Source organism: Skermania sp. ID1734, from assembly GCF_007489285.1.
Classification (GTDB): Bacteria; Actinomycetota; Actinomycetes; order Mycobacteriales; family Mycobacteriaceae; genus ID1734.
In genome coordinates this window covers 1-55579 of sequence record NZ_VLIY01000004.1, presented here as the reverse complement: position 1 = coordinate 55579, position 55579 = coordinate 1, and the positions used below count along the sequence as shown (strand labels likewise).

60 protein-coding genes, 2 tRNA genes and 1 pseudogene (1 of these 63 cut by a window edge) are annotated in these 55579 nt (G+C 65.2%); 42 read left to right on the top strand and 21 right to left on the bottom strand.

Annotated elements, in window-relative coordinates; all coding sequences use genetic code 11:
• A protein-coding gene (locus FOS14_RS06150) for a TetR/AcrR family transcriptional regulator (RefSeq protein WP_143769413.1) crosses the window boundary here: on the top strand, positions 1–296 show its 3' end. It extends 967 nt beyond the left edge of the window; only the last 296 of its 1263 coding nucleotides appear in the window; the start codon falls outside the window, past its left edge; the stop codon is at positions 294–296.
• On the opposite strand, the gene FOS14_RS06145 is transcribed toward FOS14_RS06150, so the two are convergent.
• Complete coding sequence (locus FOS14_RS06145) at positions 273–932, bottom strand: TetR/AcrR family transcriptional regulator (protein WP_143769412.1); 660 nt, start codon at positions 930–932, stop codon at positions 273–275. The two genes, FOS14_RS06150 and FOS14_RS06145, sit on opposite strands and share 24 nt — an antisense overlap.
• A gap of 75 nt (positions 933–1007) precedes the next feature.
• On the opposite strand from FOS14_RS06145, the gene FOS14_RS06140 reads away from it, so the two are divergent.
• A complete protein-coding gene (locus FOS14_RS06140; protein WP_143769411.1) occupies positions 1008–2264 on the top strand; it encodes an oxygenase MpaB family protein in 1257 nt (418 codons plus the stop codon).
• On the top strand, positions 2261–3328 hold the full coding sequence (locus FOS14_RS06135) for a lipocalin-like domain-containing protein (protein WP_143769410.1): 1068 nt from the start codon (positions 2261–2263) through the stop codon (positions 3326–3328). The genes FOS14_RS06140 and FOS14_RS06135 overlap by 4 nt, the downstream gene beginning before the upstream one ends.
• A gap of 132 nt (positions 3329–3460) precedes the next feature.
• Here the strand turns inward: FOS14_RS06135 and FOS14_RS06130 are convergent, their stop codons facing one another.
• Positions 3461–3985, bottom strand: coding sequence for a DUF2231 domain-containing protein (locus tag FOS14_RS06130; RefSeq protein ID WP_143769409.1), 525 nt, complete (start codon positions 3983–3985; stop codon positions 3461–3463).
• A gap of 164 nt (positions 3986–4149) precedes the next feature.
• Between FOS14_RS06130 and FOS14_RS06125 the strand changes: the two genes are divergently transcribed.
• The 6 genes and pseudogenes from FOS14_RS06125 to FOS14_RS06100 all read left to right on the top strand — a co-directional run bounded on the left by FOS14_RS06125 (position 4150) and on the right by FOS14_RS06100 (position 9994).
• A complete protein-coding gene (locus tag FOS14_RS06125) occupies positions 4150–5691 on the top strand; it encodes an NAD(P)/FAD-dependent oxidoreductase (RefSeq protein ID WP_143769408.1) in 1542 nt (513 codons plus the stop codon).
• A complete protein-coding gene (locus tag FOS14_RS06120; protein ID WP_143769407.1) occupies positions 5688–7010 on the top strand; it encodes an oxygenase MpaB family protein in 1323 nt (440 codons plus the stop codon). The genes FOS14_RS06125 and FOS14_RS06120 overlap by 4 nt, the downstream gene beginning before the upstream one ends.
• Before the next feature lie 367 nt (positions 7011–7377).
• Positions 7378–8325: pseudogene (locus tag FOS14_RS06115) on the top strand (sigma-70 family RNA polymerase sigma factor); the annotation flags it as partial.
• 54 nt (positions 8326–8379) lie between these two features.
• Positions 8380–8964, top strand: a complete 585-nt coding sequence (locus FOS14_RS06110) for a dihydrofolate reductase family protein (protein ID WP_143769405.1) — start codon at positions 8380–8382, stop codon at positions 8962–8964.
• Between the two features lie 14 nt (positions 8965–8978).
• Positions 8979–9713, top strand: coding sequence for a 2OG-Fe(II) oxygenase (locus FOS14_RS06105; RefSeq protein ID WP_143769404.1), 735 nt, complete (start codon positions 8979–8981; stop codon positions 9711–9713).
• On the top strand, positions 9710–9994 hold the full coding sequence (locus FOS14_RS06100) for an Ada metal-binding domain-containing protein (RefSeq protein WP_255450106.1): 285 nt from the start codon (positions 9710–9712) through the stop codon (positions 9992–9994). Before FOS14_RS06105 ends, FOS14_RS06100 begins: the two co-directional genes overlap by 4 nt.
• A 21-nt stretch (positions 9995–10015) precedes the next feature.
• On the opposite strand, the gene FOS14_RS06095 is transcribed toward FOS14_RS06100, so the two are convergent.
• The 6 genes from FOS14_RS06095 to FOS14_RS06070 form a co-directional block, all read right to left on the bottom strand.
• Positions 10016–10747, bottom strand: coding sequence for a dienelactone hydrolase family protein (locus tag FOS14_RS06095; protein ID WP_143769402.1), 732 nt, complete (start codon positions 10745–10747; stop codon positions 10016–10018).
• A gap of 185 nt (positions 10748–10932) precedes the next feature.
• Complete coding sequence (locus FOS14_RS06090; protein ID WP_143769401.1) at positions 10933–11271, bottom strand: DUF1801 domain-containing protein; 339 nt, start codon at positions 11269–11271, stop codon at positions 10933–10935.
• Between the two features lie 201 nt (positions 11272–11472).
• A complete protein-coding gene (locus FOS14_RS06085; protein ID WP_143769400.1) occupies positions 11473–11889 on the bottom strand; it encodes a type II toxin-antitoxin system VapC family toxin in 417 nt (138 codons plus the stop codon).
• The gene (locus FOS14_RS06080) at positions 11886–12134 is read right to left on the bottom strand and encodes a plasmid stabilization protein (RefSeq protein ID WP_221936665.1); all 249 of its coding nucleotides are present in this window, start codon (positions 12132–12134) and stop codon (positions 11886–11888) included. The genes FOS14_RS06085 and FOS14_RS06080 overlap by 4 nt, the downstream gene beginning before the upstream one ends.
• A 414-nt stretch (positions 12135–12548) precedes the next feature.
• Positions 12549–12622: transfer RNA gene (locus tag FOS14_RS06075), tRNA-Pro, on the bottom strand.
• A gap of 62 nt (positions 12623–12684) precedes the next feature.
• Positions 12685–13647: a metallophosphoesterase gene (locus FOS14_RS06070; protein ID WP_143769398.1), complete on the bottom strand. Its 963-nt coding sequence runs from the start codon at positions 13645–13647 to the stop codon at positions 12685–12687.
• A gap of 62 nt (positions 13648–13709) precedes the next feature.
• On the opposite strand from FOS14_RS06070, the gene FOS14_RS06065 reads away from it, so the two are divergent.
• The gene (locus FOS14_RS06065; RefSeq protein WP_143769397.1) at positions 13710–14174 is read left to right on the top strand and encodes a GatB/YqeY domain-containing protein; all 465 of its coding nucleotides are present in this window, start codon (positions 13710–13712) and stop codon (positions 14172–14174) included.
• 56 nt (positions 14175–14230) lie between these two features.
• On the opposite strand, the gene FOS14_RS06060 is transcribed toward FOS14_RS06065, so the two are convergent.
• Complete coding sequence (locus FOS14_RS06060) at positions 14231–16582, bottom strand: penicillin-binding protein (RefSeq protein ID WP_255450138.1); 2352 nt, start codon at positions 16580–16582, stop codon at positions 14231–14233.
• Between the two features lie 313 nt (positions 16583–16895).
• Here FOS14_RS06060 and FOS14_RS06055 point away from each other — a divergent pair, with 313 nt between their 5' ends.
• Positions 16896–17219 carry a WhiB family transcriptional regulator gene (locus FOS14_RS06055; protein ID WP_143769395.1) on the top strand — a complete coding sequence of 108 codons (324 nt, stop codon included), beginning with the start codon at positions 16896–16898 and terminating at the stop codon, positions 17217–17219.
• 90 nt (positions 17220–17309) lie between these two features.
• Here the strand turns inward: FOS14_RS06055 and FOS14_RS06050 are convergent, their stop codons facing one another.
• The 3 genes from FOS14_RS06050 to FOS14_RS06040 all read right to left on the bottom strand — a co-directional run bounded on the left by FOS14_RS06050 (position 17310) and on the right by FOS14_RS06040 (position 20394).
• Entirely contained in the window at positions 17310–18458 is a 1149-nt protein-coding gene (locus FOS14_RS06050; protein ID WP_143769394.1) for an ArsA family ATPase, read from the bottom strand.
• Complete coding sequence (locus FOS14_RS06045) at positions 18455–19471, bottom strand: ArsA-related P-loop ATPase (RefSeq protein WP_185981636.1); 1017 nt, start codon at positions 19469–19471, stop codon at positions 18455–18457. The genes FOS14_RS06050 and FOS14_RS06045 overlap by 4 nt, the downstream gene beginning before the upstream one ends.
• Positions 19472–19584: 113 nt before the next feature.
• The gene (locus tag FOS14_RS06040) at positions 19585–20394 is read right to left on the bottom strand and encodes an SDR family oxidoreductase (protein WP_143769393.1); all 810 of its coding nucleotides are present in this window, start codon (positions 20392–20394) and stop codon (positions 19585–19587) included.
• A 97-nt stretch (positions 20395–20491) separates the two neighbouring features.
• Between FOS14_RS06040 and FOS14_RS06035 the strand changes: the two genes are divergently transcribed.
• The 3 genes from FOS14_RS06035 to FOS14_RS06025 are packed head-to-tail and all read left to right on the top strand — an operon-like array spanning position 20492 to position 21930.
• Positions 20492–20656: a DUF4177 domain-containing protein gene (locus FOS14_RS06035; protein ID WP_143769392.1), complete on the top strand. Its 165-nt coding sequence runs from the start codon at positions 20492–20494 to the stop codon at positions 20654–20656.
• On the top strand, positions 20653–21141 hold the full coding sequence (locus FOS14_RS06030) for a RidA family protein (protein ID WP_143769391.1): 489 nt from the start codon (positions 20653–20655) through the stop codon (positions 21139–21141). The genes FOS14_RS06035 and FOS14_RS06030 overlap by 4 nt, the downstream gene beginning before the upstream one ends.
• Before the next feature lie 9 nt (positions 21142–21150).
• Positions 21151–21930: an MBL fold metallo-hydrolase gene (locus tag FOS14_RS06025; RefSeq protein ID WP_255450104.1), complete on the top strand. Its 780-nt coding sequence runs from the start codon at positions 21151–21153 to the stop codon at positions 21928–21930.
• Here FOS14_RS06025 and FOS14_RS06020 read toward each other — a convergent pair.
• Both FOS14_RS06020 and FOS14_RS06015 read right to left on the bottom strand, forming a co-directional pair.
• Entirely contained in the window at positions 21927–22601 is a 675-nt protein-coding gene (locus FOS14_RS06020) for a Crp/Fnr family transcriptional regulator (protein ID WP_143769390.1), read from the bottom strand. The genes FOS14_RS06025 and FOS14_RS06020 overlap by 4 nt on opposite strands.
• 155 nt (positions 22602–22756) lie before the next feature.
• Complete coding sequence (locus tag FOS14_RS06015) at positions 22757–22960, bottom strand: hypothetical protein (protein WP_143769389.1); 204 nt, start codon at positions 22958–22960, stop codon at positions 22757–22759.
• A 184-nt stretch (positions 22961–23144) separates the two neighbouring features.
• Between FOS14_RS06015 and nth the strand changes: the two genes are divergently transcribed.
• From nth to FOS14_RS05995, 4 genes are read left to right on the top strand one after another with little or no spacing between them, the layout of a single operon-like run.
• Positions 23145–23825: an endonuclease III gene (gene nth, locus FOS14_RS06010; RefSeq protein ID WP_370512186.1), complete on the top strand. Its 681-nt coding sequence runs from the start codon at positions 23145–23147 to the stop codon at positions 23823–23825.
• Positions 23826–23828: 3 nt separating this feature from the next.
• Positions 23829–24473: a TlpA disulfide reductase family protein gene (locus FOS14_RS06005; protein WP_143769388.1), complete on the top strand. Its 645-nt coding sequence runs from the start codon at positions 23829–23831 to the stop codon at positions 24471–24473.
• Entirely contained in the window at positions 24470–25243 is a 774-nt protein-coding gene (locus FOS14_RS06000) for a CoA pyrophosphatase (RefSeq protein WP_143769387.1), read from the top strand. The genes FOS14_RS06005 and FOS14_RS06000 overlap by 4 nt, the downstream gene beginning before the upstream one ends.
• The gene (locus FOS14_RS05995; protein ID WP_143769386.1) at positions 25240–26430 is read left to right on the top strand and encodes a MarP family serine protease; all 1191 of its coding nucleotides are present in this window, start codon (positions 25240–25242) and stop codon (positions 26428–26430) included. Before FOS14_RS06000 ends, FOS14_RS05995 begins: the two co-directional genes overlap by 4 nt.
• Here the strand turns inward: FOS14_RS05995 and FOS14_RS05990 are convergent.
• The 3 genes from FOS14_RS05990 to acs form a co-directional block, all read right to left on the bottom strand.
• On the bottom strand, positions 26427–27359 hold the full coding sequence (locus FOS14_RS05990; RefSeq protein ID WP_143769617.1) for an alpha/beta fold hydrolase: 933 nt from the start codon (positions 27357–27359) through the stop codon (positions 26427–26429). The genes FOS14_RS05995 and FOS14_RS05990 overlap by 4 nt on opposite strands.
• Positions 27360–27367: 8 nt before the next feature.
• Complete coding sequence (locus tag FOS14_RS05985; RefSeq protein WP_255450137.1) at positions 27368–27832, bottom strand: phage holin family protein; 465 nt, start codon at positions 27830–27832, stop codon at positions 27368–27370.
• A 242-nt stretch (positions 27833–28074) separates the two neighbouring features.
• Complete coding sequence (acs, locus tag FOS14_RS05980) at positions 28075–30045, bottom strand: acetate--CoA ligase (protein WP_143769385.1); 1971 nt, start codon at positions 30043–30045, stop codon at positions 28075–28077.
• A gap of 176 nt (positions 30046–30221) precedes the next feature.
• Between acs and FOS14_RS05975 the strand changes: the two genes are divergently transcribed.
• Complete coding sequence (locus FOS14_RS05975; RefSeq protein ID WP_143769384.1) at positions 30222–30971, top strand: oxidoreductase; 750 nt, start codon at positions 30222–30224, stop codon at positions 30969–30971.
• Between the two features lie 392 nt (positions 30972–31363).
• Here the strand turns inward: FOS14_RS05975 and FOS14_RS05970 are convergent, their stop codons facing one another.
• Positions 31364–32221, bottom strand: a complete 858-nt coding sequence (locus FOS14_RS05970; protein WP_143769383.1) for an HAD family phosphatase — start codon at positions 32219–32221, stop codon at positions 31364–31366.
• A 313-nt stretch (positions 32222–32534) separates the two neighbouring features.
• On the opposite strand from FOS14_RS05970, the gene ssd reads away from it, so the two are divergent.
• The 8 genes from ssd (at position 32535) to FOS14_RS05930 (ending at position 39272) form a co-directional block, all read left to right on the top strand.
• Positions 32535–33632, top strand: a complete 1098-nt coding sequence (gene ssd, locus FOS14_RS05965; protein ID WP_143769382.1) for a septum site-determining protein Ssd — start codon at positions 32535–32537, stop codon at positions 33630–33632.
• Positions 33620–34798 (top strand): TadA family conjugal transfer-associated ATPase, encoded by a 1179-nt coding sequence (locus FOS14_RS05960; protein WP_143769381.1) that lies wholly within the window; start codon positions 33620–33622, stop codon positions 34796–34798. The genes ssd and FOS14_RS05960 overlap by 13 nt, the downstream gene beginning before the upstream one ends.
• Before the next feature lie 240 nt (positions 34799–35038).
• Complete coding sequence (locus FOS14_RS05955; RefSeq protein ID WP_370512181.1) at positions 35039–35725, top strand: type II secretion system F family protein; 687 nt, start codon at positions 35039–35041, stop codon at positions 35723–35725.
• Positions 35722–36297, top strand: coding sequence for a type II secretion system F family protein (locus FOS14_RS05950; RefSeq protein ID WP_143769379.1), 576 nt, complete (start codon positions 35722–35724; stop codon positions 36295–36297). The genes FOS14_RS05955 and FOS14_RS05950 overlap by 4 nt, the downstream gene beginning before the upstream one ends.
• Positions 36298–36345: 48 nt before the next feature.
• Positions 36346–36546 carry a DUF4244 domain-containing protein gene (locus tag FOS14_RS05945; RefSeq protein WP_143769378.1) on the top strand — a complete coding sequence of 67 codons (201 nt, stop codon included), beginning with the start codon at positions 36346–36348 and terminating at the stop codon, positions 36544–36546.
• A gap of 29 nt (positions 36547–36575) precedes the next feature.
• Positions 36576–36893 (top strand): TadE family type IV pilus minor pilin, encoded by a 318-nt coding sequence (locus tag FOS14_RS05940; RefSeq protein WP_255450102.1) that lies wholly within the window; start codon positions 36576–36578, stop codon positions 36891–36893.
• Entirely contained in the window at positions 36890–37243 is a 354-nt protein-coding gene (locus FOS14_RS05935; protein ID WP_143769377.1) for an Rv3654c family TadE-like protein, read from the top strand. Before FOS14_RS05940 ends, FOS14_RS05935 begins: the two co-directional genes overlap by 4 nt.
• Positions 37244–37364: 121 nt before the next feature.
• Complete coding sequence (locus FOS14_RS05930) at positions 37365–39272, top strand: amino acid transporter (RefSeq protein WP_143769614.1); 1908 nt, start codon at positions 37365–37367, stop codon at positions 39270–39272.
• 47 nt (positions 39273–39319) lie between these two features.
• Here FOS14_RS05930 and FOS14_RS05925 read toward each other — a convergent pair whose 3' ends face one another.
• Positions 39320–41638 (bottom strand): DEAD/DEAH box helicase, encoded by a 2319-nt coding sequence (locus tag FOS14_RS05925; RefSeq protein ID WP_143769613.1) that lies wholly within the window; start codon positions 41636–41638, stop codon positions 39320–39322.
• A 112-nt stretch (positions 41639–41750) separates the two neighbouring features.
• Between FOS14_RS05925 and FOS14_RS05920 the strand changes: the two genes are divergently transcribed.
• The 9 genes from FOS14_RS05920 to FOS14_RS05880 all read left to right on the top strand — a co-directional run bounded on the left by FOS14_RS05920 (position 41751) and on the right by FOS14_RS05880 (position 49906).
• The gene (locus tag FOS14_RS05920; RefSeq protein ID WP_185981635.1) at positions 41751–42014 is read left to right on the top strand and encodes a type II toxin-antitoxin system VapB family antitoxin; all 264 of its coding nucleotides are present in this window, start codon (positions 41751–41753) and stop codon (positions 42012–42014) included.
• Positions 42011–42403: a type II toxin-antitoxin system VapC family toxin gene (locus FOS14_RS05915; protein WP_143769375.1), complete on the top strand. Its 393-nt coding sequence runs from the start codon at positions 42011–42013 to the stop codon at positions 42401–42403. The genes FOS14_RS05920 and FOS14_RS05915 overlap by 4 nt, the downstream gene beginning before the upstream one ends.
• A 234-nt stretch (positions 42404–42637) precedes the next feature.
• On the top strand, positions 42638–43732 hold the full coding sequence (locus FOS14_RS05910; protein ID WP_143769374.1) for a trans-acting enoyl reductase family protein: 1095 nt from the start codon (positions 42638–42640) through the stop codon (positions 43730–43732).
• A gap of 260 nt (positions 43733–43992) precedes the next feature.
• A complete protein-coding gene (locus tag FOS14_RS05905) occupies positions 43993–44196 on the top strand; it encodes a cold-shock protein (protein ID WP_003935252.1) in 204 nt (67 codons plus the stop codon).
• A gap of 145 nt (positions 44197–44341) precedes the next feature.
• Positions 44342–44941: a hypothetical protein gene (locus tag FOS14_RS05900; protein ID WP_143769373.1), complete on the top strand. Its 600-nt coding sequence runs from the start codon at positions 44342–44344 to the stop codon at positions 44939–44941.
• A 221-nt stretch (positions 44942–45162) separates the two neighbouring features.
• Positions 45163–47937 carry a type I DNA topoisomerase gene (gene topA, locus FOS14_RS05895; RefSeq protein ID WP_143769612.1) on the top strand — a complete coding sequence of 925 codons (2775 nt, stop codon included), beginning with the start codon at positions 45163–45165 and terminating at the stop codon, positions 47935–47937.
• Positions 47938–48004: 67 nt separating this feature from the next.
• On the top strand, positions 48005–48565 hold the full coding sequence (locus tag FOS14_RS05890) for a DinB family protein (RefSeq protein WP_143769372.1): 561 nt from the start codon (positions 48005–48007) through the stop codon (positions 48563–48565).
• Complete coding sequence (locus FOS14_RS05885; RefSeq protein WP_143769371.1) at positions 48562–49752, top strand: DNA polymerase III subunit delta'; 1191 nt, start codon at positions 48562–48564, stop codon at positions 49750–49752. The genes FOS14_RS05890 and FOS14_RS05885 overlap by 4 nt, the downstream gene beginning before the upstream one ends.
• 78 nt (positions 49753–49830) lie before the next feature.
• Positions 49831–49906: transfer RNA gene (locus FOS14_RS05880), tRNA-Thr, on the top strand.
• Between the two features lie 131 nt (positions 49907–50037).
• Here the strand turns inward: FOS14_RS05880 and FOS14_RS05875 are convergent.
• Positions 50038–51201, bottom strand: coding sequence for a site-specific integrase (locus tag FOS14_RS05875; protein WP_143769370.1), 1164 nt, complete (start codon positions 51199–51201; stop codon positions 50038–50040).
• Positions 51202–51483: 282 nt separating this feature from the next.
• On the opposite strand from FOS14_RS05875, the gene FOS14_RS05870 reads away from it, so the two are divergent.
• The 6 genes from FOS14_RS05870 to FOS14_RS05845 all read left to right on the top strand — a co-directional run bounded on the left by FOS14_RS05870 (position 51484) and on the right by FOS14_RS05845 (position 54944).
• A complete protein-coding gene (locus FOS14_RS05870; protein WP_221936664.1) occupies positions 51484–51738 on the top strand; it encodes an AlpA family transcriptional regulator in 255 nt (84 codons plus the stop codon).
• Positions 51735–52220, top strand: a complete 486-nt coding sequence (locus tag FOS14_RS05865) for a hypothetical protein (protein ID WP_143769369.1) — start codon at positions 51735–51737, stop codon at positions 52218–52220. Before FOS14_RS05870 ends, FOS14_RS05865 begins: the two co-directional genes overlap by 4 nt.
• Positions 52213–52440 (top strand): hypothetical protein, encoded by a 228-nt coding sequence (locus FOS14_RS05860; protein WP_143769368.1) that lies wholly within the window; start codon positions 52213–52215, stop codon positions 52438–52440. Before FOS14_RS05865 ends, FOS14_RS05860 begins: the two co-directional genes overlap by 8 nt.
• 63 nt (positions 52441–52503) lie before the next feature.
• A complete protein-coding gene (locus FOS14_RS05855) occupies positions 52504–53928 on the top strand; it encodes an AAA family ATPase (protein ID WP_143769367.1) in 1425 nt (474 codons plus the stop codon).
• On the top strand, positions 53925–54386 hold the full coding sequence (locus tag FOS14_RS05850) for a helix-turn-helix domain-containing protein (protein WP_143769366.1): 462 nt from the start codon (positions 53925–53927) through the stop codon (positions 54384–54386). The genes FOS14_RS05855 and FOS14_RS05850 overlap by 4 nt, the downstream gene beginning before the upstream one ends.
• 54 nt (positions 54387–54440) lie before the next feature.
• Entirely contained in the window at positions 54441–54944 is a 504-nt protein-coding gene (locus FOS14_RS05845) for a hypothetical protein (RefSeq protein WP_143769365.1), read from the top strand.
• 387 nt (positions 54945–55331) lie between these two features.
• On the opposite strand, the gene FOS14_RS05840 is transcribed toward FOS14_RS05845, so the two are convergent.
• On the bottom strand, positions 55332–55579 hold a 248-nt coding region (locus FOS14_RS05840), incomplete at its 5' end, for a transposase (RefSeq protein WP_185981611.1).

Sequence of the window (55579 nt, the reverse complement as noted above, 5' to 3'; positions counted from 1 at the left end):
CCGACGAAACGGCATTGATGGATGCGCTCATCCTTGCCGTCGCCCACGACACCTACAGCGAGCCCGACGGGATGCTCGCGATCAAGAAGGAAATCAATATTCCCGGGCTGATCGTGCCGGTTATCGAGGCGGGACAACGTAACCGGCTTTTCACGGCCAGCTATTCGGCTCAGGAGCTTGGCGCCATGCTGACGAATTCACTTTTGCTGCGCTGCTTTACGCGTCGCCATCTGAGCCCGGAAGAGAACGCGACGTTCGCCAGCGAGGTGCTGCTAGGTGGAATCCGGCTGGGGTGAGGTACTTGGTGCCTGGGTCTGCGTGAAGAGCGTGAACATCGCCCGCAACTCCGCCGCGGTGGGGGTGGGCAGGCTGTCGCGGCCGTGAACGAATCCGATGCCCGCGAAGGTGAGCGCACCGGCACGAATGCGCGCTTGCTGGGTGTCGAAACCGAGTTCACGCAACGCGTCGTAGATGATCTTGAAGATCCGCCGATCGAGCGCGCGCACCGACGCCGCGACCTTCTCGTTGGTGCGGGCCCATTCACGGACCGCCACCTCGACCACCCAGGTGCGTTCGACGAGGATCGACGCCATTCGTTCCAGTCGTTCGGCGACCGGCATAGAGTCGATCTTGTCCAGTCCGCGCACCACGTCGTTCTGCGCTGCGCACCAGCGCTCGGCGGTGGCCTCGATCAGTTGCGAGATGTCGGAGAAGTGCCAGTAGAAGCTGCCCTTCGTCACACCGAGCGTTTCGCATAACCGGGCACTGCGCACGGCGGCAACGCCCTCGCGGACTATCAGCTCGAACGCCGCATCGATCCAGTCGTCGACAGTCAGCCGAGTCGACGCGCGACCGCGCCCCCGGCCACCCGTTTCCGGCCGGGGGAGGGACGGCACGTTTTCGGCGTCCGTCTTGCTCGGAGAGTCGGCCATAAACACGACCATACCATTTTGTACGGAACACCGTATATATTGGTATGGAAATTTTCCCCGAGTGTGGAGGCCGCCATGAGTCTCGCTGTGACCGAACGACCATGCCCGACCGCGTTTCGTTACTGGGAGGCTCTGGAATCGCCGCGTGTTCGCCGCGCGCAGACAATGTTTCGGCGGTTGACCGGCCGAGAGTTGTTTCCGTCCGATGAGCAGGCCGCCGATTTCTGTCGAGACCTGTTCGAGGGCGACCCGGTGGCCGAACGGTTTGTCGCAGAGGTCCTCCACGGTGAGATCGGTGCCAAGCGCGGACGCAAGATGCTCGACGCGGCGCTGGCCGGCGGCATCGACTCGGTTCCCGATGCGCCGGAGTCGATGCGCGCGTTGTTCGCCGAATTCGAGTCGGTTCCCGACTGGGTGCAACCCGACCTCGTGGAACAGGGCGCGAAGATTTGGCGGCGCTGGGGCACAATGCTTTTCAGCTTCGCTGGCGCCGAAACCCTGGAGGTATACACGGAGGCGGCCGTTGCCACACCGCTCTCGCTCGCCGGCGGATATGCAGGCGACAACGCGCTGCGCCGCTTTCTGGAAACCTGTCGATTCTGGATCGACGTCTCCGAACCGGGTGCGCTACTTACGCCTGGCTCCACCGGGCGCGCAACGGCGCTGAAGGTGCGCGTCATGCACGTATCGGTCCGGTCGCGGGTGGCCGATCATCCCGAATGGGACACTCAGCGTTGGGGATTGCCGATCAGCCAGAGCTACATGCTGCTGACACTGTTGGGAGGCAGCGTGACTCCCGGGCTTGGGCTGTGGTCGCTCGGCTACCAGACCACTCCGTCGGAGATTCGGGCACTGCTGCACTTTCAGAAGTACATGGGCTACCTACTCGGCGTCCGGGTGCGGTGGTACCCCGAAACCATCGCCGACGGGCTTCGACTCCTCGCAATGACCGTTGCAGCAAGGTCTTTCGACGCCGGTGAGCACGGCGCGGAACTGATCGAGTCCTACCCCAAGGCGTTTGCCCCGCGCGACGCTCACCGCGGACTCACCAGGCTCCGCGAGGCCTACAACTACCGGATCAACTCCGTCTACTCGGCCATGTTCATGGCGCCGGGCACCCGGCGCAAGTACACGATGCCACCGGCGTTGCCCTGGCTTGCCATTCCGATCGCCCGGCTGCCGCTGATCACCCTCATGGAAATCGGCCGGCGCCTGCCGGTGCTCGGCGGACTGCACGAGGCGGTGATGGTGTGGCACCGCGAGAATTGGTACGAGGCGCAGATGCGCGGTCGCAAAGCAGCTTTCGACGCGAGCGGCGCACTGCGGAGATGATCGCACCCACTGGAATCATCGAAGCCTGGAACGGACCGGGCCGCCGCGACGGCTCACTCACCGAGGTGCGGCCGCAGGACAACGCGCTGCACCCGAACTCCAGCATGCTCGCCTTCGAGCACTGGTACTTCGACGCATATCTGGACAGCGGCCACACCGTCGTCGGCTTTCTCATCAAGCGTCGTCCGGAGGATCTACCTAACAGCAGGCCGTGGGTTGAGCTGATCGTCTACGCGCCCGACGGCACCCGCCGACAAGTCGCCCGCAAGTATTCACGCTCGGACGCAACATTTTCCAGCGACCGCTGCGACGTGCGCATCGGCCCGAACACCGCGCGGGTCGAGTTTCCAGCGGCGGGCTTCCCGATTCATCACCTGCACATCGAAGTCGACGACGTCGCCGCCACTTTACGTTTCGAGAACGAGACACCGAGTTGGATGCCCGGCCGCGGCGAGACCCGCTTCGGGCAGAAGGACTCCTTCGGCTGGGTTGTGGCCGCGCCGCGCGCCCGCGTGACCGGCTCGGTGCGCATCGGCGGTATGGAATTCGCAGCGAGCGGACGCGGGTACGCCGACCACAACTGGGGCGTCGGCGATATGAAGCGCGTCATCGACCGGTGGCACTGGGGCCGGCTGTACGTCGAGGACTACGCGCTGCTCTATGCCACGGTGCTGACGCAGGAGCGCTACGGCTCACATCAGATCAGCCCGCTCATGCTCGCCGTGAACGAGACCATTGTGCTGAGCACGGGTGAGGTGCAATTGACCGAGGGTCCAGCGGTTTTCGATGAGACCGCGAACCGGAGCTATCCGTCGTGGATCCGACTACAGGTACCCGACGCGGTCGATCTGCTGCTCACCGTGCGCGACGTGATACACGCCCACGACCTACTCGACGATGTGCCAGTCGTGCGTAGTCGCGTCGTGAAGCCGCTGGTGCGCCGAATCGTCGGTCACCCGGGGTACTTCCGCTTCGATTCGGACTTCGAGCTGACGGTTGTCCGGGACGGCGAAACTGTTCGACGAAGCGGGCGAACCTTGCACGAACTCGTCGCGCTGCGCTAGGTACAGCACTCGCTGTGACCACCGCGTCGACGTCGGTGTTTGTGGGCAGCCAACCTCGAGACCGAACGAATGGCTGAAAATCGTGCTGCTTGGGCAGCCATTCGTTCGTGTTCGTCCGACAGCCGGCGCGATTCAGCTGGCGCGACGGTGTGGCATCCGCATCCTGCAGGTGTGCATATGGACGATGTCTTCATCCCGCCGCTGTTCATCGGTGAGGCTGACACCGACGTGGAATGTCTGCACCAGAGTCCAGCCCAACGCCCCCGCTGCGATCGTCACGGCGACCCCGGCCGCAGTCAGCGCCAGTCCGAGCGTCGCGTCAGCGGATGGCCCGTTCCAGTTGCCGACATACAGCACCGCAGTGGCGATGAACAGGCCGAGCGCTGTCACGTTCAGCCCGCCATGGGTCAGCCCGAGGATCTTCGCTTGAGACTGCCTGGGTATGCCGAAGAGCCAGTCGATCATTCCCGGCAAGGCGGCGACAATCGCGCTGCCCGAACCCGCAATGGCGCCGGCGATGGCCAGATTCAACCAGAACTGATGACCATTGGCCGCGTAGACGGCGAACCCGGCCAGGCTAGCGGCGTAAAACGCCACGGGAAAAGCCACTAGCATCGGGTGAATCGGATGTCCCGCGACGGCGATCTTGCTGTACATGAGTCTCTCCTAGAACGAATGCACGTCTACCACAGTGATCCGTACCCGATTACCGAACGGGCATACGTGCCAACGTCGTCGGATTCGGCCGCCGGTCGCGTGCTTGGCGGCGGGCTAACAGATAGTCTCGACAACGGCTATCTCACTCAACGAGGAGTGTGCGTATGCGCGAGGCTGTCGTACCCGACCACGAGGTGGTCATCGTCGGCGCCGGGTTCTCCGGAATCGGGTTCGCCATCAAACTGTCGGAAGCGGGTTTCGCCGACTGGGTGATTCTGGACGATGCAAGCGGCCCCGGCGGAACCTGGCACTGGAACACCTACCCCGGCGTGGCGGTCGATATTCCGTCGTTCAGCTACCAGTTCTCCTTCGAGAAGCTGCCCGATTGGACCCGCACGTACGCGCCCGGCCGTGAATTGAAGGCCTACGCCGAGCGGTGCGTGGACAAGTACGGCCTGCGACGCAATATTCGGTTCAACACGCTCGTCGAGCGGGCCGACTGGGACGAGGCGGCGAATCTCTGGCGGCTCGGTATCGCCGACGGTACCGAGATCACTGCCCGGTACGTCGTGAACGCCTCCGGGGTGCTGACCAGGCCGAAGATGCCGGACATTCCCGGCGTCGACACATTCGGCGGCATCACCATGCACACCTCGCGCTGGGACCACAGCAAGAACGTGCGCGGCAAGCGCGTCGGGATCATCGGCACGGGCGCGTCCGCGGTGCAGGTGATCCCCGAGATTGCGCCGGACGTCGAGCATCTCACCGTTTTCCAGCGCACCCCGATCTGGTGCCTGCCCAAGCTCGACCTGCCGATGCCCGGGCCGGCGCAATGGCTGCTCGGGCATTTACCCGGCGGGCAGCAGGCCACCCGGTTGGTCAGTCAAGCGTTCGTCGAGTTGACGTTCCCGCTGGCAGCGCACTACCACGGCGTGCTGCCGGCCGCTTCGGGCCTGGAGAAGATGCTCCTGCGGTATCTGCGGTCGCAGGTCGACGATCCGGTGGTGCGGGAGAAGCTCACGCCGCGTTATGCATTGGGCTGCAAGCGGCCGAGCTTCCATAACACCTACCTGTCCACCTTCAACCGCGACAACGTGCACCTCGAAACCGAATCCATCACGCACGTCAGCGAATCCGCGGTCCACACCGCCGACGGCGCCGCGCACGAGATCGATGTGCTGATTCTCGCCACCGGGTTCAAGGTAATGGAATCGGGCAACATGCCCACCTACTCGCTGCGCGGAAAGGACGGTTTGCTGCTCGAGGAATGGTGGGACACCAACCGGCTACAGGCCTTTCACGGAATCAGCGTGCCCCAGTTCCCGAACCACTTCTCGATCATGGGACCGTATGCCTACAACGGCTCGTCGTATTTCGCGCTGATAGAATCCCAAACCGCGCACATCCTGCGGTGCCTGAAGCAGGCTCGCAAGCGCAAGGCCAACTACATCGAGGTCACCAGGTCGGCGCACGACGCGTTCTTTGCCGAAATGCTGTCCCGACGTGGCAATCAGGTTTTCTGGCAGGACAGTTGCGTCCTGGCCAACAGTTACTACTTCGACAAGCACGGCGACGTGCCGCTGCGACCATCGACCCCCGTCGAATCTGCGGTGCGCAGTAGGAGATTCAATCTAAATGCCTACCGATTCGAGGCCCGGGCGGCCACAGTCGGTGCGGTGAGCGGCTATTCGACCAGTGAACGATGACGACGTACTATCCTGAGCTCGCGGCGCGCGTCCACGCTCAGCGCGAGTTGTTGCCGAATCTGTACGGTGACATGGACTTCGACCAGCAGCCGTACCGCCTGACGACCGATCCGGATGTCGCCTCGTCGCTGCCCGCCTGGGTCGCGAACCGTCCGCGCCTGCTGCAAAATGAGCGTGTCGTCGAACTGATCAGCACGGCGACCATGCTCGGTGACGTCCCCGCCGATGCGTACGCGGCACTCACCGCCACGCACAGCGTCACTCACCTCATCGCGATGCTCCGGACTGCGTGCCGGGAGGGGATCGAGGCGGTGCCTGACGCCCCGCCGGAACTGGTGACGTTTGTCGCCGCCATGGAAGACACCCCGGATTGGATAGACCTCGATCTCGTCGCCGAAGGCGCACGGCAGGTGCGGATTCCGACGGCCTTGGTGGCGCCGTTCGTGACGCGCGGCGCGTTCATTGCGACGTTCACCAACTCCTATGCGGCACTGCCGATGGCGTTGACCGGGGCACTCAGTGGTCGGCGAGCTGCCCGGCGGGTGAACGAGACCGCCAACTTCTTTGCGGTGACAACGCTTCCCGGCGCGCTCGACCGGCACGGCCCGGGCTTCGAGGCGGCCGCGATGGTACGGCTGATGCATTCGATGGTCCGCTACAACGCGCTGAAGCGCTCCGGCAAATGGGACGTGTCGGTCTATGGAATGCCGATTCCCCAGGTCGACCAGATGCCTGCCGGCCTGATCGGCCAACTGCTGCTCGCCATGAAAGTGAAGCGAGAGGGGCGCTCGGATTTCAACGAAAGTGAGCGTGCTTCAGTCGAATTCGCTCGCTACCGCTGCTTCCTGCTGGGGCTGCTAAAAGAGCTCCTGCCAGCCGACTGCGACGGCATCATCGAGGTCATGAACACTCGTGCGGCGCTGCTGCGCGACGACTTCGACGATGCGACGTGCGGATCGCTGGTGCGGGCGACCATGGGCGCCTACCTCCGGCACGGCACCACCTGGTTCGATCGCGCCGCCGACGCCGTTGAACGTAGCTACAGCAAAGCCGCGTTCATTCGTGCGTTCTTCAACGGCGACCGAAAGGCGGCCGAGGCGATGAGTGTGACGCTCGACCCGGCCGACTATGTGCGGATCGCGATCACCGCGCCGTTCGTCATGGGACGGTTTCTCGCGGTCATGCAGGCCGCGCGCATCCGGCCGCTGCAACCGATCGTCGACCGCTACATCACCGGACTCGTGAAGAGGCGGCTCGCAACCTACGGAAATCCCGAATTTATCAGCGACGCGGCGGAATACGACCCGGTTAGTGCTTGACTACGGCGAGGTCGCCCGGTGCATCGCGTCGAGCAAAGTAGGGGAATTCTCCTCTAAATTTGGTGACGGCGCCAGGTGCCATATCGTTGGTCGTTTGGTGCCGACCCTCAGAACGTTTGGTGCCGATCCCAAAAGAGGATGAATCTCGGTGTGAATTTCACAGCGTTGTCCGATTTTTCTTCGAATGGCCCTAGGTGGTGATGCACGATGGGTCTGCGCCTCAGCCACCGAGGGTGGCGCAGGGGGTGATCCTCGGTGCGGGCGGTGAAGGGGCTGGTCATGGGCGACCGCAAACAGCTGCGGGAACTCTCGAGCGGCCCCGTCCGCTCGCACAGCGAGCTACGTTCAAGGTGTCGCCGTACGCCATGATGGGCCGGTGGACTTAGAGCCGTATCGCGGCGAGTTGGTGAGGTACTGCTACCGGATGCTGGGCTCTTTTCACGAGGCCGAGGATCTTGCGCAGGAGACGATGCTGCGCGCGTGGCAGGCTCGCGACCGGTACGACGAAAGCCGTGCATCGCAACGGACCTGGCTGTATCGGATCGCCACCAACGTCTGTTTGACCGCGTTGGCGGGACGTGCGCGGCGACCGTTGCCGTCGGGATTGGGCGCACCGAGCGAGGATCCTGGGGCGCCGCTTACGCCGGCGCTCGACATCGGTTGGCTGGAGCCGTTTCCCGACGCGCGATTCGACAACGGTGTGCAGGACGACATGCGACTTGCGCTGGTGGCGGCGATGCAACTCTTGCCGCCGCGGCAGCGGGCTGTGCTGCTATTGCGAGAGGTGTTGGAGTTCAGCGCGGCAGAGGTCGCCGAACAGTTGCAAACCACCGTCAGCGCTGTCAACAGCGCATTGCAGCGAGCCCGCGCAGCGCTGGCTGACGTCGGTGCGGCGGACGAAATCGCCGAACCGGACGACCCCGCGGTTCAAGCGGTGATCGACCGATATGTGCGCGCATTCGAAGCTGCCGACGTTCCCGCGCTCGTGCAGCTGCTCACCGGCGATGCCGTGCTGGAGATGCCGCCGGTGCCGTTGTGGTACCGGGGCAGCCGCGACTACGGCCTGTTCATGCGCCGAGTGTTCGACATGCGCGGAACTGGTTGGCGCGTAATAAAGTTGAGCGCCAACGGCCAACCGGCATTGGCTGCGTATGCGCCCGAGCCCGGCGGTGGGCACCGACTGCACACGTTGCAGGTGTTCACGGTTGTCGGTGGGCTGGTTGCACGCAACGTTGTGTTCGCCGATCCGAGGGTGTTCGAAGCGTTCGGGCTGCCGCCCCAAATTTCCGTAGACGAATTTCGCCAGCGGCGATGAGTTTCGGCGATGCCGCCGGTACGTACTGGTGAGCATCGACCGAAGGGAATCATCATGAGTGTCATCGTCATCGAATTCATCACCCTGGACGGAATGGTGTCGGACCCGGACGGATCTGCGGGGACGCCTAGCGGAGGGTGGGCGTTCCGGCACGGTCCGGCGACGGTCGCCGGCGACAAGTTCAGGCTCGGCAGTGTCCTGGACGACGGTGTCCTGTTGCTTGGGCGGACCACCTGGCAACTGTTCGCCCGACTGTGGCCGCAACGCGACGACCCGTTCGCCAGGCGGATGAACGCCGTGCCGAAGCTGGTCGCCTCGCGCACGCTGACAGACGTGTCTGCCTGGCAGAACTCGCGGATTATCGACGGTGACCTGGTCGACAGCGTCAAGCGCGAGCAGCGCGATGTCATCGTCACCGGCAGCCTCAGCGTCGTCCACGCGTTGATGGCTGCGGACCTGATCGACGAGTACCGACTTTTGACGTTCCCCACCGTGCTCGGCAGCGGCGAGCGACTCTTTCCCACTACCGGCACGCCCAGGTACCTCCAGCTTCTCGCGAGCGAGCAGGTGGGTGCGGCGGTGCTGTCGCGATTCGGCAGGGAAGGTGGCGAGCCCCAATCTCACGATTCTTTCTGCTGAGGCGTTTACGTTCCATGAGCCCTACCAACGCAACGCCGAACGACCGTTGGGCACGTCGTGTCGAGTCGGGCAACTGGCCAGCGATCACGGCCGAGGTCAACGAAGTCGGCGGCGCGCTGCTTCCGCAACTCCTGACTCCGGAGGAAACTGCAGAGTTGCGTGATCTCTATGAAGATGACAGGCAGTTCCGGGCCACCATCGACATGAGCCGATATCGCTTCGGAAAAGGTGAGTACCGGTACTTCGCCACGCCGTACCCGGAGCCGATCGAAGCGCTGAAGTACGCGCTGTACCCGCGACTGCTGCCCATCGCCCGCGACTGGTGGGCCAAGCTCGGTCGTCCGGCGCCGTGGCCGGACACGCTCGACGACTGGCTGCGCATGTGTCACGACGCCGGGCAGACCCGGTCCACCGCAATCTTGTTGCGCTATTCGGCCGGCGACTGGAACGCGCTGCACCGCGACCTGTACGGCGAACTGTTCTTTCCGCTCCAAGTCGTCATCAACCTCAACGAGCCGGGTGTCGACCACACCGGCGGAGAATTCCTGCTGGTCGAGCAACGGCCCCGGGCCCAGTCCCGCGGGACCGCTACGCTGCTCCCGCACGGTCACGGCTATGTGTTCACCACGAGGGATCGCCCGGTTGCCAGCACACGCGGATGGTCGGCCGCGCCCGTTCGCCACGGCGTCTCGGTGATCCGCTCCGGGCGGCGCCACACGCTCGGCCTGGTCTTTCACGACGCAACGTGACAGTTCCAGCCACGACGTACGCGCTTGTCGGCGCAGACGGTCGGTCGTATCGGTCCGTGGTCCCCGGAGCGTGGGGCGGTCACCGTCGTACCAGAATCTACGGACGCCTGGACTGTCCGGCCGCGCTAAGGGCTCTCGCGCGCGGCGGCTACCGGACGCATCGGGTGTTCTTCACCGACGAGACCGGTGCCGTCGCTGCCGGGTATCGCCCCTGCGCCGTCTGTTGTCCCGACCGCTACCGGGACTGGCGCGCTACCCAGAGGGCTTCACGCAGGTGCTGAAAGTCGTTGAGGGAAACGGCCTTACGTCAGGTGCCGAGTAAAGAACCGATTCGCCTCCTCGCCGGCGAATTGCGGGACGCCGGTGTGCCCGCCCATATTGGCGTGCAGCGTCTTTTGGCTGGAGCCGAAGGCGTCGAACAGATCGAGGGCCATCTGCCGGTCGTTTCCTTCGTCGTCCCACTGCAGCAGGACATGCAGCGGAATGGTGACCTGTCTGGCTTCGTCGAAAATGGTGCGGGGCACATAGCTTCCGGCGAACAGGACGGCGGCCGAAATGCGCGGTTCCACCGCTGCCAGCCGGGTGCCGATGGCGATCACTCCACCCGAATACCCGACCGGTCCACGGATCTCGGGCAGCGAAAGGAGGGCGTCCAGGGCGGACTGCCATTCCGGAACCGCCTTGTCGACCAGCGGGAGGATCAGCCGTTCGACGATCTCTTCGGCAACTGGTTCGCCAGCCTGTATCGCTCGGCGCAGGTCGGCGCGGGCCTGCTCGGCCACGGCGGACCGGGGTCGGTCGCCGCTGCCGGGGAGTTCGATTGTGGCCGTGGCGAAGCCCGCCGCTGCGGAGTGCCGCGCCCGAGCCAGCAGTCGGGGATACATCTTGCGCAGTCCGCCGGGGTGGCCGAGCAGGATCAGCGGGGCCGGTTCGGAGACAGTTGCGGGCGTCCACAGGATGCCGGGAATTTCGCCAAGGGTGAATTCGCGTTCGAGAGCGTCGTCATCGAGGCGCTGTTCAGAAATGAATTGCATGGTCGTGCCTTTCGGGAGTGCTGTGCAACGGCGCTCCCGGACGACCTATCGCCCGACCGTGACCCCAGGGGGGAGCACCCACGTCGATACTGCGTTCACGGGTACCACCTCCTTGTTCACTGACACGGCTCCCGAAAAGTAGCAGTGGTTGCTGGGGAGCCGCAACGAATTTTACGGGGCCCTCGTCAGGCCACCGCCTTCTCGACGAGTGCCCGAATCTTGGCTTCGGTAGCAGCATCTAGCGAGGTGAGCGTCCACGCGACCGGGTGCATGCGGGCACCTTCCTCACGCGCAGGGTTCACCACCTCGCCGAAGCCGAATGCGATGAAGTCCTTATCCGGTTTGATGTAGCAGATGTCCTTGCCGTCCTTCACATAGAAGGGCAGCCCCCAGCGCACGATCGGCTCCAACGACGGCGCGCTGTCTCGGATGATGTGATGCAGGCGTTCGCCAATCTCCCGGTATTGCGCGGGCGCCTCCCCGAGCTTGGCGAGAACGGCCGAATCGCCTTTCTTTGTGAACATGTCGTTCAGACCTCCTCTAGTCAATTTTCCCGAAGAGCAAAGTGCTTCATTGCTATTCGGTACCACGGGTGCCCGGTAGCGGGTCCCTTTCGACCTGCAGGACAGACGCTAGTTCGGTTCGGCGTCGGCGGCTTCTCGATTCCTGATCGGTTTGGTCGGTGGGCGTTCCTTGTGCGCGCCATGGAGCGCTTGATCGAGGCGTTACTGCCACGGATTGATGGTCGCCACACCGGCGGCCTCGAACGGCGACCGGTCGCGGATAGCGACGGTGAAGCCTGTTGCGGCCGCGCTGGCGGCGATCATGCCGTCGGCGGCCGCGATGGCCTGGCCTGCGGCGCGGGCGTGTGCCATGAGCCGGGCGTATTCGGCGGTGGCGGTGAGGTCGTAGGGCAGGATGCGTCCGGCGAACGCGGGCAGGGTGTGGTTCTCCAGCCACTCGGCAAACTCATCATGGCGTCGCCCGGCGGGCATGGCGGCGATGCCGTAGCGGAGTTCGCCGACGGTGACGGCGGTCAGGTACAGGGTCTCAATGACCTGGGCATCCAGCCATTGCAGGACACGCGCGTTGGGCCTCTTCGTGGCCGGCTCACTGATGACGTTGGTGTCCAGAATGATCACTGGCCGAACACCATCGGCTCGGCCAGGGTGGTGTCGCGACCGAAGTAGGTGTCGCGTTCGTCGTCGGTGAGCCGGTTCTCCTCGCTGATCACATTGGACAGCAGTGTTCCAAGCTTGACCCGCTGCGGCGGTTGGACCGCCTCGGTGAGGATGGCCCGCATCTCGGCCTCGATACTGCGCTCGTGGGCGGCCGCGCGCTGGCGGATGGCACGGTGGACCTCGTCGCTGAGATTGCGGATCGTCACGTTTTTCATCCGTTATCACCCGTTTCCGAAACGCTGATATCAATACAGTCCTGTTGTATTCAATGATGTCATACAGGCTTGCACGCTATCACTCGTGCTTGACAGCCTACGAGAATGGACAAACAACGGACCACCGGCTTGTCGACGGCGAGGTTCTTGTCACCTCGGATGCGATCACACGACGCCATCCGCAATCTACTTGGCTAGGTGCTGACCGCTAGCGCTGCCTTTTTGCTGCCTAATCATCTAGTAGGAACCTCGTGCGGCGTCCCAACGGAAACGGCTCCCGACCTATGTTCCAAGGTCAGGAGCCGTTTTCGTCGTCTCAACCACGAGTCGGGGTCTTGCCTTGCGGCTGCGACCCTCTCCTTGGCTTCGGCAGAACAAGCCAGCTTGCTCTGCTCTCAGCCTGCGTCGGGGTGGCGGGATTCGAACCCACGACCTCTTCGTCCCGAACGAAGCGCGCTACCAAGCTGCGCCACACCCCGCAATCGACCTGTCGTAGCTTACAACAACTGCTCGGCCGACCTAAATCGGCTGGTCAGACCCGCTACTGCGAAATCGATTCCGAATCGGCAACTCCCTGATCGGTGCCGGTGGCCGCTTTCTGCTGGGTCGTGGGAACGAGCGTGAGCAACGTTGCTTCCGGACGGCAGCAGAATCGTGCCGGAGCCCAAGGCGACGTGCCGACGCCCGCCGAGACGTGCAGTCGCGTGTGCGCGCCCCACTTGGACGGGCCCTTGACCCGTGAGCGATCGAGTTCGCAGTTTGTCACGAGGGCGCCGTAGAACGGCAAGCACAACTGGCCACCGTGTGTGTGGCCGGCAAGAACCAGGTCGTAACCGTCCTCGGCGAACCTGTCGAGCACCCGCGGCTCGGGGGAGTGGGTGAGTCCAAGTCGCAGGTCCGCCATAGGGTTTGGCGCTCCGGCGATGGTCTCGTACCGTTCCCGCTTCAGGTGGGGGTCATCGACTCCGGCGACGGCGATGCGAACCCCGGCAACCTCGAGTTCACGCCGAACGTGAGTCATGTCGAGCCAACCGCGCTCGGTGAAAGCCGCCCGCAGATCCCGCCACGGCAGCGGATCACCGTGGACCTTCTTGTGATCGGTCTTGAAGTACTTCAACGGGTTCTTGGGCACCGGCGCGAAGTAGTCGTTGCTGCCGAAGACGAAAAGGCCGGGACGCCCGAGCAACCCGTCGAGCGCCTGAATCACCGCGGGAACGGCGCGCGGGTGCGAGAGGTTGTCACCGGTGTTGACCACCAGATCCGGTTCCAGCGCGGCCAGTTCGCGGAGCCAGTGCTGTTTGAGCCGTTGCCCAGGAGTCATGTGCAAATCGCTGATGTGCAGCACGCGAAGCGACGATGAGCCCGGCTTCAAAACAGGCATTGTCGTTTCCCGCAACACAAAGGCGTTGCGTTCGATCAGTGAGGCGTATCCGACGCCTAATGCGGCCGCCCCGATGGCGCCTTGCAAGGCGCGAACGGCGGTGGGGCGAGTCAGTGCGGGCATCTACCCAGAGTAGGCGAAAACCGAGCGCACACGGCCCCCATCACCGCGTAGCGTTGGACACCATGGCGCAACTCAAGCAACGGCTCCGCGACGACCTGACCACCGCAATGAAAGACAAGGACACGTTGCGGACGGCGACACTGCGGATGCTGCTGGCCGAGGTACAAAAGGCAGAGGTTGCCGGTTCGTCGGCACGCGACCTCACCGACGAGGAAATCCTCAAGGTGTTGGCCAAGGAATCCAAGAAGCGTGGCGAGGCCGCGGAGGTCTACACGGAGAACGGCCGCGGTGAACTTGCGGCCAAGGAGCGGGCCGAGGCGCAGATCATCGACGACTACCTGCCTACGCCGCTCACCGACGCCGAACTCGCCGACGTTGCCGACACGGCCATTGCACAGGTTGCCGAAGCGCTCGGGGAGCGACCATCGATGCGCCAAATGGGACAGGTGATGAAGGCCGCCACTGCACTCGCCGCGGGCAAGGCCGATGGCTCCCGGATATCGGCGGCAGTCAAGGCTCGCCTCTAATCGCTTGTGCGTGTTTTTTCACCGCCCGCGGTGAAAAAACACGCACAGACACAGGCCTACCGGGGCAGCGGAATCGGTGGTAGATCGCCTGGCGCCTGGTCGGGCACTGACGGTGCGCCGTTCCCGGGCGGAGCGACCGGCGCAGGCAGCGAAACTGTCCGCTGAGTGCCGTCGCTGACATAGATGGTCACGGTCGACCCTGGGATCGCCGAACCAGCGGGCGAGGAACCGGTGACGGTGCCCTTGGTCTGCGACCCGGGCGTGGTCACCGCGTTGACCTTGAAACCGGCGCTGACCAGATCCGCAGTCGCCGTGCCCTGGCTCTTGCCATTGACATTCGGGACTTGCGCACTCTGCGATCCACGCACGTATTTCTGGTCCAGCGGCGGCAGTTGTGGCGGCGGAAAGTCCGGGACCACTTGTTTCATGGCGGTGTACCAGGTGCGCGCGGGTTCGTTACCGCCATAGAGGTTGCCGTCGCCGCAGTTGCGCAGCGGGAACGAGCAGATTTCGCCGGGCGTGGAGCTGTCGCCGTAGATGTATGCCGCGGCCGCGAGCGACGGCGTGAAACCGAGGAATGCGCTGGAGCGGTGGGTTTCCGTGGTCCCCGTCTTGGCCGACACCGGGTAGGTCCAACCGGCGGCCGCTGCAGATCCGGCGGAGGTGCCGCCGCCCTGGTCGTCCTTGCTCAATGCGTTGGCGAGCGTGTCGGCGAGCCCGGGATCGACCACTTGCTCGCACGCTTGCTGGGTCAGCGACACCGGCTTGCCGTTGCGGTCGACGATCGACTCGATCGGTGAGGGTGGGCACCACTTGCCGCTGGAGGCGAGCGTGGCGGCGACGTTGGACAGTTCCAGCGGGTTGATGGCAGTCGGCCCAAGCGTGAAGGAGCCCAGGTTTTGTGATTTGAACATGTCCGCCAGGCTCTGGTCGCCGTTGCCGGAGGTTCCGGGCGCGGCGTAGGAGCGCATGCCCAGCCGGATGGCCATATCGACGGTCGGGGTGACGCCGACGGCCTGGATGAGCTTGACGAACGCGGTGTTCGGGGAGGTGGCCAGCGCCTGGGTCACCGACATCTTGGAGGCGTAGTTACCGGCGTTCTTGACACAGTAGGTCGCTGGCGGGCATCCGGGCGCGCCGCCGTTACCCATGCCCTTGGCGGCATAGAAGGAGGGCACGTCGAGCGTCGCATTGATGCCCAGTCCCTTTTCCATGGCCGCCGCCGTGGTGAAGATCTTGAAGATGGAACCGGCGCCGTCGCCGACCATGGAAAACGGCTGCGGCTGCACTGTCTCGTGGTTGTCGCCGTTGAGGCCGTATGTTCGGCTACTGACCATCGCGAGCACGTGGTGCGCGTCCTGCCCCGGCGCGATGACGTTCATGACCTCCGCGATGTTCTTCAGATCAGGGCTGGCGAAGCGATCGGCCGCATCCTTGGCCGCGGCCTGCACCCGTGGATCGAGCGTGGTCTTGATGTAGTAACCGCCGCGGTCGACCTGTTCGCGGCTGATGCCCGCGTTCGCCAAGTACTGCAGCGCATAGTCACAGAAGAATCCGCGATCATCCGCCGCGATGCAGCCGCGCGGCAGCACCTTCGGTTCCGGCAGCACGCCGAGCGGCTGCTCCTTGGCGGCGCGGAACTCCGCGGCCCGGCTCGGGATGTTCTGGATCATCGTGTCCAAGACGGTGTTCCGCCGTTCCAACGCCCCCTTCGGATTGGTGTAGGGGTTCAGTTCGGAACTGGATTGGACCATGCCGGCCAGCAGTGCGGCTTGCGACACGTTCAGTTGGGAAGCGTCGATCCCGAAGTACGTCTGTGCGGCGTCCTGAATGCCGAACGACCCGTTGCCGAATGGCACCAGGTTGAGGTAGCGGGTCAGGATCTCGTCTTTGGTGAGCTTTTTGTCGAGCGTCAGCGCCATCCGGATTTCACGGATCTTGCGCGCTACCGTTGTTTCCGTCGCGGCGCGGCGCTCGGCGTCGGTCTTGGCGACAACGAGCAGTTGGTAGTTCTTCACATACTGCTGGTCGATCGTCGACGCGCCCTGCTGAATCTCGCCGCTGGTGGTGTTTGTCAAGAACGCGCGCAGGGTGCCCTGCCAGTCGACGCCGTGGTGTTCGGTGAAGCGGCGGTCTTCGATAGAAACGATCGCCAATTTCATATCGTTGGAAATTTTGTCGCTGGGCACTTCGAACCGGCGTTGCTCATACAGCCAGGCGATCGGCGCGCCGGTGGCGTCGACCATCGTCGAGACCGCGGGGACATTGCCTTCGACCAGCTCGGCCGAGACGTTGTCTACAGCGTCTGCCGCGCGGTTGGATAGGAAGCCGAACCCGCCGACAATCGGGAACAGCAAGCCTGCGACGAGTACCGCGGCGAGCAGGCAGCTGCCCGCAAGCTTCGCGATGGTATTGGGCACCGACACGATAGACAGACTACGTTGCCCGTCCGGCGGGAACGAGCACGAACTCGCCATGGCTGCATCGGCGCGCCTATTTGACAGCGTATGGACGGACGTACCAAAAAATAGGCCGCATGGTCTTGCGTTCTGTGCCGTCTGTTACCTAGATTGAGTCCTCAGCGTGATACAGCTAACAACTCAATACGGAATGTGATGCGGCTCGCAGCAATTTGTACAGTCGTCGGGGATCGGCTTGCTCGCCGTGTGGCATTCCAGGAGCACCGTTCGCCGGTGTTCGGAACGCAAAGGGGCATACCGAATGCACATGAACACGCCCGTCGCCCGACTCGATGTGGAGCAAGCCGAAGCCCGAATCGCCTGGGTCTCTCAAGCCCGGTGTAGGGGAGTGGACCCCGACCAACTGTTCGTCCGTGGTGCCGCGCAACGGAAAGCGGCAACCATTTGTCGGCATTGTCCAGTACTCATGCAATGCGGAGCCGACGCTCTCGACAATCGGGTGGAGTTCGGGGTCTGGGGCGGAATGACCGAGCGGCAGCGGCGGGCGTTGCTCAAGCAGCATCCAGAAGTCGAGTCCTGGGCGGAATTCTTTCAAACCCAACGCCAGCATCAGCCGGCGATCTGACAAGCTACATCGCTAAATTCAAGCGGCGCGGTCAATCCGCGCCGCTTTCGTGGTTTCAGGTGAAAATGTTGCGTTTTACAGCTTTTTCGCTCAGTTCGTCAGCTGCTCGGCAACCGCGCGCAGCGCTTCGAGGTCGGCCACTTCGAACGGTAGGGAGGGCACGCCCACGAGCGGCACTCGAGGGTGCGCGCTGGTAAACCGTTGCAGCAACCGCACTTCCCGCTTCGCGGTGCGTGCCCGCTCCGCGTGGATCCGCAGAACGTCTGCGGCAAGGTCGAATTCGCCGTTCTCGTTGTCGAGCCGGTCGGCGGCAGTGAGCGCATGGTCAGGAGACAGCGAGCTCAGCGTCGGGTGCGTCCGGTTGAGGACGAGTCCCGCCAGGGGCATGTTGTCGGTAGACAGCCGGTCGACGAAGAACGAGGCCTCCCGGAGAGCGTCCGGTTCGGCCGCCGCGACCACGAGGAAGTGCGTGCCGGGCTTAGCCAGCAGCTGATAGGTCTTGTTGGCGCGTTCCCGGAACCCGCCGAACATCGACTCGATCGATTGCATGAAAAGCGAAGCGTCGGTGAGCATTTGACCGCCCACGATGGTCGACATGCCGCGCACCGCCAGGCTCATCGCGCCGGTCACCACCCGGCCGATGCCGCGCCCGGGCGCGAGGAAGATCCGAAGCATCTTGCTGTCCAGGAAGTTTCCCAACCGCTTGGGCGCGTCGAGAAAGTCGAGTGCGTTGCGCGAGGGCGGGGTGTCTACGACGATCAGGTCCCACTTGCCCGACTGGGCCAACTGGCCCAGTTTCTCCATCGCCATGTATTCCTGTGTGCCGCCGAAAGATGAAGCGACAGTTTGATAAAACGGGTTGCTGAAAATCTGCTCGGCCTTTTCCGGCGTGGTGTGCTCGATGACCATGTCGTCGAAGGTCCGCTTCATGTTGAGCATCATCGCGTGCAGTTGGCCCTTGACCTCGTCGCCGAGTTCCACGGGCTGTGGCGTGTTATCGAGTTCCGCAACCCCCAGTGCTTGCGCCAGCCGGCGCGCGGGGTCGATGGTGAGCACGACGACATTGCGGCCCATTTCGGCCGCTCGCAGCGCCAGTGCGGCCGACGTCGTGGTCTTGCCCACGCCGCCCGCGCCGCAGCACACGATCACCCGGGAGCTGGGGTCAGCAAGAATGCCGGCGACGTCGAGGGTCGGCGCAGTGCGCGTGGCGCCGGGGGAAGTCGTTGCTACCGGAGTCATTTCACACCCTGTTCGGTCAAGCTTGCCGCCAATTCGTACAGTCCCCCGAGGTCGACGCCCTCCGTCAACGCAGGTAGGTGCATGCGGGCGACATCCAGTCGTGCCAACTCCGCCGCATTCTCGTCTTGCGCCTCGAGCGTGGCCGCATGTTCGATCGTCTCGGTGAGCAGGCCGGCGAAGTCCTCGTCGGACAGGGTGATTCCCGCCGACTTCAGTCCGGCGCGCACAGCTTCGGCGTCCAACTTGCCATTGGCTGCGTCCGCCTGCGCTTCCTTCGGCAGGTAGCCACTGCTTGTCCGGTTAACGATCACCGTGCCGACGCGCAGATCATTGGCGGTCAGTTCGGCGATCGCGTCGGCGGTTTCCTGGACCGGTAGCGCCTCGAGCAGCGTGACAATGTGCACCATCGTCTCGTCCGAGTGCAGCAGTTGCGAAACACCGAGGCTCTGGGACGCCACCGGTCCGCCCTTGGCGATCTCGGCCATCGCCTTGGTCACGTCGAGGAAACTGGCGATGCGCCCGGTGGGCGGCGCGTCGACAACCACCTCGTCGAACACCCGGTTGCCGAACTTGTCGGTCCGGATGACGCACTCCTTGATCTTGCCGGTCAGGATCACGTCCTTCAGGCCGGGCGCGAGCGTCGTGACCACCTCGATGGCACCCATCCGCTTCATGGCTCGACCGGCGAATCCGAGGTTGTAGAACATGCGCAGGTATTCGAGGAAGGCGTACTCGACGTCGATCGCCAGGGCGACTACCTCGCCGCCGCCGTCAGCATTGGCGACGCGGGTTTCCTCCGGTGGCAGCGGCGGAATGTCGAAAAGCTGGGCGATGCCTTGGCGCCCCTCTACCTCGACCAGCAGAACCCGGCGCCCACCCGCCGCCAATGCGAGCGCCAACGCGGCGGCGACGGTCGTCTTGCCGGTGCCGCCCTTCCCGGAGACGTAATGCAGCCTGGCCTTGTCGGCCTTCGCAGGCCACTTGTCTTCCGGCGCGATGTTCGATTCGGACACGTTCGCGAGCCTATAGTGCGCATTCCGTCCGTAGCAGCGCGACGGGCGAATTGATCGGGTCTTAACTCGACTAGTACGGCCACCGGCCGGCTTAATCAGGTTGATTGTGGGATTCAGCCGTTCTTGAACGGGTTGAGAGTGCGCCCCAGAATGTACTGCACACGAACGGGAAGCGGTCGCATGCTGGACGCGGCGATCTTGTTCACGGTCCCGGGTATGCACACCGGATTGCCGGACATCACCGCGTTCCAGCCTTCGCGCACCACGTCCTCCGGTTGCTGCCACAGGATGCCGGGAAGTCTCGACGCGCTCTCCCGCGTCCCCATCACGTCGTGAAATTCGGTACGTGTGAAGCCCGGGCACAGCGCCGTGACGTGTACACCGTGCGGCTTGAGTTCCATGTCCAGCGACTGGGACGCAAGCGCGACATAGCTCTTGATGCCGGTGTACAAGAGGCTGGCTCCCGGGGGCGAGAATGCCGCTATCGACGATAGGTTCACGATGCGACCCCAGCCTCGTTGACGCATCCCGCCGGCGGTGCGATGCATCAGCTCGGTCGGCGCGGTGACCATGAGCTGGAGCTCGCCCGCGACTGTCTCCCAAGGAGTTTCGGTGAACGCGGTCTTGCCGGACAGTCCCGCGTTGTTGATCAGCACATCGATTGCGATGCCGTGTGCGGTTGCGTGATGGACGATTGCGGCCGGGGCGGCCGGATCGGTGAGGTCGGCGGCGAACACATCGCAGCGGATGTTGTGAGCATCGGTCAGTTCGGCGGCGAGGTCCTTCAGGCGATCCTCGCGACGCGCTACCAGCAGCAGCGAGTATCCCTGCGCCGCGAGGTGACGGGCGAATGCGGTTCCGATTCCAGCCGAGGCGCCGGTTACCAGTGCTGTTCGGGAATTGGTGGTGGAGTTGCTCTTCATACGCTGAAGGTACGGGCGAATCGCCACCCATAGCCAGTTGCATATGCGCAGCGAGCGGCGGCGCGGCGTCCCCCCGCGCCGACTAGGGTGAATTCCCATGAGCGAACTGATCAGCTGGGAGTACGCGACCCTGCCGCTGTTGACCCACATGACCAAGCAGATCCTCGACCAGTGGGGATCCGACGGCTGGGAGCTCGTCACGGTCCTGCCGGGGCCGACCGGTGAGCAGCACGTCGCCTACCTCAAGCGCCCGAAGCAGTGACGGCCACGCGACCGGACTGGCAGGGCAACCTCGCCGCGCTCGGGTTGGAGCTGCCGCCGGTTGCTGCGCCGGTGGCGGCCTACATTCCCGCCGTGCGTAGCGGCAACATGGTTTACACGTCGGGTCAGCTGCCTTTCGTGCGAGGCGAGCTGCCGTGCGTAGGCAAGGTCGGTGAACAGGTCAGTGTCGAGCAGGCCGCCGACGCGGCCCGGTTGTGCGCGCTGAATGCGCTTGCCGCCGTGCACGATCTGGTCGGTCTGGACAACGTGACCCGGATCGTGAAGGTGGTCGGTTTCGTCGCGTCGGCTCCGGGATTCACCGACCAGCCGCTCGTTGTCAACGGCGCATCGGAACTGCTCGGCTCGGTGTTCGGGGATGCGGGGGTCCATGCCCGCTCCGCCGTCGGCGTTACCGAATTGCCGAAGAATTCGCCGGTCGAGGTCGAGCTGATTGTCGAGATTGGGGCGCTCACCCAACCGGCTTAGGCTGAGAGGGTGCTCACTCATCCCGCTTACGGCCAGCTGCGACAGGTGACGCCGACCGCGTCGGTCCTGCTCGCGCACAACCCGAGCAAGATGACGCTGGAAGGCACCAACACGTGGGTGCTGCGCGCACCGGGGGAACGCGAATGCGTGGTTGTCGATCCAGGTCCCAAAAAGCGTTCCCATCTCGACCGACTTGCGCAGGTCGCCGGTCCGGTGGCGCTCACGCTGGTGACTCATCGCCATCACGATCACACCGGCGGGGTCAATGGCCACGTCGAGCGCACCGGTAGCCCGGTCCGCGCGGCCGATCGAAAGTATCTGCGCGACTCTGATCAGCCATTGAGCGACGGGGAAGTCATCGAGGTCGCTGGGTTGCGGATCACCGTGCTGGCCACGCCCGGGCACACCGCCGACTCGGTGAGCTTTGTCCTCGATGACGCCGTCCTCACCGGCGACACCATTCTCGGCCGTGGCACCACGGTGATCGACAACCGAGACGGCACCCTGGCCGACTACCTGGATTCGATGGACCGGCTGGTGGAGGTGGGCGCCGGACGCACGCTGTTGCCGGCACACGGACCCGAGCATTCCGATACGGCGGAGATAGCGCGGTTCTACATCGCCCATCGCCAGGAGCGGCTCGATCAGGTTCGTGCGGCCCTCGGCGAGTTAGGCGCCGATGCCAAACCCATGCAGGTAGTCCGGCACGTCTACGCCGACGTAGACAAGAAGCTCTGGCCGGCCGCCCGCTCCTCGGTCAAGGCGCAACTGGACTACCTGCGCCGCTAGCGAGCGCGGCGAGCCAGTCGTTCGGAGTCGGAAATCAGCACGCTCTTGCCCTCGAGCCGCAGCCAGCCGCGATGGGCGAAGTCCGCAAGCGCCTTGTTGACCGTCTCGCGCGAAGCCCCGACCAACTGGGCGATCTCTTCCTGTGTGAGATCGTGGGTGACCCGAAGGTTGCCGCCCTCCTGCGTGCCGAAGCGCTGGGCCAGCTGCAGCAGCGCCTTGGCGACCCGGCCGGGAACGTCGGTGAAGATCAGGTCGGCAAGGTTGTTGTTGGTGCGGCGCAGCCTGCGCGCCAACACCCGCAGCAGCTGCTCGGCGATCTCGGGGCGCTGGTCGATCCAGGCCTTGAGTGCGTCGCGATCCATGGTGACCGCACGCACCTCGGTGACCGTCGTGGCCGTCGACGTGCGCGGACCCGGGTCGAAGATCGACAGCTCGCCAAACATGTCCGACGGACCCATGATGGTCAGCAGGTTTTCCCGCCCGTCCGGCGAGCGTCGGCCGAGCTTGATCTTGCCCGAGAGGATGATGTACAGCCGGTCGCCCGGCTCGCCCTCGTTGAAGATCACGTGGCCGCGCGGAAAGTCGACGGGTTGCAGTTGCTTGCTGAGCGCAGCTACTGCCGAGGGCTCGACGCCTTGAAAGATGCCGGCTCTGGCCAGTGCCTCGTCCACGTGTGCTCCTTTATGTTCGCTGTGCTTGCAACGAGAAGCGACTCATTCGAACGAGGAGTCTACTTCGCACGAAATGAACAGTAGTGATGCATCCCACGTACGGGACGAGATTGCGGCTCGGCGCGCTGGAAGAGCAGTTCGATCGGACCTGGTGATCAGCTTGCGCGGCGACCGCGCAGGGCCGCCTCGTCAGTGCCGTCGCCGCGTGCCGGCAGACGCGTCAGCTGGGCCGCAGCTTTCGGTGTCGTGCGTACCGGCGTTGCCTCACGCAGTTGGCCCAACCGGAACTCCACCTTCTCCATCGCGAGCGCGAAGAGGATCAACAGCACCGGAAAGAGCACTACTGCGAGTCCTTGCATGGGGTCAGTAAACACGGCCGAGGTCTCAGAAGGAACACGAGTCGGAAATCTTTCTGCTCTTGCAGATCCGTACAGTTATGTGGTGGACCGATCTGGACCTGACGCCGTAAGGGCGCCTAAGTCGACCATCCCGAAACGCTTCCGCGAGGAGACCCGGCTCGGCCTGGTGCGGCGCGCGCGGCGGATGAATCGTGCGCTGGCGATGGCTTTTCCGCACGTGTACTGCGAACTGGACTTCACCACGCCCCTGGAATTGGCTGTGGCAACGATACTTTCGGCGCAGTGCACCGATCAGCGGGTGAACGAGACCACGCCGGCGCTGTTCGCGAAATACACCTCGGCGCGCGACTACGCCGAGGCAAATCGGGCAGAACTTGAAGAGATGATCCGGCCCACCGGCTTTTTCCGGAACAAGGCGACGTCGCTGATCGGGCTCGGCCAGGCGCTGGTCGAGCGGTTCGATGGTGAGGTACCCGCCAGCATGGAGGAATTGGTCACACTCCCCGGGATCGGCCGCAAAACGGCCAATGTGATTCTCGGCAACGCATTTGACATTCCGGGCATTACGGTCGATACCCACTTCGGTCGGCTCGTGCGGCGCTGGGGCTGGACCACCGAAGAGGATCCGGTGAAGGTCGAACATGCGGTCGGCGAACTGATCGAGCGCAAAGACTGGACGGTGCTTTCGCACCGGGTGATTTTTCATGGCCGGCGGGTGTGCCACTCGCGCAAACCGGCCTGCGGAGTGTGCGTGCTCGCCAAGGACTGCCCCTCCTACGGCCTGGGCCCCACCGAACCCGAACTCGCGGCGAAGCTGCTGCGCGGGCCCGAGGTGCCGCACCTGCTCGAATTGGCGGGAATGTAGTCGATGCGCATTTCCGGTTCGGCCCGCTGGGGCCTGGCCGCGTTGGCGATCGTGATCGCGTTGATCGTGGCGCTGTGGCCGCGCGCGCATGACTCCGGCTCGCCGGCGGCGGGCCCGAGCAGCGCCGCGGCGGCCGAGAATCCCGCCGAGCTGCAGCAGGCCCGCACCGCGGCCGGCCTCGCACCGTGTCCGGCCGCATCGCCGACGGTCGCATCCCCGCGCGCTGCACTTGCGGGCATCCGGCTCACCTGCTTGTCCGACGGTCACCCGGTGGACCTCGCCGACGCCCTGGCGGGCAAGCCGGCGCTGCTGAATCTGTGGGCCTACTGGTGCGCGCCGTGCGCCACCGAACTGCCGCACTTGCAGGACTATTCGGACCGGGCGGGAAACGCGATTACCGTGCTCACCGTGCATACCGATCCCGCCATGCTGCCCGCGCTTGCCCGGCTGACCGATCTGGGCGTGCACCTGCCCGGCGTCGAAGACGGCGACAAGCGGGTCGCCGCGGCGGTCAGTGCCCCGGCGGTGCTGCCGGTATCGGTGCTGATTCGTGCGGACGGCAGCGTTGCCGAGGTAGTGGCACGGCCGTTCACGAGCGTCGACGACATCGCCGCCACCGTGCAACGCGCGTTGGGAGTCCGCTCATGACGCCCGAATGGCTGCGGGCGGTGGCCAGCAACCTGCCCACCGACCCGACCGGTCGCAATCCGGTGCTCAACCGGGTTCCGGGCCCGAACGATACCGTTCGCAAGGCGGCGGTACTGGTGTTGTTCGGCGGCTCTCCGCAAGCAGACCCGGACAACCGGGGCGGCTGGCCGAGCGACGCCGACGTGTTGCTGACCCAGCGCGCCACGACCCTGCGTCAGCACCGCGGACAGGTCGCGTTCCCGGGCGGCGGTCGTGACGAGGGTGATGCCGACGCGATCGCCACCGCGCTGCGGGAAGCCGAGGAGGAAACCGGGCTGGACCCCGCCGGCGTGGATCCCATCGCGGTGCTGCCGGGCATCTTCGTGCCGCCGTCGAAGTTCGACGTGACACCGGTGGTCGGCTACTGGCGCGAGCCGAGCCCGGTACGGGTCATCGACACCGCCGAGGCCGAGCGGGTGATTCGAGTGCCACTGCGCGACCTGCTGAACCCGGAAAACCGCTTTCAGGTACGGCACCCGCTCGGCTACATGGGTCCAGCCTTCGCCGTTGATGGAATGATCGTCTGGGGCTTCACCGGCGGCATCTTGGCCGGGCTCTTTGCGGTGTCGGGATGGGAAGAGGAATGGGACGTCAACGACGTTCGTGATCTGGAATCGACTCTGGCGGAAGCCGGGATGGCGGATTCACTGACGCAGTCACCTATCCCCGACACGCCCGAGCGCGGAAGAACCCCTTCGCGGGCCGGGCACGAGAACGAAAGGACGACATGAGCGGATCCGGTTGGGTTGATATCGCGGTCCTGCTCATCGCCTTGGTCGCCGCGATATCGGGCTGGCGGCAAGGCGCGGTGGCGTCGGCGCTGGCCTTCTTCGGCGTGGTGTTGGGCGCCGTCGCCGGAATCCTCATCGCGCCACACGTTCTCGTGCACGTCAACGAAGGACGTGGCCGGGTGTTGCTCGGGGTGCTGCTCATCGTCACGCTCGTAATCGTCGGCGAGGTCGCCGGGATGGTGCTCGGCCGGGCGATTCGCAGCAGCATGCACAGCCCCGCCGCCCGCGGGATCGACAGCACCATCGGCGCCGTGCTGCAGGCGGTCGGCGTCTTGGTGGCGGCCTGGTTGCTAGCGGTCCCGCTCGCGGCGTCGTCACAGCCGGAAATTGCTGCGGCGGTCCGCGGATCACGGGTGCTCAGCACGGTCGATGAGGCCGCGCCGAACTGGCTACAGCAGCTGCCCGACGAGTTCTCGTCGCTGCTCAACACGTCCGGATTGCCGGAGGTGATCGGTCCGTTCGCCCGCACGCCAGTCGCTGCCGTGGCCGCGCCGGACGCGAACCTGCTGTCGTCGCCGGTTGTCGCGAACCTGCAGCCGAGTGTGCTGCGCATCCGCGGCGTGGCGCCGAGTTGCCAGCGGGCGCTGGAGGGATCCGGATTCGTGGTGGCGCCGGATCGGGTGATGACCAACGCGCACGTGGTGGCGGGCACCACGAGCGTGAACGTGGATACGCCGGATGGCCCACTGAAGGCGAACGTGGTGCTGTTCGACCCGACCGTCGACATCGCCATTCTCGATGTACCGGACCTGACCGCGCCGGTGGTCCAGTTCGCGCCGAAGCCGGTGCCGGACGGTTCCGACGCGATCGTGCTCGGCTACCCCAACGGCGGCCCGTACACCGCGAGCGCCGCGCGCATCCGGGAAACGCTCGATCTGACCGGGCCGAACATTTACCGGTCGAGCACCGTCGAGCGTGAGGTGTACACGGTGCGCGGCAAGATCCGGCAGGGCAACTCCGGCGGACCGCTCGTCGATGATCAGGGCCGCGTGCTCGGGGTCGTCTTCGGCGCCGCGGTGGACGATCCGGATACCGGATTCGTGCTCACCGACAAGGAAGTGTCCAAGCAACTGGCAGAGGCACCGCAGGTCGCCACGCCGGTCGACACCGGCGCCTGCATTCTTTAGCCGGCGACGAACCGCAGCAGCTCGGCGTTGACCTTGTCGGGCTGCTCCTGGTGGGCGAAGTGGCCGGCACCGCCGATGCTGTAGAACTCGCGTTCCGGCGCCCAGACTGTGCACCGGCGCAGCGTCCGGACCAACACGTACGGGTCGAGGTCGCCGTGCAGTTGCATCACCGGGATCTTCACCTGGGTGTCCATGATCGCCATGAAGCGCCGGCCGTCGGGTCGCCATTGGCTGCGAAAGGCCCAGCGCTGGTATTCGAGTGCGCAATGGGCGGCGCCCGGGATCTGTATTGCCGAGCGCATCCGACGGGCGGCCTGGGTGAACTCGGTGCTCCGCGTGAACGCGGGCCCGCTGCGCAAACGCAGCAGCCGCTCCACTTCGAACCCGTCGTCGCGCGTGAGAGTGCGCTCCGGGGTGAGCGGCACCTGGTAGCTCAGAAATGCCGGCAGCCAGGTGGCGCGCTGGTCGTTGTCGCGCAGCACGCCATGCTTGAGCGCGATCGGATGCGGCGAGCTGATCAGCGCGATCGAGCGCACCACCCGCGGATGCAGCACCGCGGTAGCCCAGCAGACCAGGCCGCCGTCGGAATGCCCCAACAGCGTGGCGTTGCTGTGGCCGAGCGCGCGAATCAGCCCCGCGATGTCTCCAGCCAAGGTCCAACCGTCGTAGCCGCGCGGTGGCTTGTCGGAATCTCCGTACCCGCGCAGGTCGACGGCGACGGCCCGGAATCCCGCTTCGGCAAGGGCGGCCATCTGGTGGCGCCAGCTCCACCAAAAGTCGGCAAAGCCGTGGAGCATGACCACCAGTGGAGCGTCGTGCGGCCGTGGCACCTCGATCTCGGCCACGTGGAACCGAATCCCGTTGGCATGCACGTCGCGATGGGTCCAGGGTCCCTCGAACCGCACACTCGACGGATCGGGAAGATCAATCACCGAAGCTAGCGCTCGATGGCGTCATGGGCATGCCGGCCCGACAGCTCCGCTGCGCCGTTGCCGCCGCCCGGCAGCACGGACTTGGCCTGCTTGAGCGAATCGATGGTCTTGGCCGGTGCCCGCAGCTTGCGCACCCGCAGGTAGCCGAGCAGGGCAAACAGGATGGTGACGCCCACCATGATCAGGAAGACGATGAGGAACGCCAGCCAGCGTGGCAGCCACACGTCGAGCAATTCCGCAATGAAGAAGAAAAAGAAGAACGAGCTGAACAGCAACACCGTCAGAGCGAGGATGAAGAAAATGCTGCCCTGCACGCCCTTCTTGACCTCGCCGGTGATCTCGGCCTTGGCGAGCTCGACCTCGGCGCGAAACAGCGTCGACATCTGGGTGGTGGCGTCTTTGACAAGGGTGCCGATGCTGGCGGTGCCGGGAGCATGAACATCGACGTCGGTCAGCGGAATCGACGTGATCGTGCGACCGCTGCCGTTGTCCGGGGCGGCGTGTCGGCCGCCTGCGCGGTTTGCGCCGTTGTTGCGAATGCTCACTTGCCAGACCCTCCGGTAGCTCGATTCCTGCCCTTGCCGTCCGGCGCGACGATATCGCGTCGGACCGTTCCTGTTAGCGGGTAGCCCTGCGCTGCTCGTGTACGCGGTTGCGTCGCAACAGTAACGCCGATCCGACCGGCCACGCGACTAAAGACGCAATCACGGCCTCACTTCGCCGCGCTGATGGCTTCGAACACCTTCGGGTCGACCAGTGTGGAGGTGTCGCCGAGTTCGCGGCCCTCGGCCACATCGCGCAGCAATCGGCGCATGATCTTGCCGCTGCGGGTCTTGGGCAGTTCGGGCACGATGTGGATTTCACGGGGTTTCGCGATCGGGCTGATGTCGCGTGAGACGTGCGCCTTCAGCTCGTTGACGAGGCTGTCGGCGGCCTCACCCGCGCTGGACTTGAGGATGACAAAAGCGACGATGCCCTGCCCGGTGGTTTCGTCGCTGGCACCGACCACGGCGGCTTCGGCGACCTTGTGGTGCCCGACAAGCGCGGACTCCACCTCGGACGTCGAAATCCGGTGACCGGACACGTTCATCACGTCATCGACGCGGCCGAGCACCCACATGTCGCCGTCTTCGTCGTAGCGGGCGCCGTCGCCGGCGAAGTACCAGCCTTGGGCCGAGTACTTGTCCCAGTACGTTTCCTTGTAGCGCTGCGGGTTGCCCCAAATGCCGCGCAGCATCGCCGGCCAGGGCTCGTCGAGCACCAGGTAGCCGTTCGCTTCGGTACCGCCGCGCTCGAACTCGTTGCCCTCCTCGTCGACGATCTTGGCCGAAATGCCGGGCAGCGCAGCCATCGCCGCGCCCGGCTTGGCGGCGGTGACCCCGGGCAGCGGCGACATCATGATGGCGCCGGTCTCGGTCTGCCACCACGTGTCCACGATCGGCGCGGAATCGGCGCCGATGTGCTTGCGGTACCAGCGCCACGCCTCCGGATTGATCGGCTCCCCGACGCTGCCGAGCACCCGAATCGAGGACAGGTCGTGCGAGGCAGGGATCTGATGTCCCCACTTCATGAACGTGCGTACCAGAGTCGGCGCGGTGTAGTAGATGCTGACCTTGTACTTCTCGATGATGTTCCAATGCCGGTGCTCGTCGGGGAAGTTCGGAGTCCCCTCGTACACCACCTGCGTCGCCCGATTGGCCAACGGGCCGTAGACGATGTAGGAATGCCCGGTCACCCAGCCGATGTCCGCGGTGCACCAGTAGACGTCCACCCCGGGCTTGTGGTCGAAGACGTAGTGGTGGGTGTAGGCGGTCTGGGTCAGGTATCCACCAGAGGTGTGCACGATCCCCTTGGGCTTACCCGTCGTGCCCGACGTGTACAGGATGAACAGCGGATGCTCAGCGTCAAAACCGGTGCAGGAGTGCTCATCTGACGCCTTGGCCACCGTGTCGTGCCACCACAGGTCGCGGCCGTCGGTCCACGGGACGTCGTTGCCGCAGCGCCGCACCACCATCACGTGCTCGACGCTGTGACCCGGCTGCGACAGTGCCTCGTCGACACCGTCCTTGAGCGGCGCGGCCTTGCCGCGGCGCCACTGGCCGTCGGTGGTGATGACCAGCTTGGCGTTCGCGTCATCGACGCGCTGGCGCAGCGCGGCCGGTGAGAAGCCGGCGAAAACGACGCTATGGGTCAGCCCGAGCCGGGCGCAGGCGAGCATCGCGACGATCGCTTCGGGCACCATCGGCATATAGATAGCCACCCGGTCACCGCTGCGCAGTCCGAGTTCGGTGAGGTAGTTGGCCGCCTGGCACACCTCGGCACGCAACTGGGCGTAGGTGATTTCGCGCGAGTCGCCCGGCTCGCCTTCCCAGTAGATGGCTATCTGGTCACCGTGGCCCTCCTCGACATGCCGGTCGACGCAGTTGTAGGCGACATTGAGTTCACCGTCCACAAACCACTTCGCCACGTAATCGCTGTCGGGCGCGTTGCCCGGCCAGTCCAGCACCGAACTCCACGGCTTGCTCCAGTGCAACCGGGAAGCCTGCTCAGCCCAGAACCCCAACCGGTCGGCATTGGCCTGCTCGTACAACTCCTCGCCGGCGTTCGCGGTCGCCGCAAAATCGGCGCTCGGCGGGTAAGTGGCGGGCATGTTGTCGGCGGGTTCGGTGCTGGTGCCGGTCATCGCTAGTGGCCTCTTCCGTGCTGGTGCTCGGGCAAGTTTTGGGCAGGTCTATCGGTGAGATCCTCGCGATTGCGAGGGTAGCCGATGTGATCGTGGTCGCAGGTGGGTTGCATGGGGGTTGCATTCCGCCAGGTCACTGCGGTCGACGGTCGGTGCGGTTGGGTACGTTTTCCGTTGTGAGTGACCCATTGCAGCCGATCGTCGAACTGCCCGGTGTCGCCGAAGCCGCCGAACGCGCTCGCGAGGCGCTGGCACTGGTGCACCGGCACAAAGCCAATCGGCGCGGCTGGCCGGTGACGGCGGCCGAGGCGGCCGTCCGGGCGGCGCGGGCGTCGGCGGCGCTTTCCGGCGGCAGCACCGAGTTGCCCAGTGATGGTCGGGTCAGCGATCCGATCCTGGCGGGCGCGCTTCGCGTCGGGCAAGCGCTGGATGGTGACGCGCTGACCAACATGGTGGGCACCTGGCGGCGGGCGCCGCTGCAGGCGTTGGCGCGGCTGCATCTGCTTGCGGCGGCCGATCTGGTTTCCGATCAGTCCGAATTGGGCCGACCCCGCAGCGAATCCGGGATCGGGCCGCGTCTGGACCTGCTGGCTCAAATAGTGACCGGCGGATCGGCCGCCCCCGCACCGGTCGTGGCGGCTGTGGTGCACGGCGAAATTCTGGCGCTGCAGCCGTTCGGGCAGGCCGACGGTGTGGTGGCGCGGGCCGCATCCAGATTGGTAGCGGTCGCCAGCGGACTCGATGTGCACAATCTCGGTGTTCCCGAGGTGGGGTGGCTGGGGAACCGAGAGCGCTACGCCGCCGCGGCCGCCGGATTTGCCGATGGATCTGCGAATGCGCTGGGCGAATGGGTGATCTTGTGCTGCAGGGCATTCGAATCCGGCGCGCGCGAGGCGACATCCATCGCAGACTCGGCCGGTGGGTGAATCAGCCTGCGGCACAGTCAAACTGCCGTGAACATGCGAAGCGGGCGGCGCTGCCGACTGATCGACTTCGCCGCCCGCTAGCACGGACTACCTGGTTACCAAGCGTGCAAAGTGGGTTGTGTGACTGGCCTCGGCGTGGGGTTCGGATCTCGGTGGGTCATCCCCGCGACCTGCGCGAGGCCCTCACCAACGAACATCCGAATCACGCAGGCCCACAACACTTTTGCCCTTATAGTGGCTTATGCTTCGCGTGGGTGCCTGGTGCCCGTGCTGGGAATCCCGGTCGGGAGATCGTCCCTTCTCTTCCGGTGGCGATCCTGGCCTTCCGTTCATCCGTAAGTCATTTTTACCCCGTGACTCGGCCCACATCAAGAGGAACGTTTGTTCGTAGTTCAGCGTTTTCGCCGAAGCAGTCCATAGGTGAGCGCACCCGCCGCGAGCGCGCTCAGGCCCACGGCAGCGGTGGCGGCGACAGTCGTGGACGAGGGCGCCGGGAGGCGGGCGCGCAGCGAAACCGGATTTGAGAACGTCAGGACCGGCCACCCGTTCGCGATGGCTTCCCGGCGCAGCGCGCGATCCGGATTAACTGCGGTCGGGTGGCCGACAGCGTTGAGCATCGGCACGTCGGTAATGGAGTCCGAATAGGCAAAGCATTCCGCTAGGTCGTAGCCTTCCCGGTCGGCGAGATCTAGCATGGCGGCGACCTTTCCCTCGCCGTAGCAGTAGAAGTCGATCTCGCCGGTGTATTTGCCGTCGGCGACCGACATCCGCGTTGCCGCCGTGTGGGTGGCGCCCAACGCCTCGGCGATCGGTTCCACGACCTCCTCGCCGGAAGCGGACACGATCACCACGTCGTGGCCGCGAATCTGGTGATCGGCGATCAGGTCGGCGGCCTCGGCGTAGATCAGCGGGTCCACGACATCGTGCAGGGCCTCGGCAACGATGGACCGCACCTGCTCGACGTCCCAGCCGGTGCACATGCTGGCCAAGTAAGCGCGCATGCGCTCCATCTGATCGTGGTCGGCGCCGGAAAGCAGCAACAGGAACTGGGCATAGCTGCTTTGGAGCACGGTGCGCCGGGTGATCAGGCCTTGGTCGAAGAACTGCTTGCTGAAGGCGAGCGCACTCGACTTGGCGATGACCGTCTTGTCGAGGTCGAAGAACGCTGCGATTCGCCTCGGCTTACTGGGCGGTGGACTGCTCGGATGCTGGGCTGCGGTCGATTCCGGCACGACTGCCAGGATAGGCATCGTCGCTGCACCAAGCCCTGCACGGATGGAAAAAAACACCGCGGCACGCCAAATGTTGAACTTGCAAACATCAGATCGTCCAGGTGTACTATTGAGCACACCTGGACGAGATCCAGGCGCGTTCAGCCCGACCCCCCGGGGCTGAACCCGACGGCCCCAGCCTCCTCCCCCCTGGCTGGGGCCGTTCTCTATGTGTGCTGATTTTTGCCGATAACTGGTACTGCCGTCCAGGAATCCATCCACAGCCGCGAAGTTGTCCACATTTATTGGTGCCCGCCGAAATCTGCTCCTGAACGGCGGCAGTCTGGCACGTATGGACAACGACCCGACCTCCGCTTCCGCGCTCAGCGTTATCAGTAGTTCCGTACTGGCAGAGGATGTTCGACGTGCCGCGGCGGCCGCCGACTGTCGGCTCGAGGAGCCGAATGGGCGAGTGGACCGGCTGACCTGGAATCGCTCGCCGTTGATTGTTCTCGACGCCGATGCGGCCAAGGGCTGCATCGACGCCGGCCAACCTCGGCGGCCGGGAGTCGTGCTGGTCTGTTCCGGCCCGGCCGACGTATCGGTGTGGCAGATCGCGACCTCCGTCGGCGCGACAGCAGTGCTCGAAATGCCCGAACAGGAAGTGGCCCTCGTCCAGGTTCTCAGCGCTGCACCGGAATCCAGCGCGGGCGACGGCTTCGCGGTGGCGGTCACCGGCGGGCGGGGCGGCGCGGGAAGCTCGGTTTTCGCGGCGGCGTTGGCGTTGGCTGCGGATGCGCGTGCGAGCCGTCAACGGATCCTGCTGCTCGATGGTGACCGAAACGGCGGCGGAATCGACCTACTGCTCGGACTGGAAGACCGTCCGGGCCCGCGGTGGCCGGGCCTCGTCCTCGAAGGTGGTCGAGTCACTTCCAGTGCGCTACATGCGGTGTTGCCTCGATGCGGACGCGCGCTCTCGGTCCTGGCGTGCGCGCGCACCGGATCCGTGACGCAACCGACTCCGGAGGCCGCGCAGGCGGTGCTCGACGCCGGACATGTCGCGGGCGATTTCATGGTGTGCGATGTGCCCCGCCACGGCGACAAGTCCGCGCGAGCGATCGCCGAAGCGGCCGACCTCGCCGTGATTGTCGTGCCGGCCGAGCTTCGTGCCGTTGCTGCTGCACAGGCCACGGCGGCGTGGGTCCGCGAGGCCAGCGCGAATGCCGGAGTGGTGGTCCGCGGTCCGTCCCCCGGCGGGCTGGGTGCGCAGGCCGTGGCCGAGACTTTGCGGCTGCCGATGCTCGCTGCGATGCGCCCACAGCCGGGGCTGGCGACCGCGCTCGATAGCGGCGGTCTGCGGATCCGAACCCGGTCGCCACTGTGGCGTGCCGCCGAGCGGGTGCTCGACCTCATCGAGAGTCGGACGACCAATAAGGCATGGGCCGCATGAAAAGCACCATCGTGACCGCGGAATTGCTCGATCGAGTCCGGAATCGGTTGGCACAGGACGCGACTGAACCGAGTTTCGCATCGGTGGCGGCGGCCATCCGTGCGGAAGCCGGTGGAGTGCTTGGGGACACTGACCTCTTGCGCGCCTTGCGGTTACTGCAAACGGAATTGACCGGTGCCGGCCCACTGGAGACACTACTCGCAGACCCAGCCGTGTCCGATGTCCTGGTTAACGCGCCCGATCAAGTCTGGGTGGATGCCGGCGCCGGATTAGAGCGCGCCGCAGTGACTTTCACCGACGAGGCGGCGGTGCGCCGCCTGGCGCAGCGACTCGCGCTGACAGCAGGGCGACGCCTCGACGACGCGCAGCCCTGGGTCGACGGTCAGCTGGCCAACGCTGGCAACGGGATTGGGGTGCGCCTACACGCGGTGCTGGCGCCCGTCGCGCATGGCGGCACGTGTTTGTCGTTGCGCGTGCTGCGGCCTGCGACGCTCGGATTGGACCAGCTGATCGCGGCGGGCTCGATTAACGCCGAAGCGGCCGAACTCGTGCGACGAATCGTGCAGTGCCGATTGGCGTTTCTGGTCACGGGCGGAACCGGCGCGGGAAAGACGACGGTGCTCGGTGCGCTGTTGGCCGAGGTGGATCCGGCTGAGCGCATCGTGTGCGTGGAGGATGCGCCCGAGTTGGCGCCGACGCATCAACACGTCGTTCGGTTGGTCGCGCGTGGGGCAAACGTCGAGCGGGTCGGCGAGATCACCCTGCGCGATCTGGTTCGGCAGGCGCTTCGAATGCGTCCGGACCGCATCGTGGTCGGCGAGGTCCGCGGCCCGGAGGTCGTGGACATGCTGACGGCACTCAACACCGGCCACGACGGCGGGGCCGGAACCGTGCACGCCAATTCGCCCGGCGAAGTGCCTGCACGGTTGGAAGCGCTTGCGGCGCTGGGCGGGATGGATCGAGCCGCGCTGCACAGCCAATTGGCCGCGGCAGTGCAGGTGATCCTGCACGTTGTTCGCCGTCGGGACGGCACTCGGCAGCTGACGCAGATCGGGGTCTTGCAGCGCAAGAAGGACGGGACCGTGGTGGTCGTATCGGCATGGCGCGCTGATGGTGGGGAGTGCTGTGGGACGGCGAGGCTGAAGCAGTTACTGGAGGCACGATGAACGAGAATCGTGCGTTCATCGGTGCCGACCGGGTGCGGGTGTCCCGCAAGACACTGGAGGCACGATGAACGAGAATCGTGCGTTCATCGGTGCCGACCGGGTGCGGGTGTCCCGCAAGACACTGGAGGCACGATGAGCTGGTCACTTTGCGTATTAGCCGCCGCGCTCGCAATCCTCCCCGCAGGTTCCGCTCGCAAGCGCTTCAGAACAATATTTCCGCGGCCACCCCGCAAGATCTGGATGCCGCGGCGCGACGCTGGGGCGTGCGGAGTCATTGCCTGTGCGGCCCTTGCGCTCTGGCAGGGCACATGGACGGCGGCTGCGCTTGCTGCGGTGCTGCTGACTGCCCGACTTCGACTACGCCGGATGCGTCAAGATCGCATTCAAGCCCGAGCGCGCCGCGAACTCAGCGACGGGATCGAGATCATCGTCGCGGAACTGCGGGTGGGAGCGCATCCAGCCGTCGCCTGCTCGACGGCCGCGGCGGAATGTAGCGGCCAAACTGCGCAAGTACTCGCAGCTGCGGGCGCGCGCAGCAAGCTGGGCGGTCACGGCGCGGATGCGCTGGTCCAAAACCCGCACGGCCCGGTCAACACTGAATTGAGCGCCATCGCCAATGCCTGGCGGCTGGCCGAAACGCATGGGCTCGCACTGGCTGACCTACTCGACGCGGCCCGCGCGGACCTGTCCGCGCGCGTGCGATTCCGCTCTCGGGTGGAGTCCGGTCTGGCCGGCGCACGTGCCACTGCCACTGTGCTCGCTGGGCTTCCGGCGCTCGGCGTGGCACTCGGGCAACTCATGGGCGCAGCGCCGTTGGCGGTGCTGTTCGGCGGCGGAATCGGTGCCGTCCTGCTCTTTGCCGGAACCGCGCTCGCCTGCATCGGGTTGTTGTGGACGGACCAGCTGATCAAGCGGGTCGTGCAGTGACCGGGCTCGCGGCTGTGCTGCTCGCTGCGGCACTCGTGGCCGTTCCGCTGTCCAACCCGCTGGCCCGGATAGCAGGCGACACCTCGGTGAGCGAATCGACCTCAGGATCGGTGAAGGCGTCGCCGGGCCCGCTGGCGGTTGCCAGCGCATTCGATCTGCTCGCGGCCTGCCTGCACGCCGGGCTTCCAATGGCGAAAGCCGCTGTGGCCGTCGCGGATTCGGCACCTCACCCGCTAGCGACCTTGCTGTGCCGGGCCGGTGACATGCTCGCTCTCGGCGCCGAACCCGTTGCCGCATGGGGAGAATCGAATGACGACCCCGCGTTGGCATCGCTGGCCCGTTTGGCTCGCCGGTCGGCATTGTCGGGCGCGGCGTTGGCGTCCGCACTGCACGAGCTCGCCGTTAGCCAGCGTGCGTTGGCCGAAGACGAAGCGGTGTCGCGGGCGGAACGCGCCGGCGTTCTCGTCAGTGGTCCGCTCGGGCTGTGTTTTCTGCCCGCATTCGTCTGCCTGGGAATCGTTCCCGTGGTGGTAGGCCTCGCTGGTGGTTTGCTCCACGGCGGGCTGCTGTGAACGTCCGACGCGGAGGAGCCGCGTCGGCAAACGAAAGGAGAATCGTACGTGGAGACTCGATTTCGCACGCTGACAGCGAGGTTGTGGCTGGCGACGGTCGCCGACGAAGGTATGTCGACGGCCGAGTACGCAATCGGCACAATCGCGGCTGCCGCTTTCGGAGCCGTTCTTTATACGGTCGTCACCGGCGACTCGATAGTCGGAGCGTTGACCCGGATCATCGACAAGGCGCTGAATACGTCTGTGTAGCAAGCGGTCTGGTCGAGGAGACCGGCGCGGTGACGGTGGAGGCCGCCATAGCGCTCACGTCAATAGTTGTCGTGGTGGTGTTCTGCGTGGCCGCTGTGCTTGCGGTGACGACGCACATCCGTTGTGTCGACGCCGCCCGCGAGGCGGCGCGGCTCGCGGCGCGTGGCGCGGGCTCCGACGCCACTGCCGCCGTCGGGTCGGTTGGTCCGCGGGGTGCGCGGGTCACCGTGCGTACGGAGGGCAACACGGTCGTTGCGACAGTTCGCATGTCGTTGCCGCTGTTGCCGGGGTTGGAGATCGGAGCGCAGGCGGTGTCGGCTCTGGAACCGGAGGCTGATCCGTCGTGAAAGGCCGTGACGACGCCGGGTTCGCAACGGTTTTCGCGGCGCTCGCCATGCTGGGACTGCTTGCGGTGACCGTCTTGGTCGTCCAGTTCGGCGCCGTGGTGGCGGCTCGGCATCGGGCACAATCCGCGGCCGACCTTGCCGCACTCGCGGCGGCAGGTGCGCTCGTGGACGGAACGGCCGATGCTTGCAGACGCGCTACCGCGATTGCCGACCGCATGGGAGTGCACACTCGCAGCTGCGTGGTCGCGGACTGGGACGCCGTCGTCACTGTCGATACCGCTGTCGCATTTGCGGCATTCGGTACCCGGCAGGTACAGGCAGTCGCTCGCGCTGGGCCGGTCTCGGAGTAGTCTTGCGCGCCCCGAAACAACGCCACGCTGATGTGGCTGGTGGCAGTATCAGCCATCTGAGGCACCGAGGAAACGAGGGTTTGTGGCGATAGCTACCCAAACCAGGGCGATACGGACCTGGATGTTCGCCGACGTCGCCGAGGAGCCGGCGCGGCACCAGGGGCCGTACCGGGTTGCCAAGAAGGCGGAGCACAAGCACCCGTGGTGGAAGGTGATGTGTCTGACGGGTGTCGATTACTTCTCCACGCTGGGTTACCAGCCGGGGATAGCAGCGCTGGCTGCTGGCGTGCTTTCGCCGATGGCGACGCTCGTGCTCGTGGCGCTGACCCTGCTCGGCGCGCTCCCGGTGTATCGACGGGTGGCGCGGGAAAGCCCGCACGGTGAGGGATCGATCGCCATGCTGGCGCGGTTGCTTCCGCGTTGGAGCGGCAAGCTGTTCGTGCTCGTGTTGCTCGGCTTCGCGGCCACGGACTTCATCATCACGATGACGCTGTCCGCGGCCGATGGCGCGGCTCACTTGATCGAGAACCCCTTCGCGCCGGCGGCGCTGCACGACCGCAACCTGATAGTGACGCTCGTCCTCCTCGGTCTGCTGGCCGCTGTGTTCCTGCGCGGGTTCACCGAGGCGATCGGCATTGCCGTGGCCCTTGTCGGCGCGTTCCTCGTGCTGAACTTCGTGGTGGTCGTCGTCGGCTTGCAGCATGTGCTGACCCACCCGCACCTCGTGGGCGACTGGGGTCATGCGATGACTGCCCAGCATGGCAGTCCATGGATGATGATCGCCATCTCGTTGCTGGTGTTCCCGAAGCTCGCGCTCGGCCTGTCCGGGTTCGAGACCGGCGTAGCGGTGATGCCGCAGATCAATGGCGCTGAGGGGGATTCCGAGTCGCGTCCCACGGGCCGAATCCATGGCGCGCGCAAGTTGCTCACCACCTCAGCGCTCATCATGAGCGCGTTCTTGATTGTCACCAGTTTCATCACGATCGTGCTGATCCCGGAGAAGGCATTCCAGTCCGGTGGTCCGGCAAACGGCCGCGCGCTGGCCTACCTCGCCCACGAATATCTCGGCAATGCCTTCGGCACCGTCTACGACGTCAGCACCATCGCGATCTTGTGGTTCGCGGGAGCATCGGCCATGGCCGGACTGCTGAATCTGGTGCCGCGCTACCTGCCGCGATACGGGATGGCGCCGGAGTGGGCGCGATACGTGCGACCGCTCGTGCTGGTCTTTTCGGCCATCGCCTTCGGGATCACCTGGTACTTCAACGCCGATGTGGACTCGCAGGGAGCGGCCTACGCGACCGGAGTCCTGGTACTGATCACCTCTGCCGCTATTGCGGTGATGCTCTCAGCGGCCCGGCACCGCCAGCGCTCGCGCGCTGTGCTTTTCGGTGTGGTTGCCGCAATTTTCGTGTACACCACTGTCGCCAACATCATCGAGCGACCCGAGGGCGTGCAGGTCGCGGCGTTCTTCATCGTCTCGATCCTCACGGTGTCCTTCGTTTCCCGCCTTGCCCGCGCATTCGAATTGCGGGCAATCGAAATCGATTTTGACGAGCGGGCCGCCGCCTTCATCGACGATGCGGCGGGTTCGGGAACCATTCGAATCGTCACGCACGATGATGCGGTGCAGACCGCGGTCGAGTACCGCGCCAAGGACCGCATCCAGCGGTTGGAGAGCCATATCCCCGACGGCGACCCGATCCTGTTTCTCGAAGTGCACATCCTCGACGCCTCCGAATTCAGCACGGCCATGCACGTTCGTGGCTGCGAGGATCACGGCTACCGCATCTTGCGGGTCGACAGTGCGGCCATCCCCAACTGCATCGCCGCGATTCTGTTGGCCATTCGAGACCGCACCGGCGTGATCCCGCACGTGTATTTCGAATGGACCGAAGGCAATCCGGTGGTGAATCTGCTGCGCTTCCTGTTCATCGGCGAGGGTGAAGTGGCGCCGGTGACCCGCGAGGTGCTGCGCCGCGCCGAGCCGGAGGTGGCGCGGCGGCCGCATGTCCATGTGGACAGTTGAGGTCTGCGCTCATCGAACGGCGCTAGTGCCCCTTCGTTGACGGGGCACTAGGTTCCCAACTCGCCGAGTACCGCGCCGAGCAATTGAACCGCGCCGGCTTTGTCGAGGGGATGATTCCCGTTGCCGCACTTAGGTGATTGCACACAGGACGGGCAGCCCGCTGGGCACTCGCAATTCTCCACGGCGGTCTTCGTGGCGGTCAGCCACGCGCGGATCTCACGATGGCCGCGCTCGGCAAAACCTGCGCCACCGGGATGACCGTCGTAGACGAAAACCGTTGGCAGACCAGTGTCTTGATGAAGCGCCGTGGAGACCCCGCCGATATCCCAACGGTCGCAGGTGGCGACGAGCGGCAGCAAGCCGATCGCGGCGTGCTCGGCCGCGTGCAACGCACCCGGGAATTTCTCTGGCTCAATACCGTTTCGCTGCAGCAACTCCGGCGTCGCTGTGTACATCACTGCCGTGGTATGCAAGGTCTGGGTCGGCATGTCGAGATCGACCATGTCGAGCACCTCACCGCTGGCGAGGGTGCGTAGATAACCGATCACCTGGTGGGTGACTTCAACCCGGACGAACGCCACCTCGACGTCGCCGAAATGGGCGTTCGATAGGCGCTGTTCGATACGAATATCGGTGATCTCGCGGGCCGATGTGGTCCACTCCGGGGTTTCGTTGCGCACCAGCGCGATTCCGCTGTCGAGGTCGAGTTCCTCGACGATGAAGCTCTCACCCTGGTGGATGTGCACGGCGTCGCGGTGCAGCGTTGAGTAAGCGCGTCCCATGTCACTGGTCCCGAGCATGCGCCCGGTGGTCGATTCCACGATCGCGATCTGGGTACCGATGCCGCCGCGGATGTCCAGGGCGTCGTGTGGATGCACGTCGGCACCCACGAACCAACCGTGACCGCGCCGCTTGATCAAGCCTTCGTCGGCCAATTCGGTGAGTAAGTCCCAGGCGTCGTAGCCACGCACTTCCTCGTCGGTCAAGGGGAGTTCCGCCGCAGCGCAAAGCAACTGCGGCCCAAGCACGTACGGGTTGGTGGGGTCGGTAACCGTGGCCTCGACCGGCTTGTTCAGGAGTGCGGCGGGATTGTGCACCAGATAGGTGTCCAGGGGGTCGTCACGGGCGACGAGAACCACCAGGGCCCCCTGACCGGCGCGGCCAGCGCGGCCGGACTGCTGCCAGAAGGACGCCACGGTGCCCGGGAACCCGGCAACGACGACGGCGTCGAGGCCCGCGATGTCGACGCCGAGTTCGAGCGCGTTCGTGGTGGCCGCGCCCAGCAGTGAGCCGTCAGCGAGAGCCGCTTCGAGCGCGCGCCGGTCCTCGGCCAGGTAACCGGCCCGGTACGCGGCCACGCGCTCGACCAGGTCGGGATCGACCTCGGCGAGCAGGCGTCGGGTCGACATCGCGGTCAGCTCGGCGCCGCGGCGGGACCGCACGAACGTCAGCGTTCGGGCGCCTTCGACCAACAGGTCCGCCATAATGCGGGCGGCCTCCGAGCCAGCCGACCTCCGCACCGGCGCACCGTTCTCGCCGGTGACATGCTCGAGTAGCGGCGGTTCCCACAACGCGACAGTGCGCGAGCCGTGGGGTGAACCGTCTTCGGTTACCTCCGCGCACGGGGCGCCGATGAGGCGACTGGCAGCGCCGGCCGGGTTGGCGGTGGTGGCGCTGGCCAGAATGAAGACTGGGTCGGCGCCGTAGCGGGCGGCGATCCGGCGCAGGCGGCGGATCACCAGTGCGACATTGGAACCGAACACGCCGCGGTAGTGGTGGCACTCGTCGATGACCACATAACGCAGATTGCGCAGCAGCCGGCTCCAGCGGGTATGGGCGCGCAGGATGCCCAAGTGCACCATGTCGGGATTGGTGAAAATCCAGCGGGCGTTATTGCGCGCCCACTGCCGGTTCTCGGTCGGGGTGTCCCCGTCGTAGGGGCAGGCCGCGATGTTGTCGAGGCCGCCGGCCGTGAGCGCACCGACTGCCCTCAGCTGATCGGCGCCGAGCGCCTTGGTCGGTGAGAGGTACAGGGCCGTCGCGGTCGGGTCTTGGGCCAGCGTCGTCAGGATCGGCAACTGGTAGGCCAACGACTTTCCGGATGCGGTGCCGGTGGCGATCACCACGTGGCTGCCTTCAAACGCGAGCGACGCGGCGCGGGCCTGGTGACTCCACGGGCCGTTGATGCCGATCTCGGTCAACGCTTGTTTGACGTGCGCGTCGACCCATGCCGGCCATTGTTCGTATTGCGCCTCGCGCGCCGGAATATCGGCAACGTGGGTGAGCGGATCTTCGGAAGCTGGCACGCCAACCAGCACCCGGTTGAGCAGGGAACGTCCGTAGGTCAGCTCGGCAGCCGGCGTCATGAGAAAAGAAAGTCGTGTGTTCAAGACCGTTGATGGTAGTCCGGTTGCTGACGAGACCGAATGGATGGCTAGCGGTAGATGTCTACCATTTTGAGGAAGTATGGTAGAAAACATGAGCTTGAACATCAAAAACGAGCGGGTTCATGCGCTTGCTCGGGAAGCAGCCCGGCGGATGGGGCGGTCGCAGACCAGTGTGATCGAGGAGGCTCTTGCTCGCCTGCTCGCCGAGCTTGACGAAAGGGAGGCGGGTGGAGGACCCGATCGAACCCGCCGTGTCGGCGCCATCCTCGAGGACATCGACGCCCGCTTGACCGACGCCGACCGCGCGGCGCTCGGGGCAGACGACCTCTATGACGAGTCCGGGATGCCCGCGTGATCGTCGATGCCTCGGCGATTCTCGCCATTCTGCTGAACGAGCCGGAACGCCGGAGGTTCGCCGAAGTCTTGACCTCGTCGACGGAGACGTCGATGTCGGTGGTCAACCACTTGGAAGTCGCTGTCAAGGTGGACCGGCACTCAGACCCGGTAGTTCCGCGGCGATTCGGTGAGTTGATCGAAGTCTGGCAGATTCAATTGGTACCGGTATCGCTGGAGCACGCTCGGGTGGCCCGACGTGCATACCGAGACTTTGGCAAGGGAAGTGGCCACCCGGCACGGCTGAACTTTGGTGACTGTTTTGCGTACGCGCTGGCCACCGTCGAACGAAAGCCATTGCTGTACAAGGGCGACGACTTCGTGCATACCGACGTCAGATCCGTGCTGTAAGCGCTGGGCCGACCTTGCGCAATGCCGCCTATATGTTGACAGCGTTAACTTGAACTTCTATCCTTCTTGCGAGCACCGCAGATGACGGCCGCTGAGCGCCGCCGCATACGTTTCGACGATTGCTCGGCCTGGGCACAAATAAATAAGGAAGACTCGATGAACTGCATCGCGCACCGGATCCGGCGCGGCCACCCGCACCGTCATATCGAAGTTCACGAAGGGCGTTGATTCCCGATGACTGCACGGATCGTGTTGCTCGGCGCGACCGGTTACACCGGTGGCCTCGTCTTGGACGCGCTGCTCGACCGCGGCCTGACGCCGGTGCTGGCTGGTCGCAACCGGAACGCGCTGGCAGCGATCGCCGAACGCCACGGCGATCTGGAGTGTGCCGTAGCTGACGTCACCGATGCCGCGCAGCTCGCGAAGCTGGTGCACAGCGGCGACGTCCTCATCACCACAGTCGGGCCGTTCGAACGATTCGGCCACAACGTCGCCCGGGCGGCAGCCGACTCCGGCGCGCACTACATCGACACCACCGGCGAAGTCGGATTCGTGGCTGACTTGCGCCGGGACCTGCACGAGCGAGCGCGCGAAACCGGCTCTCTCATGCTGCCCGCATTCGGCTACGACTATGTGCCCGGGATCCTCGCGGCGACGCTTGCGGTGCGGCAAGCAGGAGTCGCCGTGCGTTCGATCGACGTCGGCTACTTTGCCACCGGCCCGCTGTGGCGCGGCCTCAGCCAGGGCACCCGCACGACCATGCGCGACGGACTCACGCTCCCCTCGCTGTTGTGGCACCAGCACCGACTCGTCGAGCGACGCACCGCATCTGAGGTGCACAGCTTCACGGTCCGCGGGCAACGTCGCAACGCCTTCCTGGTATCCGGCACCGAAGTGCTGTTTCTCCCCGAGGAATTCCCCGCGCTCGATTCGGTCACCGTCTATAACGGGTGGTTCCCGTCGTTAAGTCGGCCCATCAGCGCGATGTCGGCGCTGTCGGCGGCGGCTACCCGAATTCCGTTCGGACGAAAGCTGGTCGATGTCACCACTCGCCCCTTGGTCGGGCCGCCCGGTGGACCAGACGCCGCCGAACGCGCCCGCACGCGCACGCACGTCGCGGCCGTGGCATCCTCCGACAGCGCACCACTGGCCGAAGTTCACGTCGAAGGGCCGAGTTCCTACAGCCTCACCGGCGAACTCATCGCCTGGGCGGCGCAACAACTTCAGCAGCACGGCGCCTCGGTCGCCGGCGTCGTCGGACCCGTTGCCGCATTCGGCTTCGACACCCTGCGCGCGGGCTGCGCCGACGTCGGTCTGGTGCCGGTCTGATCGGATCGACTCGATGAGGCCCGATTCGGGTGATCCGGAGTTGGGTTACGGGCAATAAACCAACTTGGCGTTCACAAACGGTCGCACCCCGTTCACCTGCTCTTTCGCAAGATCAACTTTTTATCGAATTGTTTGCTGTGCCTCTGTTGCCTCAACGATTCTCATGATTGACTGACTCCTGGTCGCAGCTTCTGGGTGTTGTTGCGGACCCGGCGGAAAGACAGTCTCCTCCGCCGTCCGTTTGAAAGAGAAGGAAAAGCATGGCACAGGGAACTGTGAAGTGGTTCAACGCGGAGAAGGGCTTCGGCTTCATCGCGCCGGAAGACGGCTCCGCCGACGTCTTCGTGCACTACTCCGAAATCCAGGGCAGCGGCTTCCGCACGCTGGAGGAGAACCAGCGCGTGGAATTCGAGGTAGGCCAGGGCACGAAGGGGCCGCAGGCCACCGGCGTGCGCGCACTCTGATTGGAATATCGCCAAGAATGGCGAGCGTCAGAGTCGACGCACTGGCATTCTCGTCCCCCGTTCCGCACAGGTTCGGGGGACGAGTGCTATTCGAACACGCGGGGGCGAGGCGGCTGGAGGTACTGCGGTGACCTACGGTCCTCGCGTGGGACAGCTCTCTTTCTTCTCGGCGGAGGTGACGCAGCCCACCGTTTCCGACCTGAGCGGTCTGCTCGCCGGTGTCGGGCAGGCGGTGATCTCCGGCACAGCGGCCCGGATATCGGTGGTGGTCGACGCGGCGTGGCGGGCCCGAGCCATCGCCGCTGACATCGCGCAATGCGGAATCGAGCCGGAAATCCTGTACTCCGAAGAGGGTCATCCGCTGGTGCGGACGGCGCCGGTGGCCGAACTTGTCGCCCTCGCCACGCAATGGACCCGCGGCGCGGTGAAGGCCGTGCCGGCGGACTGGACACCCGGTCCCAGGGCGCTCAGAATCTGGGCGTTGGCGTGCGGTTTTGGCGAAGGTGTCAACGCCGAAGGGCAACCGGATCGCTTCGTGCTACGGCTCGATCCGCACGCCCCAGACACCCACGGGCGGCTGGCTCAGGCGCTGCTTCGGATCGGGATCGCGCCGATGCTCGTCGGCACCCGTGGTACCCACCCGAGTTTGCGGATTGGCGGTCATCGCCGGATGACTCGACTTGCCGAAACCATCGGCGACGCTCCTGCTGATGTCGACATCGCAGCGGGTTGGCCGGGGGCGTAACCGGGTATCTGTGGACTTCAACTGCGGCTATTCGGACGTCATGTGTCACGCTGTTACGCGGCGGACTTGTGTATAACCGGTCTGTGAAGGGCCGTGTCGGCGCTGACGGCGAAGATCTCGCATGTCATCGGGCGGCGCGGAAGTAATGAGAAAGGTGCATCCAGCACGTGGCCACACGCGATAAGAATGCGGCTGATGCGGCGTCGGACGGCGGACGCGGCATGCGGCGGCTCGTCATTGTCGAGTCGCCGACCAAAGCGCGCAAGATCGCGCCCTACCTCGGCCGGGGTTACACCGTCGAGGCATCTGTCGGCCACATCCGGGACTTGCCGCGCGGCGCCGCCGACGTGCCGGCCAAATATAAGGGCGAGCCCTGGGCCCGCCTCGGCGTGGATGTCGACCACGACTTCGAACCGCTGTATGTGATCAACCCGGACAAGAAGGCCAAGGTCTCCGAGCTCAAGGCGCTGCTCAAAGATGCCGACGAGTTGTTCCTGGCCACCGACCCCGACCGTGAGGGCGAGGCCATCGCCTGGCACCTGCTCGAGACGCTCAAGCCCAAGGTGCCGGTCCGTCGGATGGTCTTCCACGAGATCACCGAGCCGGCCATCCTCGCGGCCGCCCGGGAGACCCGCGACCTCGACAACAATCTGGTCGACGCCCAGGAAACCCGTCGCATCCTCGACCGCCTGTACGGCTATGAGGTCAGCCCCGTGCTGTGGAAGAAGGTCATGCCGAAGCTGTCGGCGGGCCGGGTTCAGTCGGTCGCTACTCGCATCGTCGTCCAGCGCGAACGGGAACGGATGGCGTTCCGGTCGGCGGAGTACTGGGACATCTCGGCGACGCTCGATGCCGGCGAGAAGGCGAGCCCCCGGACGTTTGGCGCACGACTGGTCAATGTCGACGGATCCCGGGTGGCAACCGGACGCGACTTCGACTCCAACGGGCAATTGAAGGCCGACGCCGTGACCGTGCTCGACGAGGCAGCCGCCCGGCGCCTCGCCGACGCATTGCAGGGCGCCGAACTCACGGTCGTCTCGGCCGAGTCCAAGCCGTACACCCGCAAGCCGTATGCGCCGTTCATGACGTCGACGCTGCAGCAGGAGGCTGGGCGCAAGCTGCGGTTCTCCTCCGAGCGCACCATGCGCATCGCGCAACGGCTGTACGAGAACGGCTACATCACCTATATGCGTACCGACTCGACCACGCTGTCGCAGTCGGCGATCGCGGCGGCACGCAACCAGGCAAGCGAGTTGTACGGCCCCGATTACGTGCATCCCACGCCGCGGCAGTACACCCGCAAGGTGAAAAACGCCCAAGAAGCGCACGAGGCGATCCGGCCCGCCGGGGACGTCTTCGCGACACCTGGTCAGTTGCGATCGGCACTGGATCTCGACGAGTTCCGGCTCTACGAGCTGATCTGGCAGCGCACGGTGGCCTCGCAGATGGCCGACGCGCGCGGAACGACGCTGACCCTGCGTATCGCGGGCACCGCGAGCAATGGTGCGGAGTGTGTCTTCTCCGCGTCCGGCCGCACCATCACGTTCCCCGGTTTCTTGAAGGCGTATGTGGAGAGCGTCGACGAGTTGGCCGGCGGCCAATCCGACGACGCCGAGATGCGGCTGCCGGCGCTCGAGGAAGGCCACCGCGTCACGGCCACGGACCTGGACCCGGATGGTCACACCACCAACCCGCCGGCGCGGTACACCGAGGCGTCGTTGATCAAGGCGCTCGAGGACATGGGCATCGGTCGGCCGTCGACCTACGCGTCGATCATCAAGACGATTCTCGACCGCGGCTACGTATACAAGCGCGGCAGCGCATTGGTGCCGTCCTGGGTGGCGTTCGCGGTAGTCGGTCTGCTGGAAGCGCATTTCGGCCGACTGGTCGACTACGACTTCACCGCCGCCATGGAGAACGACCTCGACGAGATCGCCGGCGGTCATGAGCAGCGCGAAAACTGGTTGTCCAGCTTTTATTTCGGGGGCGCGTACGGAGCGGACGGCTCGGTGGCCCGCGAGGGCGGTCTGAAAAAGATGGTCGGCGATCGCCTGGAGGCGATCGATGCCCGGGAAGTCAACTCCATCAAGCTGTTTCAGGACAGCGAAGGCCGGGATGTGGTGGTCCGGGTCGGACGGTTCGGTCCTTATCTGGAACGCATGGTGGCGAACCCGGATGATCCCGACGGCGATGCAATTTCGCAGCGGGCCAACCTGCCCGACGATTTGCCGCCGGACGAGCTGACCGCCGAGGTGGCCGAAAAGCTTTTTGCCACACCGCAGGAGGGTCGGGTGCTTGGTATCGACCCGGACACCGGTCGCGAAATCGTCGCCAAGGAAGGCAGATTCGGCCCGTATGTCACCGAGGTGATCCCCGAGGCTGAGGTCGAGTCGACCAAGAAGACGAAGGTAAAGCCGCGTACCGGATCACTGTTCAAGTCAATGGATTTGGCGACGGTGACACTTGATGACGCGTTGAAGCTGCTGTCGCTGCCGCGCGTGGTCGGTGTCGACCCGGAGTCCAAGGAAGAGATCACCGCCCAAAACGGCCGCTACGGACCATATTTGAAGAAGGGCACGGATTCGCGGTCGCTGGAGCGTGAGGAACAGATCTTCACGGTCACGCTGGACGAGGCGTTGAAGATCTATGCCGAGCCCAAGCGGCGCGGTCGGCAGGCGGCGTCCACCGCGCCGTTACGCGAGCTCGGTACCGACCCGGTCAGCGGCAAGCCGATGGTGATCAAGGACGGCCGGTTCGGCCCGTACGTCACCGACGGCGAGACCAACGCGAGCCTGCGCAAGGGCGACGAGGTCGAGTCGATCACCGACGAGCGCGCGTCGGAGTTGCTGGCCGATCGGCGCGCGCGCGGGCCGGTGCAGCGCAAGTCGGCGAAGAAGGCCGCCAAGAAGGCTCCGGCTAAGAAGACGGCAGCGAAGAAGACCGCCGCTAAGAAGGCGACCGCAAAGAAGGCAGCCCCGCGCAAAGCGAGTACCTGAGCACGCGTTTTGTCGGTGGGTCGGCATAGCCTGACGCTGTCTCACAACGAGCCGAAACGAGGACGCGATGGTCACCCCAGATCCAAACGCCAGTGGCGAACGCACCGATTACCTCACCAGCCTGGCCGAACAACGGGAGATGTTCCGGGTCACGCTGCGCGATATCGACGACGAGAAGGCCCGCCAGCGCACCACGGTCAGCGAGTTGACGCTGGGCGGTCTGCTCAAGCATCTGGCCATGACCGAGCGGCATTGGATCCGGGTGATTGTCGAGCGTGACCCGAATTCGGAATTCGACATGTCGCTCGCTGCCGACGGCTACCGGATGACCGAAGAGCAATCGGTTGCGGGCCTACTGGCGGAATGGGACGAGGTCGTCGCCGAAACCGAGCGCGTTGTCCGCGGACTGGACAATCTCGAAGACCTGGTTCCGCTGCCTACGGCGCCGTGGCAGCCAGAACGCGAATGGTGGTCGGTGCGGCGTATCTTGCTGCACATCTTCCGCGAGATCGCCCACCACTCCGGGCATGCGGACATCATCCGTGAATCGCTCGACGGGGCGAATTCCACCCTCGCTCGCGCGGGCATCGACAAGGAGACCGTCAAACAGTGGTTCCCCGACCAGTGAGCGGTGTTTTCGATCGGATGATCGGTCAGGCTGAGGTGGCGGCCGACTTGATGGCGACTGCCATCGCGGCCAGGCAGGGCGCGGCCGCGGCGGGTTCGGCCATGACGCACTCGTGGCTGTTCACCGGCCCGCCAGGCTCCGGACGGTCGGTTGCGGCGATGTGTTTCGCCGCTGCGCTGCAATGCACTTCGGAGGGTGACCCAGGCTGCGGCACCTGTCACGCGTGCACCACCACCATGGCAGGCACGCACGGCGACGTGCGACGAGTCATTCCCGAGGGTTTGAGCATCAGCGTCGCCGAAATGCGTGGCATCGTGCAGATCGCCGCCCGTCGCCCGAGCACGGGTCGCTGGCAGGTGGTAATCATCGAGGATGCCGATCGGCTCACCGAGGGCGCGGCGAATGCGCTGCTCAAAATCGTCGAGGAACCGCCTGAGCGCACCGTGTTTCTGCTGTGTGCGCCCACCGTCGATCCAGAGGACATTTCGGTGACCTTGCGGTCCCGGTGCCGCCATATTCACTTGGTTACGCCTGGTGCCGCAGCCATTGCTGAGGTGCTGGTGGCCAGGGACGGCCTCGACCGCCACGTCGCCGAGTGGGCGGCGTCGGTTTCGGGGGGCCACGTCGGCAGGGCGCGGCGGCTGGCGACCGACGAGGAGGCGCGCAACCAGCGTCGCCGTGCCCTCGACTTGGCCACCGCGGCGACCACTCCGGCGCGAGCCTATGAGGCCGCCGAGGAACTCGTCCGCGCCGCCGAAGCCGAGGCCAAGGCGATGAGCGCTGCCCGCGACGAGGAGGAAACGGAGGCGTTGCGCACCGCATTGGGCGCAGGCGGCACGGGCAAAGGAGCGGCGGGAGCGCTGCGCGGCTCGGCGGGCGTGCTGAAGGAACTCGAACGCCGGCAGAAGTCCCGAGCTACCCGAACCAACCGTGATGCCCTGGACCGCGCACTGATCGACCTGGCCGGCCTGTATCGGGATGCGCTGGCCCGTTCGTTCGGCGCAGCTGCCACCGAAACACACCCGGACATGACCGAGGTGATCGACGACCTGTCGCGCCAGGGTTCGGCCGCAATGTTGAAGAGTCTCGACGCGGTACTCGACTGCCGGGAGGCGCTCGAGCTCAACGTCAAGCCGCGCTTTGCGGTGGCGGGGATGCTGGCCCGGTTGGCGCAAGCGAGCAGATAGCCGGAATCGCCCTTCGGGGCAGGGGCGTTTTCGCATCTTGGGCACCGAGACGATAGACTCGCCTGCGCCGTAAGGCACGCCGCCTTAGCTCAGTCGGTAGAGCGCTTCACTCGTAATGAAAAGGTCGGGGGTTCGATTCCCCCAGGCGGCTCCAAGAGAAACGGCAGGTCAAAGCCGGTTTTCGGGTCACACCGGGACCGGCTTTCTCCGTCTCTAACGCCACTCCGTACACAACCGGTACACACCGGGTAAAAAACCGGCCTGGAATCGGGCAATGGGACCGGGTCACAGCAGAGCCGCCGCAGCCGACAAGTCTTCCGGAAACAGGTGCGTGTAGATGCGGGCAGTGATCGAAATGTCTCCGTGACCGAGCCACTTGGACACGGCCTGGATCGGAGTCTTCCGCGACGCCGCAATCGACGCGAAGGTGTGCCGCAGGTCATGCGGTGTCAACGGTGCCAGCCCTGCTGCCTCGGCGGCAGGAGTTAGCACCCGACCAGCCCAGTTCGAGCGCCGCAACGCCGTTGTGCCGTCCTGGGAGAACACCAGCGCGGTCGCGTCCTTTCCGTCCAGCCACGGACTCAGCCGCTCCAGTCGTTCCGGTTTTACGTTCACGTCGCGGGTTTTGTCGCCCTTGGGCAAGCCCAACACCAGTTCGCCGCCGACCTCGGTGTACGCCTGCCTCACCCGCACGATTCCGCCCTCGACATCAACGTCGGAGACCCGCAATCCGGCTAGCTCCCCGGCCCGCAGCCCGGAGTAGCAGGCGAAGCGGATCAACTCGCCCCAGAACCCGCCGGGACGCAGCCTGTCAGCCTCGAGAGCGACCTTTTCGACCTCGGTAGGGGTCAAGTATCGGGTACGTGGCCCGGACAGCTTCGGAAGCTTGACGCCGCGCGCAGGATTGGACGTGATCCGGCCATCGCGCACCGCGAGCTCGAGCACCTGGTCGAGTAGGACGTGCGCCTTGCGGACAGTCGCGGCCGACTTACCCGACGCTGCCACCTGCGACACCCACGCGGTCACGGCCGTGTGCGTCACCGACCGGACTGGCGTTGTTCCCCACGTCGGAATTACATGGTTCTCCCAGATCGACCGGTACGAGGCGACGGTAGACGGTGCCCGACCCGTCATAGCCAGGAACACCTTCCCGAGTTCGGCCACGGTCATGGCAGCGGCGCGCGGATCGGTGGTGACACCCTTGCGAAGCCGGTCGCGTACATCGTCGGCGAAACCTACTGCTTCCGATTTCCTATCGAAGGATTGGGAACGCTGCTTACCCTCCATGTCGGTCCACCGGACGCGCCAACGCTTGACCGTTGGGACCGGCTTGCCGTCTGGTCCGGTAGTCCACGCCGAGGCGTTGGGAACTCGCTTGCCGGTGGCGCGGTCGGTGCGGTAGTGGCGGTCTTCGATGGTGACGTTTCCGGGCTTGCGTGCTCCGCTCATGTCCCACAGCCTATGCAAAGGTGACGCTTTCACTGAGTACACTGTGAGATAACTCACTACGGCGAGATGGCGAATTACTCGGTCCCGCCACTTACTCCGGCAAAATCAAAAAACTTTCCTAACGAAACTGGCGGATTTGGCGACTCGCGCAATAACGCGTGATATCGCGACAGGTGTTGCGTCACAATGTGTTTGGTCAGACTGTCGCCAATCGAACGTTATTGTGGGCTACAGCAAGTGACACGACGCGAGGCCGAGTCACGCGGAACTCGAAGGGGCGCAATGACGACCAAAAACGCAACAACATGGGTGGACACCGCAACCGCGACTGCCTACATCGGGCTGGAGGGTGAGCACACTCTCGCCGCTTGGCGCGCCAAAGGGATCGGTCCCGCGTACGTGAGGATCGGCACCCGCACTATTCGCTACAGCATCGCCGACCTGGACGCCTGGCTAGAGGCGCAGCGGACTGTGCCGGGAACAGTTGCGGCACAGTCCGAGTCGGTCGCCACTGCCGCAAAAGGATGTGCGGCGTGAAGGGCGATGCGCTGGACTTGGACCGGCCGCGCCGGATCGTGGGCGACGAGTACGCGCCGCTGCGGGAATGGGGTGGCGGCGACTTCGCCGACCACGCGCACCACCTGCAAGACACCGGCGCGAGTGTCGATGCGATGCTGACCGCTCTGGACATCGCCGACGCGCTAACCGCGGTTGGCCTGACCGTCGGTGAGGTCTTCGCGCTTCACGAAAAGGACGCGTCCCTCGACGCGACCGACCTGAAAATCGTTGGCGCCCTGTCGAACATGACGCCAGGGTCGGTTTGCGATTTCCTTGAAAGCGAGAACCTGGACTCGCTCGAACGGATTGATGGCGAGCCGGTCACCGAGAGGGACCGTGAACTTGTGTCGCTTGCCGGCTATCCCCACTGGAACGCCGTGGACGCCGTTCGACAGGAACGTGCCGAGGTCGAACACTCCGAATCCGCCCCTACTGCAAAGGAACACAACATCAATGGCTGACATGGCAATCGACAAAGGGGAGCTCGGTAAGGCCTACCCGGTCACCGCGACGCTCGACAGGGTGCTCGGGTATTGGACACCAGCGGATTTCCGGGCGCACGCAACGTGGTGCGCAAGCGAAGGCGACACCGCTGGAGCATCGGGTGCGTTGGGTGTCGCCGCAGCGATGGAACAACAAGGTTACGACCAGTTTGATCAGTTGGCGCACCTGCTGCCTTGAGAACGGGAACGGTCCCGCCGCCTACGCGGGACCAACCCACAACACCTCGAAAGGTCACCAACTTTGACCAGCTTACCCATCGGTGCCGCATCCGCTGATCTCTGGGCGGCCGCACCGAGTGGAATCGACAAGGACACGATCCGGTCACTGATCGGTGGGCCGAAAGCCTGGCGTGCAACCGAACTCGCCGCGTCCGCACCCATCGAATGGCTCGCAACGAACCGGCTTCCCTGCGCCGCAATCACCTACTTGGTCGGTAGCGAAGGCATCGGTAAGTCGCTTTTTGTGACTTGGCTGACCGCACTCATAACGACCGGAAAACCCTTCGCAGGCTTCGGGATACCCGCACGTCAGCCGCAAGGCGCCGTGCTCGTCCTCACCGAGGACGACTGGGTTTCCACGGCACGCCCACGCCTCGAAGCGGCTGGCGCAGACCTCGAATTTATCCGGGTTATCTGCGAAGAAAAGGACGGCACCGGGTCGCCCACATTCCCTAAGCACCTGGACGTAGTGAAGGACGCTGTAGCCGAGGGAGCCGCATTGGTTGCCGTCGACGCCTGGTCGGACACGCTGCCGAGCACGCTTTCGGTTCGCGACCCACAGCAAGCCCGGCAAGCCCTGCACCCGTGGAAAGACCTCGCGTCGAGCACAGGTGTAGCGGTGCTGTTATGTGGTCATCTGAACCGCGACGCGAGCGGGAATGTGCGCAACGCCTACGGCATGTCTGGAGAAATCCGCAAGAAAGTGCGGTTCACGCTATTGGCGCAGCCGGACCCAGACGATGAGAGCGCACTGTTGATCGGCCCGGAAAAGACGAACCTCGCGGGCAAGATCGCAGCCTCCAAGTTCAAGATCGGCACGGTCCAGCGGTTCACGCCAACAGCGGAGAGCGATGGCACCGTCCCGGTCCTGGAATGGGTGGGCGACGCAGCGACAACTGCCCGCCAGACCTTTGCCGAGGCGGCCGAGGCAGCGCAGGAATCGGGTGGGTCGAGCGGCGCTGCGGCAGCACTGGACGAAGCGAAAATTTGGCTCGCCGACGAACTGGAGGACGGCGGCGAACACGATTCTGCCGAGTTGAAAGCGGCGGCCAAGGATGCCGGGATCGCCGAGCGCACGTTGCAGCGTGCTCGTCATGACATGGGTGTGAGCGTGGTAGCGCGGGGTCGCCGCAGCTTTTGGCAAGCATCGACCCATGCCAACACTGAACCCGTGTCTAAAAACCTTGGCACAGGTGGCACAGGTGGCACAGGTCAAGAAACAGCAGGTCAGGACACTAACGAACTGTGCCAAGATTCGATCTGTGCCACCCGTGCCAACGCTCAGGACATACGGTACGCGCGTGGCACGAATGGCACGGATTCCGATTTGTGCCCGGTTTGCCGGCACCCGCTCGGTCTCCTCGCAGCCGCTAAGGGTGTCCACCCGGACTGCTCCCGTAAGTCCGAACTAGCGCTCGTGAGGGTCGATGGTCAGGCGGCCGCGTGACACGTCCCGACCCCCAAAAACAGCGCCGCCAGCGCGTCGCCGAACTCGCCGACGCCGGTCTGTCGATCCGGGAAATCGCGGCCAACGTCGGTGCCAGTAAGTCGACCGTCAGCCGTGACCTCGCCGCCATGGGGATCAACACACCGGCCGAGCGCACCGCCGAAGCCGTCGCGGCGAACCGGCTTACTGGCGAGGCGAAACGGCAGCATTTCTGTGACCGACTGCTCGCAAAGGCATCGGATGCACTCGACGTGATCGACGTACTCGGCGATCCGGTAGAGGCGAAGCATCGAGCAGTGGTGCTCGGCGTGTTGGTCGATAAGCACGTGGCGATGCTGCGCACCATCGACCGGCCGAATGATAGCCAGGCAGAAGCGGTTTCGATGCTCGACAGGTTGGTCGTCGCGCTCGAGAACTCGGTCGAACCAGAGCAACCCGGGCAACAAGTCTGGGAATAACCGTCCCGGCCAACGCCGGGCACAACCCAACTGAATCAACTGATGGAGCAACAAATGACAGACCAAGTTTCGGGATTCGCCTTGGCAGCCGAACAAGCTCGCCTCGACCGCGCCGCCGCAGCGCGTGCCGAGCGCGACGAGCGCCGCCAGGCGGCACACAACGAAATCGAGGCCCTTCGGCAGTCGAGGACCGCAGGCGCAGTGCTTGGTGAGCGTGCCCGCGCCGAACGTGAAGCCCTCGAAGCCCTCGACGCCGACGCCGCGCAGGGGCCGACGGTCCGCGATCTGCGCAACCAAGCGCACGACGCCAACCACGCCGCAAGCCTCCGCGCTGCACGTCAGCAGGCAGTCGCCGACCATCACGCCCGCGCAAACGCCGCCGCGGCCGAACTCGCCGAACGGTTTGTGGCGGGACGGGGTCCGGCATGGCAGCACATCGCAGACCAAGCGTTTGCCGCCGACCAGGCCCGCAAGCGCGCACACCGGGCAAAGCAGTCGATGTTGCTCGGCAAAACTCCGTTCGAAGTTGCCGGTCCAAGCGCGGAGGCCGGGGAATGACTTCCACGCCGATTTCTCGCCCTAGTTGCGGTACCCGGAAGCGCTAACCCGGTCCTCAGATCGGGTCGCCTGCGCCGGAATCCGTGCGCCGGGCGAAGCGCTGGGACTGCCTCAAAGCGGCGGTTCTGCGTCGCGGCATCTGTCAACGGTGTGCTGGGCAATACGCGTGGGCAGCGCAACTCGGGTACGGCGCGGTGCATCCGCCCTGCGAGGAATGTCGGGTGGTTGTCGAGCAGATGGGCGGCACCTTGCACGTGAACGGGTCGCGCATCCTCCACGATGTTTCGGTCCGTTTCGCCGCTTGACCGCCATCGGGAAATCGCGCGGTTATGCCGGTGGTCAAGCCCCTAGAAGTGGTGTAACTGAATTGTGATCCTTCGTTGGTGATCAGGCGGGTAGTTGCATCAGTGCATCAGTGGTCACCTCCGTCTGCGAGCTGGTGTCGGTGTCGGTGGTCAGGGTGAGTCGGCAGCGGCCCAGGACTTCGAGTCCGAGGTATCGGCGTCCTTCGGCCCATTCGTCGGTCTGCTCGGCAAGGACGGCGCCGATGAGGCGGACGATGGCATCTCGGTTGGGGAAGATGCCCACGACGTCGGTGCGGCGGCGGATCTCTCGGTTGAGCCGCTCGGTGGGGT

Excerpts from the sequence above, each read along its gene's own strand:
- FOS14_RS06145 (WP_143769412.1), bottom strand. The coding sequence starts at position 932 with ATGGCCGACTCTCCGAGCAAGACGGACGCCGAAAACGTGCCGTCCCTC.
- FOS14_RS06140 (WP_143769411.1), top strand. The coding sequence starts at position 1,008 with ATGAGTCTCGCTGTGACCGAACGACCATGCCCGACCGCGTTTCGTTAC.
- FOS14_RS06135 (WP_143769410.1), top strand. The coding sequence starts at position 2,261 with ATGATCGCACCCACTGGAATCATCGAAGCCTGGAACGGACCGGGCCGC.
- FOS14_RS06130 (WP_143769409.1), bottom strand. The coding sequence starts at position 3,985 with ATGTACAGCAAGATCGCCGTCGCGGGACATCCGATTCACCCGATGCTA.
- FOS14_RS06125 (WP_143769408.1), top strand. The coding sequence starts at position 4,150 with ATGCGCGAGGCTGTCGTACCCGACCACGAGGTGGTCATCGTCGGCGCC.
- FOS14_RS06120 (WP_143769407.1), top strand. The coding sequence starts at position 5,688 with ATGACGACGTACTATCCTGAGCTCGCGGCGCGCGTCCACGCTCAGCGC.
- FOS14_RS06110 (WP_143769405.1), top strand. The coding sequence starts at position 8,380 with ATGAGTGTCATCGTCATCGAATTCATCACCCTGGACGGAATGGTGTCG.
- FOS14_RS06105 (WP_143769404.1), top strand. The coding sequence starts at position 8,979 with ATGAGCCCTACCAACGCAACGCCGAACGACCGTTGGGCACGTCGTGTC.
- FOS14_RS06095 (WP_143769402.1), bottom strand. The coding sequence starts at position 10,747 with ATGCAATTCATTTCTGAACAGCGCCTCGATGACGACGCTCTCGAACGC.
- FOS14_RS06090 (WP_143769401.1), bottom strand. The coding sequence starts at position 11,271 with ATGTTCACAAAGAAAGGCGATTCGGCCGTTCTCGCCAAGCTCGGGGAG.
- FOS14_RS06070 (WP_143769398.1), bottom strand. The coding sequence starts at position 13,647 with ATGCCCGCACTGACTCGCCCCACCGCCGTTCGCGCCTTGCAAGGCGCC.
- FOS14_RS06065 (WP_143769397.1), top strand. The coding sequence starts at position 13,710 with ATGGCGCAACTCAAGCAACGGCTCCGCGACGACCTGACCACCGCAATG.
- FOS14_RS06055 (WP_143769395.1), top strand. The coding sequence starts at position 16,896 with ATGCACATGAACACGCCCGTCGCCCGACTCGATGTGGAGCAAGCCGAA.
- FOS14_RS06050 (WP_143769394.1), bottom strand. The coding sequence starts at position 18,458 with ATGACTCCGGTAGCAACGACTTCCCCCGGCGCCACGCGCACTGCGCCG.
- FOS14_RS06040 (WP_143769393.1), bottom strand. The coding sequence starts at position 20,394 with ATGAAGAGCAACTCCACCACCAATTCCCGAACAGCACTGGTAACCGGC.
- FOS14_RS06035 (WP_143769392.1), top strand. The coding sequence starts at position 20,492 with ATGAGCGAACTGATCAGCTGGGAGTACGCGACCCTGCCGCTGTTGACC.
- FOS14_RS06015 (WP_143769389.1), bottom strand. The coding sequence starts at position 22,960 with ATGCAAGGACTCGCAGTAGTGCTCTTTCCGGTGCTGTTGATCCTCTTC.
- nth (WP_370512186.1), top strand. The coding sequence starts at position 23,145 with ATGAATCGTGCGCTGGCGATGGCTTTTCCGCACGTGTACTGCGAACTG.
- FOS14_RS06005 (WP_143769388.1), top strand. The coding sequence starts at position 23,829 with ATGCGCATTTCCGGTTCGGCCCGCTGGGGCCTGGCCGCGTTGGCGATC.
- FOS14_RS06000 (WP_143769387.1), top strand. The coding sequence starts at position 24,470 with ATGACGCCCGAATGGCTGCGGGCGGTGGCCAGCAACCTGCCCACCGAC.
- FOS14_RS05995 (WP_143769386.1), top strand. The coding sequence starts at position 25,240 with ATGAGCGGATCCGGTTGGGTTGATATCGCGGTCCTGCTCATCGCCTTG.
- acs (WP_143769385.1), bottom strand. The coding sequence starts at position 30,045 with ATGACCGGCACCAGCACCGAACCCGCCGACAACATGCCCGCCACTTAC.
- FOS14_RS05970 (WP_143769383.1), bottom strand. The coding sequence starts at position 32,221 with ATGCCTATCCTGGCAGTCGTGCCGGAATCGACCGCAGCCCAGCATCCG.
- ssd (WP_143769382.1), top strand. The coding sequence starts at position 32,535 with ATGGACAACGACCCGACCTCCGCTTCCGCGCTCAGCGTTATCAGTAGT.
- FOS14_RS05960 (WP_143769381.1), top strand. The coding sequence starts at position 33,620 with ATGGGCCGCATGAAAAGCACCATCGTGACCGCGGAATTGCTCGATCGA.
- FOS14_RS05955 (WP_370512181.1), top strand. The coding sequence starts at position 35,039 with ATGCCGCGGCGCGACGCTGGGGCGTGCGGAGTCATTGCCTGTGCGGCC.
- FOS14_RS05930 (WP_143769614.1), top strand. The coding sequence starts at position 37,365 with ATGTTCGCCGACGTCGCCGAGGAGCCGGCGCGGCACCAGGGGCCGTAC.
- FOS14_RS05925 (WP_143769613.1), bottom strand. The coding sequence starts at position 41,638 with ATGACGCCGGCTGCCGAGCTGACCTACGGACGTTCCCTGCTCAACCGG.
- FOS14_RS05920 (WP_185981635.1), top strand. The coding sequence starts at position 41,751 with ATGAGCTTGAACATCAAAAACGAGCGGGTTCATGCGCTTGCTCGGGAA.
- FOS14_RS05910 (WP_143769374.1), top strand. The coding sequence starts at position 42,638 with ATGACTGCACGGATCGTGTTGCTCGGCGCGACCGGTTACACCGGTGGC.
- FOS14_RS05905 (WP_003935252.1), top strand. The coding sequence starts at position 43,993 with ATGGCACAGGGAACTGTGAAGTGGTTCAACGCGGAGAAGGGCTTCGGC.
- topA (WP_143769612.1), top strand. The coding sequence starts at position 45,163 with ATGCGGCGGCTCGTCATTGTCGAGTCGCCGACCAAAGCGCGCAAGATC.
- FOS14_RS05890 (WP_143769372.1), top strand. The coding sequence starts at position 48,005 with ATGGTCACCCCAGATCCAAACGCCAGTGGCGAACGCACCGATTACCTC.
- FOS14_RS05875 (WP_143769370.1), bottom strand. The coding sequence starts at position 51,201 with ATGAGCGGAGCACGCAAGCCCGGAAACGTCACCATCGAAGACCGCCAC.
- FOS14_RS05870 (WP_221936664.1), top strand. The coding sequence starts at position 51,484 with ATGACGACCAAAAACGCAACAACATGGGTGGACACCGCAACCGCGACT.
- FOS14_RS05860 (WP_143769368.1), top strand. The coding sequence starts at position 52,213 with ATGGCTGACATGGCAATCGACAAAGGGGAGCTCGGTAAGGCCTACCCG.
- FOS14_RS05845 (WP_143769365.1), top strand. The coding sequence starts at position 54,441 with ATGACAGACCAAGTTTCGGGATTCGCCTTGGCAGCCGAACAAGCTCGC.